At 72.1% G+C, this 55,487-nt stretch carries 52 protein-coding genes, 4 pseudogenes and 1 riboswitch; of the genes and pseudogenes, 33 read left to right on the forward strand and 23 right to left on the reverse strand.

The annotated features are described in order from the left end of the window. Positions 1-169 precede the first annotated feature (169 nt). Entirely contained in the window at positions 170-1,267 is a 1,098-nt protein-coding gene (locus tag ACFW9Z_RS17725; RefSeq protein ID WP_384641241.1) for an NAD(P)-binding domain-containing protein, read from the forward strand. Between the two features lie 32 nt (positions 1,268-1,299). Here the strand turns inward: ACFW9Z_RS17725 and mltG are convergent, their stop codons facing one another. Continuing rightward, a complete protein-coding gene (gene mltG / locus ACFW9Z_RS17730; protein ID WP_384641244.1) occupies positions 1,300-2,157 on the reverse strand; it encodes an endolytic transglycosylase MltG in 858 nt (285 codons plus the stop codon). A gap of 175 nt (positions 2,158-2,332) precedes the next feature. Here mltG and ACFW9Z_RS17735 point away from each other — a divergent pair, with 175 nt between their 5' ends. Then, complete coding sequence (locus tag ACFW9Z_RS17735; protein WP_384641247.1) at positions 2,333-2,470, forward strand: hypothetical protein; 138 nt, start codon at positions 2,333-2,335, stop codon at positions 2,468-2,470. Positions 2,471-2,579: 109 nt separating this feature from the next. Here ACFW9Z_RS17735 and ACFW9Z_RS17740 read toward each other — a convergent pair whose 3' ends face one another. Next, positions 2,580-4,400, reverse strand: coding sequence for an ABC transporter ATP-binding protein (locus tag ACFW9Z_RS17740; protein WP_384641250.1), 1,821 nt, complete (start codon positions 4,398-4,400; stop codon positions 2,580-2,582). A gap of 107 nt (positions 4,401-4,507) precedes the next feature. Here ACFW9Z_RS17740 and ACFW9Z_RS17745 point away from each other — a divergent pair, with 107 nt between their 5' ends. From ACFW9Z_RS17745 to ACFW9Z_RS17765, 5 genes are all read left to right on the forward strand, one after another. After that, positions 4,508-5,017 carry a MarR family winged helix-turn-helix transcriptional regulator gene (locus tag ACFW9Z_RS17745; protein ID WP_384641252.1) on the forward strand — a complete coding sequence of 170 codons (510 nt, stop codon included), beginning with the start codon at positions 4,508-4,510 and terminating at the stop codon, positions 5,015-5,017. 110 nt (positions 5,018-5,127) lie between these two features. Continuing rightward, positions 5,128-8,085 carry an FAD-binding and (Fe-S)-binding domain-containing protein gene (locus tag ACFW9Z_RS17750; RefSeq protein ID WP_384641641.1) on the forward strand — a complete coding sequence of 986 codons (2,958 nt, stop codon included), beginning with the start codon at positions 5,128-5,130 and terminating at the stop codon, positions 8,083-8,085. 283 nt (positions 8,086-8,368) lie between these two features. Continuing rightward, a complete protein-coding gene (locus ACFW9Z_RS17755; RefSeq protein WP_384641255.1) occupies positions 8,369-9,850 on the forward strand; it encodes a Gfo/Idh/MocA family protein in 1,482 nt (493 codons plus the stop codon). A 164-nt stretch (positions 9,851-10,014) separates the two neighbouring features. Further along, the gene (locus ACFW9Z_RS17760) at positions 10,015-11,922 is read left to right on the forward strand and encodes an ABC transporter transmembrane domain-containing protein (RefSeq protein WP_384641258.1); all 1,908 of its coding nucleotides are present in this window, start codon (positions 10,015-10,017) and stop codon (positions 11,920-11,922) included. Next, complete coding sequence (locus ACFW9Z_RS17765) at positions 11,919-13,700, forward strand: ABC transporter ATP-binding protein (RefSeq protein WP_384641261.1); 1,782 nt, start codon at positions 11,919-11,921, stop codon at positions 13,698-13,700. Before ACFW9Z_RS17760 ends, ACFW9Z_RS17765 begins: the two co-directional genes overlap by 4 nt. Before the next feature lie 19 nt (positions 13,701-13,719). Here the strand turns inward: ACFW9Z_RS17765 and ACFW9Z_RS17770 are convergent, their stop codons facing one another. After that, positions 13,720-15,276: a fused MFS/spermidine synthase gene (locus tag ACFW9Z_RS17770; RefSeq protein WP_384641264.1), complete on the reverse strand. Its 1,557-nt coding sequence runs from the start codon at positions 15,274-15,276 to the stop codon at positions 13,720-13,722. Between the two features lie 303 nt (positions 15,277-15,579). Between ACFW9Z_RS17770 and ACFW9Z_RS17775 the strand changes: the two genes are divergently transcribed. After that, a complete protein-coding gene (locus ACFW9Z_RS17775; RefSeq protein WP_384641267.1) occupies positions 15,580-16,689 on the forward strand; it encodes an NlpC/P60 family protein in 1,110 nt (369 codons plus the stop codon). A gap of 13 nt (positions 16,690-16,702) precedes the next feature. Here the strand turns inward: ACFW9Z_RS17775 and ACFW9Z_RS17780 are convergent, their stop codons facing one another. From ACFW9Z_RS17780 to ACFW9Z_RS17795, 4 genes are all read right to left on the reverse strand, one after another. Beyond that, complete coding sequence (locus tag ACFW9Z_RS17780) at positions 16,703-17,602, reverse strand: M56 family metallopeptidase (RefSeq protein ID WP_384641270.1); 900 nt, start codon at positions 17,600-17,602, stop codon at positions 16,703-16,705. After that, positions 17,599-17,967, reverse strand: coding sequence for a BlaI/MecI/CopY family transcriptional regulator (locus ACFW9Z_RS17785; RefSeq protein WP_384641273.1), 369 nt, complete (start codon positions 17,965-17,967; stop codon positions 17,599-17,601). The genes ACFW9Z_RS17780 and ACFW9Z_RS17785 overlap by 4 nt, the downstream gene beginning before the upstream one ends. 127 nt (positions 17,968-18,094) lie before the next feature. Then, positions 18,095-18,757, reverse strand: a complete 663-nt coding sequence (locus tag ACFW9Z_RS17790; protein ID WP_384641275.1) for a DsbA family protein — start codon at positions 18,755-18,757, stop codon at positions 18,095-18,097. Between the two features lie 84 nt (positions 18,758-18,841). Then, a complete protein-coding gene (locus ACFW9Z_RS17795) occupies positions 18,842-19,498 on the reverse strand; it encodes a hypothetical protein (protein ID WP_384641278.1) in 657 nt (218 codons plus the stop codon). Positions 19,499-19,718: 220 nt separating this feature from the next. Here ACFW9Z_RS17795 and ACFW9Z_RS17800 point away from each other — a divergent pair, with 220 nt between their 5' ends. Continuing rightward, positions 19,719-20,762, forward strand: coding sequence for a phosphotransferase (locus ACFW9Z_RS17800; protein WP_384641281.1), 1,044 nt, complete (start codon positions 19,719-19,721; stop codon positions 20,760-20,762). Between the two features lie 151 nt (positions 20,763-20,913). Continuing rightward, positions 20,914-22,275 (forward strand): NAD(P)/FAD-dependent oxidoreductase, encoded by a 1,362-nt coding sequence (locus ACFW9Z_RS17805; protein WP_384641283.1) that lies wholly within the window; start codon positions 20,914-20,916, stop codon positions 22,273-22,275. Positions 22,276-22,320: 45 nt separating this feature from the next. Here ACFW9Z_RS17805 and ACFW9Z_RS17810 read toward each other — a convergent pair whose 3' ends face one another. Further along, positions 22,321-23,856, reverse strand: coding sequence for an ATP-dependent DNA ligase (locus ACFW9Z_RS17810; protein WP_384641286.1), 1,536 nt, complete (start codon positions 23,854-23,856; stop codon positions 22,321-22,323). 102 nt (positions 23,857-23,958) lie between these two features. Continuing rightward, on the reverse strand, positions 23,959-24,750 hold the full coding sequence (locus tag ACFW9Z_RS17815; RefSeq protein WP_384641289.1) for a metal-dependent hydrolase: 792 nt from the start codon (positions 24,748-24,750) through the stop codon (positions 23,959-23,961). 138 nt (positions 24,751-24,888) lie between these two features. Here ACFW9Z_RS17815 and ACFW9Z_RS17820 point away from each other — a divergent pair, with 138 nt between their 5' ends. Together ACFW9Z_RS17820 and ACFW9Z_RS17825 are read left to right on the forward strand one after the other, a co-directional pair. Then, positions 24,889-27,402 (forward strand): DEAD/DEAH box helicase, encoded by a 2,514-nt coding sequence (locus ACFW9Z_RS17820; RefSeq protein ID WP_384641292.1) that lies wholly within the window; start codon positions 24,889-24,891, stop codon positions 27,400-27,402. A gap of 34 nt (positions 27,403-27,436) precedes the next feature. After that, positions 27,437-28,312: an acyl-CoA thioesterase gene (locus tag ACFW9Z_RS17825; RefSeq protein WP_384641295.1), complete on the forward strand. Its 876-nt coding sequence runs from the start codon at positions 27,437-27,439 to the stop codon at positions 28,310-28,312. A gap of 7 nt (positions 28,313-28,319) precedes the next feature. Here ACFW9Z_RS17825 and ACFW9Z_RS17830 read toward each other — a convergent pair whose 3' ends face one another. Then, positions 28,320-28,568, reverse strand: a complete 249-nt coding sequence (locus ACFW9Z_RS17830) for a DUF6011 domain-containing protein (RefSeq protein ID WP_384641298.1) — start codon at positions 28,566-28,568, stop codon at positions 28,320-28,322. 172 nt (positions 28,569-28,740) lie between these two features. Here ACFW9Z_RS17830 and ACFW9Z_RS17835 point away from each other — a divergent pair, with 172 nt between their 5' ends. The 3 genes from ACFW9Z_RS17835 to ACFW9Z_RS17845 all read left to right on the forward strand — a co-directional run bounded on the left by ACFW9Z_RS17835 (position 28,741) and on the right by ACFW9Z_RS17845 (position 30,910). After that, positions 28,741-29,706 (forward strand): DUF389 domain-containing protein, encoded by a 966-nt coding sequence (locus tag ACFW9Z_RS17835; protein WP_384641301.1) that lies wholly within the window; start codon positions 28,741-28,743, stop codon positions 29,704-29,706. Between the two features lie 136 nt (positions 29,707-29,842). Further along, the gene (locus ACFW9Z_RS17840) at positions 29,843-30,367 is read left to right on the forward strand and encodes a GNAT family N-acetyltransferase (protein ID WP_384641304.1); all 525 of its coding nucleotides are present in this window, start codon (positions 29,843-29,845) and stop codon (positions 30,365-30,367) included. Positions 30,368-30,421: 54 nt separating this feature from the next. After that, positions 30,422-30,910, forward strand: a complete 489-nt coding sequence (locus tag ACFW9Z_RS17845; RefSeq protein WP_384641307.1) for a glutathione peroxidase — start codon at positions 30,422-30,424, stop codon at positions 30,908-30,910. 59 nt (positions 30,911-30,969) lie between these two features. Here ACFW9Z_RS17845 and ACFW9Z_RS17850 read toward each other — a convergent pair whose 3' ends face one another. Beyond that, the gene (locus ACFW9Z_RS17850) at positions 30,970-32,196 is read right to left on the reverse strand and encodes an acyl-CoA dehydrogenase family protein (RefSeq protein WP_384641310.1); all 1,227 of its coding nucleotides are present in this window, start codon (positions 32,194-32,196) and stop codon (positions 30,970-30,972) included. Between the two features lie 185 nt (positions 32,197-32,381). Between ACFW9Z_RS17850 and ACFW9Z_RS17855 the strand changes: the two genes are divergently transcribed. Further along, positions 32,382-33,062 carry a TetR family transcriptional regulator gene (locus tag ACFW9Z_RS17855; protein ID WP_384641312.1) on the forward strand — a complete coding sequence of 227 codons (681 nt, stop codon included), beginning with the start codon at positions 32,382-32,384 and terminating at the stop codon, positions 33,060-33,062. 130 nt (positions 33,063-33,192) lie between these two features. Here the strand turns inward: ACFW9Z_RS17855 and def are convergent, their stop codons facing one another. Further along, the gene (gene def / locus ACFW9Z_RS17860; protein ID WP_384641315.1) at positions 33,193-33,738 is read right to left on the reverse strand and encodes a peptide deformylase; all 546 of its coding nucleotides are present in this window, start codon (positions 33,736-33,738) and stop codon (positions 33,193-33,195) included. Between the two features lie 114 nt (positions 33,739-33,852). On the opposite strand from def, the gene ACFW9Z_RS17865 reads away from it, so the two are divergent. From ACFW9Z_RS17865 to ACFW9Z_RS17905, 9 genes and pseudogenes are all read left to right on the forward strand, one after another. Next, positions 33,853-35,091 (forward strand): MurT ligase domain-containing protein, encoded by a 1,239-nt coding sequence (locus ACFW9Z_RS17865; protein WP_384641318.1) that lies wholly within the window; start codon positions 33,853-33,855, stop codon positions 35,089-35,091. 34 nt (positions 35,092-35,125) lie between these two features. Beyond that, entirely contained in the window at positions 35,126-35,854 is a 729-nt protein-coding gene (locus ACFW9Z_RS17870) for a type 1 glutamine amidotransferase (RefSeq protein ID WP_384641321.1), read from the forward strand. A 162-nt stretch (positions 35,855-36,016) separates the two neighbouring features. After that, positions 36,017-37,042 (forward strand): 6-phosphofructokinase, encoded by a 1,026-nt coding sequence (locus ACFW9Z_RS17875; protein ID WP_384641324.1) that lies wholly within the window; start codon positions 36,017-36,019, stop codon positions 37,040-37,042. Between the two features lie 114 nt (positions 37,043-37,156). After that, positions 37,157-38,104, forward strand: a complete 948-nt coding sequence (locus ACFW9Z_RS17880; protein WP_384641326.1) for a cytochrome c oxidase assembly protein — start codon at positions 37,157-37,159, stop codon at positions 38,102-38,104. A gap of 66 nt (positions 38,105-38,170) precedes the next feature. Next, positions 38,171-38,329 carry a hypothetical protein gene (locus ACFW9Z_RS17885; protein ID WP_015607149.1) on the forward strand — a complete coding sequence of 53 codons (159 nt, stop codon included), beginning with the start codon at positions 38,171-38,173 and terminating at the stop codon, positions 38,327-38,329. An 82-nt stretch (positions 38,330-38,411) separates the two neighbouring features. After that, a complete protein-coding gene (locus ACFW9Z_RS17890) occupies positions 38,412-39,128 on the forward strand; it encodes a lysophospholipid acyltransferase family protein (protein WP_384641329.1) in 717 nt (238 codons plus the stop codon). Between the two features lie 65 nt (positions 39,129-39,193). Continuing rightward, positions 39,194-40,088, forward strand: a pseudogene (locus ACFW9Z_RS17895) (NAD-dependent epimerase/dehydratase family protein). A gap of 110 nt (positions 40,089-40,198) precedes the next feature. After that, positions 40,199-40,510, forward strand: a complete 312-nt coding sequence (locus tag ACFW9Z_RS17900; RefSeq protein WP_384641332.1) for a hypothetical protein — start codon at positions 40,199-40,201, stop codon at positions 40,508-40,510. A 129-nt stretch (positions 40,511-40,639) separates the two neighbouring features. Further along, positions 40,640-41,404, forward strand: coding sequence for a class I SAM-dependent methyltransferase (locus tag ACFW9Z_RS17905; protein WP_384641335.1), 765 nt, complete (start codon positions 40,640-40,642; stop codon positions 41,402-41,404). Between the two features lie 75 nt (positions 41,405-41,479). Here the strand turns inward: ACFW9Z_RS17905 and ACFW9Z_RS17910 are convergent, their stop codons facing one another. The 7 genes from ACFW9Z_RS17910 to ACFW9Z_RS17940 form a co-directional block, all read right to left on the reverse strand. Continuing rightward, complete coding sequence (locus ACFW9Z_RS17910) at positions 41,480-42,265, reverse strand: urease accessory protein UreD (protein WP_384641338.1); 786 nt, start codon at positions 42,263-42,265, stop codon at positions 41,480-41,482. Next, positions 42,262-42,939, reverse strand: a complete 678-nt coding sequence (gene ureG, locus ACFW9Z_RS17915; RefSeq protein WP_384641341.1) for an urease accessory protein UreG — start codon at positions 42,937-42,939, stop codon at positions 42,262-42,264. Before ureG ends, ACFW9Z_RS17910 begins: the two co-directional genes overlap by 4 nt. A 24-nt stretch (positions 42,940-42,963) precedes the next feature. Further along, a complete protein-coding gene (locus ACFW9Z_RS17920; RefSeq protein ID WP_384641344.1) occupies positions 42,964-43,626 on the reverse strand; it encodes an urease accessory protein UreF in 663 nt (220 codons plus the stop codon). A gap of 17 nt (positions 43,627-43,643) precedes the next feature. Next, a complete protein-coding gene (locus ACFW9Z_RS17925) occupies positions 43,644-45,365 on the reverse strand; it encodes an urease subunit alpha (RefSeq protein WP_384641347.1) in 1,722 nt (573 codons plus the stop codon). Next, positions 45,358-45,711 carry an urease subunit beta gene (locus ACFW9Z_RS17930; RefSeq protein ID WP_384641350.1) on the reverse strand — a complete coding sequence of 118 codons (354 nt, stop codon included), beginning with the start codon at positions 45,709-45,711 and terminating at the stop codon, positions 45,358-45,360. Before ACFW9Z_RS17930 ends, ACFW9Z_RS17925 begins: the two co-directional genes overlap by 8 nt. A gap of 12 nt (positions 45,712-45,723) precedes the next feature. Continuing rightward, positions 45,724-46,026, reverse strand: coding sequence for an urease subunit gamma (locus ACFW9Z_RS17935; protein ID WP_384641353.1), 303 nt, complete (start codon positions 46,024-46,026; stop codon positions 45,724-45,726). A gap of 139 nt (positions 46,027-46,165) precedes the next feature. Further along, complete coding sequence (locus ACFW9Z_RS17940; RefSeq protein WP_384641355.1) at positions 46,166-46,786, reverse strand: TetR/AcrR family transcriptional regulator; 621 nt, start codon at positions 46,784-46,786, stop codon at positions 46,166-46,168. A gap of 116 nt (positions 46,787-46,902) precedes the next feature. On the opposite strand from ACFW9Z_RS17940, the gene ACFW9Z_RS17945 reads away from it, so the two are divergent. Beyond that, positions 46,903-47,925, forward strand: a complete 1,023-nt coding sequence (locus ACFW9Z_RS17945) for an ABC transporter permease (protein ID WP_384641358.1) — start codon at positions 46,903-46,905, stop codon at positions 47,923-47,925. Between the two features lie 84 nt (positions 47,926-48,009). On the opposite strand, the gene ACFW9Z_RS17950 is transcribed toward ACFW9Z_RS17945, so the two are convergent. Beyond that, entirely contained in the window at positions 48,010-48,294 is a 285-nt protein-coding gene (locus tag ACFW9Z_RS17950; RefSeq protein WP_384641361.1) for a type II toxin-antitoxin system Phd/YefM family antitoxin, read from the reverse strand. A gap of 143 nt (positions 48,295-48,437) precedes the next feature. Here ACFW9Z_RS17950 and ACFW9Z_RS17955 point away from each other — a divergent pair, with 143 nt between their 5' ends. From ACFW9Z_RS17955 to ACFW9Z_RS17965, 3 genes are all read left to right on the forward strand, one after another. Further along, positions 48,438-49,073 (forward strand): ATP-dependent Clp protease proteolytic subunit, encoded by a 636-nt coding sequence (locus ACFW9Z_RS17955; RefSeq protein WP_384641363.1) that lies wholly within the window; start codon positions 48,438-48,440, stop codon positions 49,071-49,073. Positions 49,074-49,080: 7 nt separating this feature from the next. Then, positions 49,081-49,386, forward strand: a complete 306-nt coding sequence (locus ACFW9Z_RS17960) for a hypothetical protein (RefSeq protein ID WP_366390262.1) — start codon at positions 49,081-49,083, stop codon at positions 49,384-49,386. Between the two features lie 356 nt (positions 49,387-49,742). After that, positions 49,743-49,927: riboswitch (cyclic di-AMP (ydaO/yuaA leader) on the forward strand. Between the two features lie 3 nt (positions 49,928-49,930). After that, positions 49,931-50,401 carry a C40 family peptidase gene (locus tag ACFW9Z_RS17965; protein ID WP_384641366.1) on the forward strand — a complete coding sequence of 157 codons (471 nt, stop codon included), beginning with the start codon at positions 49,931-49,933 and terminating at the stop codon, positions 50,399-50,401. A 211-nt stretch (positions 50,402-50,612) separates the two neighbouring features. Here ACFW9Z_RS17965 and ACFW9Z_RS17970 read toward each other — a convergent pair whose 3' ends face one another. After that, positions 50,613-51,269: a LysE family translocator gene (locus ACFW9Z_RS17970; protein ID WP_384641644.1), complete on the reverse strand. Its 657-nt coding sequence runs from the start codon at positions 51,267-51,269 to the stop codon at positions 50,613-50,615. Positions 51,270-51,353: 84 nt separating this feature from the next. On the opposite strand from ACFW9Z_RS17970, the gene ACFW9Z_RS17975 reads away from it, so the two are divergent. Beyond that, positions 51,354-52,172 (forward strand): LysR family transcriptional regulator, encoded by an 819-nt coding sequence (locus tag ACFW9Z_RS17975; protein ID WP_384641369.1) that lies wholly within the window; start codon positions 51,354-51,356, stop codon positions 52,170-52,172. 81 nt (positions 52,173-52,253) lie between these two features. Then, positions 52,254-52,445 (forward strand): annotated as a pseudogene (locus ACFW9Z_RS17980) (LysR family transcriptional regulator); the annotation flags it as partial. Positions 52,446-52,503: 58 nt separating this feature from the next. Here ACFW9Z_RS17980 and ACFW9Z_RS17985 read toward each other — a convergent pair. Next, positions 52,504-52,935, reverse strand: a complete 432-nt coding sequence (locus ACFW9Z_RS17985; RefSeq protein ID WP_384641372.1) for an ATP-binding protein — start codon at positions 52,933-52,935, stop codon at positions 52,504-52,506. 250 nt (positions 52,936-53,185) lie between these two features. On the opposite strand from ACFW9Z_RS17985, the pseudogene ACFW9Z_RS17990 reads away from it, so the two are divergent. Then, positions 53,186-54,043 (forward strand): annotated as a pseudogene (locus ACFW9Z_RS17990) (helix-turn-helix domain-containing protein); the annotation flags it as partial. A gap of 93 nt (positions 54,044-54,136) precedes the next feature. Further along, positions 54,137-54,328 (forward strand): annotated as a pseudogene (locus ACFW9Z_RS17995) (DUF397 domain-containing protein); the annotation flags it as partial. On the opposite strand, the gene ACFW9Z_RS18000 reads toward ACFW9Z_RS17995, so the two are convergent. Next, positions 54,321-55,481 carry an 8-amino-7-oxononanoate synthase gene (locus ACFW9Z_RS18000; RefSeq protein ID WP_384641374.1) on the reverse strand — a complete coding sequence of 387 codons (1,161 nt, stop codon included), beginning with the start codon at positions 55,479-55,481 and terminating at the stop codon, positions 54,321-54,323. The pseudogene ACFW9Z_RS17995 and the gene ACFW9Z_RS18000 sit on opposite strands and share 8 nt — an antisense overlap. Positions 55,482-55,487 lie beyond the last annotated feature (6 nt).

Below are 55,487 nucleotides of genomic sequence, written 5' to 3' on the forward strand. Positions count from 1 at the left end.
CGGTGGCTGGGGGCGCCGGGCGCTGTGACCCGGGCGGCTCCGGCCTCGGCTCGGGGTGGTGCGCGGTGGCTGGGCGGGGGGGGGCGCTGCGCCCTGCGGTGATAAGTGGGGGGCGCCCGGGAAGATCCCGGGCGCCCCGCTAGTTAGTAGAAACGTGAACATTACTGGGGTGCGCGAGCTGGATGTGGTCGTGATCGGCGCCGGGCAGGCGGGGCTCTCGGCCGCCCACCATCTGCGCCGCGTCGGTCTGGAGCCGGACCGCGATTTCGTGGTGCTGGACCATGCGCCCCGGCCGGGCGGGGCGTGGCAGTTCCGCTGGCCCTCACTGACGTACGGCAAGGTCCACGGGATGCACGCGCTGCCGGGCATGGAGCTGACCGGCGCGGACCCCGCCCGGCCCTCGTCCGAGGTGATCGGCGCGTACTTCACGGCGTACGAGGACCGCTTCGACCTGCGTGTGCACCGGCCCGTCGAGGTGAGCGCCGTACGCGAGGGGAGCGGCGGGCGGCTGCTGGTGGAGACGTCCGAGGGGTCGTACGCCCCGCGCGCGCTGATCAACGCGACCGGCACCTGGGACCGGCCGTTCTGGCCGCGCTACCCGGGGCAGGAGACGTTCCGGGGGCGGCAGCTGCACACGGCGAACTACCCGGGGCCGGAGGAGTTCGCGGGGCAGCGCGTCATCGTGGTCGGGGGCGGCGCCTCCGGTACACAGCATCTGATGGAGATCGCCGAGTACGCCGCCGGGACCTTCTGGGTGACCCGGCGGGAACCGGTCTTCCGCGACGAGCCGTTCACCGAGGAGTGGGGGCGGGCCGCCGTGGCGATGGTGGAGGAGCGGGTCCGCAACGGGCTCCCGCCGCAGAGCGTGGTCAGTGTGACCGGACTGCCGGTCACCGAGGCCGTGCGGCGCGCCCGTGAGCAGGGGGTGCTCGACCGGCTGCCGATGTTCGACCGGATCACGCCGACCGGGGTGGCCTGGGACGACGGCCGGAGCGTCGAGGCGGACGTGATCCTGTGGGCGACCGGCTTCCGGCCCGCGGTGGACCATCTGGCCCCGCTCAAGCTGCGCGAGCCGGGCGGCGGCATCCGGGCGGAGAACACCCGTGCCGTACGGGACGGACGCGTCCATCTCGTCGGGTACGGGCCGTCCGCCAGCACCATCGGCGCCAACCGGGCGGGGCGTGCCGCTGTGCGGTCGGTGATGCGGCTGCTGGAGGGGTCCGGTGGTCCGCGGAGGGTGGAGGAGAAGGCCGGGGCCGCTCTTTGACAATCGGTGACGCTCTCTGACGACCGGTGCCGTCAGCCCGTGGCGGCGCGGCGGTTGCGGTTGAACTCCTCGACGTTCTTCTGCTGTTCGTCGTAGCTGTCGGTGAACCGGGTGTCCCCGGGGGCGACCGTGACGAAGTAGAGCCAGGGGCCGGGCGTGGGGGTGATGGCGGCGCGCAGGGCCTCCTCCCCCGGGTTGCCGATGGGGGTCGGCGGCAGCCCCTTGCGTACGTAGCTGTTGTACGGGCTGTCCAGCCGGGTGTCGGCGGTGGTGGTGTCCAGCGTGGAGCGCTTGAGGGCGTAGTTGATGGTGGAGTCCATCTGCAACGGCATGTCCTGGAGCAGCCGGTTGTAGACGACCCGGGCGACCTTGCCCATGTCGGATGCGGTGTCGGCCTCGGCCTGGACGATGCTGGCGATGGTGGCCGTCTCGTAGACGGTGACGTTGTTGCGCTGCGCCCCGGCGGTAATGTGGTCCGCCCCGAAGCGCTTGTGCGCGGTGTCCGCCATGTAGCGCAGCAGGCTCGTGGGCGTGGTCGTGGAGTCGACCGGATACGTGGCCGGGAAGAGGTACCCCTCGGGGTTGCCCTCGGCCTGGTCGGGCAACTCCAGGTCCACCGTCGCCACGGTCTTCCGCGTGGTGCCGGGCTTCAGGTCGAGCGCCCGGTCGACGGCTTCGTACACCTGCGAGGCGCGCCAGCCCTCCGGGATCACCAGGGTGCTCTGCGGGCGCTCCTGCTTCTTCTTCTCCTCGTCCGAGCCGAGCAGGGCGAGCGGGATCAGCACGGCGGCCGACACGACGAGCAGCCCCGCGACGATCAGGACGATCTTTCCGCGGCGGGTCGGGCGGAGTCTGCGACGGGGACGGGCGTCCGGGGACTCGTTCACCATGCGGGCACGTTAACCCGGTCCACGGCCGCCGGCCGGTAGCCCGGCTGCGGCGTCGGCTCCGGCGACACGAACGCCGTACGGCTCGACCAGAACACACGAACAAGGGAGCGGATGTTCGCTGGAACGCGTGATCGTACGAGGATTCGTTGCTGATCTCCTCCGGTGGGCGTGATGATTGCAGAGCGCAGTCAACGGGCTGCAGACCGCTACCGCGCAGTCCCACACATGCACCACGCACAAGGAGAACCACCGGATGAACTTCCTGACCAACCTGCTGGCCGGCATCGTCCACTTCGTGGGTTGGCTCGTCTGACCATCGCTCCGCCCGGCGCCGTCGCTCCCCGTCCCACGGGAGCGGCGGCGCCGCTGCGTGGGGTGCGCGGGGTGCATGGGGTGCGCGGGGCGCGGGGAAAGGAGAGCGGTCAGGGGGCCGGGACCGGGGACTGGTGGGAGTCGCGGCGGATCAGGGCGGCATACCGGCCGTCCCGGTCGAGCAGCTCCTCGTGTGTGCCGCGCTCGGCTATGCGGCCGCCGTCCAGGACGACGATCTGGTCCGCGTCGCGGACGGTGGAGAGGCGGTGCGCGATGGTGAGGGTGGTGCGGCCCTCGGAGAGCGCGTCGATCGCCTCCTGCACGGCGTGTTCCGTACGGGTGTCGAGCGCACTGGTCGCCTCGTCGAGGATCAGTACCGGCGGGTCGCGGAGGATGGTGCGGGCGATGGCGAGGCGCTGCTTCTCGCCGCCCGAGAAGCGGTAGCCGCGCTCGCCGACGAGGGTGTCGTAGCCGTCGGGCAGGGAGGCGATGTGGTCGTGGATCTGCGCGGCCCGGGCCGCGGCCTCGATCTCCGCGTCCGTGGCCTCCGGCTTGGCGAAGCGGAGGTTGTCGGCGACGGAGGCGTGGAAGAGGTAGGTCTCCTGGGAGACCACACCGACCGCTCGGGCCAGTGTGTCGAAGTCCAGGTCGCGGACGTCGACCCCGTCGAGCGTGACCCGGCCGCCGGTGACGTCGTAGAGGCGGGGCACGAGATAGCTGAGCGTGGACTTGCCGGAGCCGGTCGGGCCGACCACCGCCAGGCTGTGGCCCGCGGGGACGGTCACGTCGATGGCGCTGAGCGTGGGGGCGCCCTTGCCGTCCCGGCCGTTGTAGCTGAAGTCGACGCTCTCGAAGGCGATCTCGCCGCGGATCCTCTCGAGCCGGACGGGCTTCTCCGGTTCGGTGATGTCCACCGTGAGGTCCAGGTACTCGAAGATCCGCTGGAAGAGGGCCAGGGAGGTCTGCATCTGGACACCGGTCGAGAGCAGGCTCACCGCCGGGCGGAACAGCCCCTGCTGGAGGGTGACGAAGGCGACCAGCGTGCCGATGGAGACGGCGGTGGAGCCCGGCTGGGCGGTGAGGCCCGCGAACCAGTAGATGACGGCGGGCATGGCGGCCATGACGATGCCGATGATGGACATCCGCCAGCGGCCCGCCATGCTGGAGCGCACTTCCAGGTCGACCAGGCGCTCGGACTCCTCGGCGAACCCCTTGGTGAGGGAGTCGGAGCGGCCCATCGTGCGGCCGAGGAGGATGCCGCTGACCGAGAGGGACTCGGTCACCGTGGCGGCCATGGCGGCCATCTGCTTCTGCCGCTGGGTGGTGATCCTCTTCCGCTCCCGGCCGACGCGGCGGCTGATCGCGACGAAGACCGGCAGCAGGAGCAGCGACACGACGGTGAGCCGCCAGTCGAGCGCGAGCATGGCGACGACGGTCGCGATGACGGCGGTGAGGTTGGAGACGAGCGAGGTCGCCGTGGAGGTGACCGTCGCCTGCATACCGCCGATGTCGTTGGCGATACGGGACTGCACCTCGCCCGTGCGGGTGCGGGTGAAGAAGGCGAGCGGCATCCGCTGGAGCTGGGTGTACACGGCGGTGCGCAGATCGTGCATGACGCGCTGGCCGACCGTCGTCGAGATCAGCGTCTGCAGGACGCCGAAGACGCTGTTCATCACGGCCGTGAGGATCATGCCGAGCGCGAGCAGCGTCAGCAGCCCCGTGCGGCCCTGAGGGATGGCGGTGTCCAGGATCTCGCGCAGCAGGAACGGGGAGGCGACCGACACCAGGGAGGAGGCGCCGACCAGCAGCCCGACCACGGCGAGCCGGCCACGGTAGGGACGGAAGAGGCGGAGGATCCGGCGCACCTCGCCGGACGGCCGGTCGGAGGCCGCGTCGGGCGGGGGCGTCCAGGTGACTTCGTCGGGTTTCATGGGCTCCTTCGTGGGGCGTGCGGAACAGTCGGACGGGTCCGACCATTCAGAGCCTAGCTCACTGTTACCTATACTCACAATGAACGGGGTCCTGATATTGTTCCCGCATGGACGCACCAGATTCCCCCGACGCCGATGCCGCGGATGCGGCGGACGCCGTCGGCCGGTCCCACGATCGTGACCGCGACCCCGACGGCATGCTCGCCGAGCAGTTGCTGCGGCTGACGCGCCGGCTGCACCGCATCCAGAGCCGCCAGCTGGAGCCGATCGGCATCACCCCGGCCCAGTTCCGGCTGCTGCGGACGGTCGCGAGTTACGACGCGGCCCCCCGGATGGCCGATCTCGCCCAGCGCCTGGATGTCGTCCCGCGCGCCGTGACGACACTGGTCGACGCCCTGGAGGCGAGCGGACGGGTCCGGCGCGCCCCGGACCCGGACAGCCGCCGGGTGGTGCGCATCGAGATCACCGACGAGGGACGCGCCACACTGCGCTCCCTGCGCAACGCGCGCCGGGCGGCCGCAGAGGAGATCCTGGCCCCACTGACCGCCGACCAGCGGGAGGTGCTCGGCGGGCTGCTCTCCGCCCTGGTCGACGGAATGCCGGAGCGCCGCTGCTGAGAGCGCCGCTGCTGAGACCGGCGCTGCTGAGACCGGCGCTGCCGAGACCGAGTGCGCACGGCCCCGGGCCGGGGGCCGTGCACCGTACGACCGCCGAAGGGGACGCCGACATGCCGCTGCTGGAGCCCGACCCGGAAGCCCTCCGCCCCCGTACGGCACGCGCACCCGCCATCGACCGGGTCACCGACCGGAGCGCGAGCGGCACCCCGGAGCCCCTGCGTTCCGAGCTGATCGCCCTGCTCGGCGCGGACAAGGTGCTCTGGAAGGTCTCCGACCTCGTGCGGTACGCCTCCGACGCCAGCCCCTACCGCTTCCTCCCCCGGGTCGTGCTGGTCCCCGAGGATCTCGACGACGTCTCCGCGATCCTGTCCTACGCCCACGGCAAGGGCCGCGAGGTGGTCTTCCGGGCCGCCGGCACCAGCCTGAACGGCCAGGCGCAGGGCGAGGACATCCTCGTCGACGTACGCCGTCACTGGACCGGTGTCGAGGTGCTGGACGACGGCGCGCGGGCCCGGATCCGGCCGGGGACCACCGTCATGCGGGCCAACGCGACCCTCGCCCGGTACGGCAGGCTGCTCGGCCCCGACCCGGCGAGCGCCATCGCCTGCACGGTCGGCGGGGTCGTCGCCAACAACGCCTCCGGCATGACGGCGGGCACCACCCGCAACTCCTACCGCACTCTCGCCTCCCTCACCTTCGTCCTCCCGAGCGGCACCGTCGTCGACACCGCCGACCCGGCCGCCGACGAGGAGCTGGCCCGCGCGGAGCCAAGGCTGTGCGCGGGGCTGCTCGCGCTCAAGGCGGAGATCGAGGCGGACGAGGAACTGACCGCCCGCATCCGTACCAAGTACGCCATCAAGAACACCAACGGCTACCGCCTGGACGCCTTCCTCGACGGGGCGACCCCGGTGCAGATCCTGCGCGGGCTCATGGTCGGCTCCGAGGGCACGTTCGGCTTCATCTCCGAGACCGTCTTCGACACCCTGCCGCTGGACCGGCGGGTCACCAGCGCCCTGCTCTTCTTCCCCTCCCTCACTGCCGCCGCTGCCGCCGTCCCCCGGTTCAACGAGGCGGGGGCCATCGCGGTGGAGGTGATGGACGGCAACACCCTCCGCGCCTCGGTCAGCGTGCGGGGCGTCCCGGCCGACTGGGCGGCGCTGCCCCGTGAAACGGCCGCGCTGCTCGTCGAGTTCCGCGCCCCGGACGAGGCGGGCCAGGAGGCGTACGAGGAGGCCGCCGCCGACGTGATGCGGGGGCTGGACCTGGTGGTTCCGGCCGCCTCCGTCACCAACGCCTTCACCCGGGACGCCGGGACGATCGCCGGGTACTGGAAGGCGCGCAAGGCGTTCGTCACGGCGGTCGGCGGCTCCCGCCCCTCGGGTACGACGCTGATCACCGAGGACTTCGCGGTCCCGCCGGACCGGCTGGCCGACGCCTGCGAGGCCCTGCTGGAGCTCCAGTCACGGCATGGCTTCGACGCCGCCGTCGCCGGGCACGCGGCCCACGGCAATCTGCACTTCCTGCTCGCCTTCGACGCGGCACGGCCGGACGACGTCGAGCGGTACGACGCGTTCATGCAGGAGTTCTGCGCGCTCGTCGTGGACCGGTTCGACGGGTCCCTCAAGGCGGAGCACGCCACCGGCCGCAATATCGCGCCCTTCCTGGAGCGCGAGTGGGGCGAGCGGGCGACGGAGCTGATGTGGCGGACCAAGCAGGTCATCGACCCCGAAGGGGTCCTCGCGCCGCGCATCGTCCTCGACCGTGATCCCCGCGCCCATCTGCGCGGTCTGAAGACCATTCCGAAGGTGGAGGCGGTCGCCGACCCGTGCATCGAGTGCGGTTTCTGCGAACCCACCTGCCCCAGCGAAGATCTGACGACCACTCCGCGCCAACGGATCGTGCTGCGCCGCGAGATGATGCGCCAGGCGGACGGCTCCCCGGTGGAGGCCGGGCTGCTCGACGCCTACGGGTACGACGCCGTGGACACCTGCGCCGGGGACTCCACCTGCAAGCTCGCCTGTCCGGTCGGCATCGACACCGGGGCGATGATGAAGGGCTTCCGCCACCGCAGGCACACCCCGCGCGAGGAGCGGATCGCCGCGCTCACGGCGAAGAACTTCCATGTGGTGGAGGCCTCGGCGCGGCTCGCCGTGGCGGCGGGGCACGCCATCGGAGAGCGGGGCGGCGAGCGGCTGCTGGAGTCGGTGACGCGGCTCGCCCGCAGGGCCGTACGCCCCGATCTCGTACCGGAGTGGCTGCCTCAGTTGCCTGGTTCCGCCGCCCGGGAGCTGCCCCGCACCGCACGGGTGGGGGCGAGCGCGGTCTACTACCCGGCCTGTGTGAACCGCATCTTCGCCGGACCCGGGACGGAAGCTGATGGCCGTTGTGCTCCCTCCCTCGCCGAGGCCGTGGTGGCCGTCTCCGCGCGGGCCGGAAAGCCGGTGTGGATCCCCGAGGACGTCACGGGGACGTGCTGCGCGACGATCTGGCACTCCAAGGGGTACGACACCGGCAACAGGGTCATGGCGAACCGCATCGTGGAAGCGGCCTGGGGCTGGACGGCGGGCGGGACCCTGCCGCTGGTCGTGGACGCCTCCTCCTGCACGCTCGGGATCGCCGAGGAGGTCGTCCCGTATCTCACCGAGGACAACCGGGCGCTGCACCGGGAGCTGACCGTCGTGGACTCGCTGATGTGGGCGGCCGGTGAACTGCTGCCGGAGCTGAGGGTGTTCGAGCGGACCGGATCGGCCGTCGTCCACCCGACCTGCTCAATGGAACACCTGGGTGATGTCGAGCAGTTGCGTGCTGTGGCCGAGGCCTGTGCCGAAGAGGTCACCGTCCCGGACGGGGCGGGGTGCTGCGCGTTCGCGGGCGACCGGGGCATGCTGCACAAGGAGTTGACCGATACGGCCACGGCGAAGGAGGCCGCCGAGGTCAACTCCCGTACGTATGAAGCCTATCTGTCGGCCAACCGGATGTGCGAGATCGGCATGGAGCGGGCCACCGGGCACCCCTACCGCTCCGCCCTGATCGAGCTGGAGCGCGCCACCCGGCCACCGGGCCGCTGAGCACCCGAAGGAACCGGATACCCCGGAGCACCCGAAGGCCCGGAGGACCCGGCCGAGCGCAGGTCAGAGGCCCCGACTGGTTGGACCAGTCGGGGCCTTCGCGCGCCCTGAAGAAAAGTCCATGGTTTGAGTACGAGAGTCCAATTGGCTCTCTTGCGCACCATCAGCCTCACCGTCCAGGGTCCTTACCGAGGACCGGTCCCCCGGCCCCGCTCACCCACCGGTACGGGACCGGACCCGCTCGCGCACCGTCCAGAACCCCCACACCCCACCTGGAGGCTCGATGAACGACGACGCCCGGCCCGGACAGACACCGCAGGACCTCCCCCCGCAGAACACCGGCGACAACGCCGACCGGCAGGACCCCAGCCGCCGTTCGGTGCTGTGGACCACGGCGGGCGTGGCCGGGGCCGGACTCGGCCTGAGCTCCCTGACGGGAGGCACCGCGTCGGCCGCCGGGAGCGCCGCCCCGGAAGCCGTGCGAGCCGTGGCGGCCGCAGCGGCAGCCCCCGCCCGTCAGGGCCGCACGATGACGGGCGTCCCCTTCGAGCGGCGCTCGACCGTACGGGTCGGGATCATAGGTCTCGGCAACCGGGGCGACAGCATGATCGACCTCTTCCTCGCGGTCCCCGGCGTCCGGGTCGTGGCGGTCTGCGACCCGGTCCGGGAGAAGACGGTGAAGGCCGCGGCCAAGGTGACGGCCGCCGGGCAGCCCGCCCCCGCCGTCTACGCCAAGGGCGAGGACGACTACGTCAACCTGTGCCGACGCGGCGACATCGACTTCGTCTATGTGGCCACCCTCTGGGAGACGCACTTCCCGATGGCGAAGGCCGCGATGCTGAACGGGAAGCACGTCGGCGTGGAGTGTCCGGTCGCGATGCGGCTGGAGGAGCTCTGGCAGCTCGTCGACCTCTCCGAGCGCACCCGGCGCCACTGCATGCAGCTGGAGAACTGTTGTTACGGCAAGAACGAGATGCGGGTGCTCCGGATGGCACACGCGGGCCTCTTCGGGGACCTGCTGCACGGCGCGGGGGCGTACAACCACGATCTGCGGCAGCTGATGTTCGACCCGGACTACTACGAGGGCCCGTGGCGGCGGCTCTGGCACACCCGGCTCCGCGGCGACCTCTACCCCAACCACGGGTTCGGCCCGGTCGCCAACTACATGGACGTCAACCGGGGCGACCGGGCCGTCTCCATCACCAGCGTCGGCACCCCCGCCCTCGGCCTCGCCGCCTACCGCGAGGAGCACATGCCACCCGGTGACCCGAGCTGGAAGGAGTCGTACATCGGCGCCGACCGGACGATCAGCCTCGTGCGGACCGCCAAGGGCCGGGTGATCCGGCTGGAGCACGATGTGTCCTCGCCGCACCCGTACTCCCGGATCAACAGCCTCGGCGGTACCCGGGGCGTGTTCGAGGACTATCCGGAGCGGATCTATCTGGAGCCCACGAACACGGACCACCGGTGGGACGACTTCAAGAAGTACGCCGAGTGGGACCACTGGCTGTGGAAGGAACACGCCAATCCGCCGGGCGGCCATGGCGGGATGGACTACATCATGGTGTTCCGGCTGATGCAGTGCATGCGGCTCGGGCTCGTCCCGGACTTCGATGTGTACGACGCGGCCGTCTGGACGGCTCCGGTGCCGCTGAGCCACCTCTCCATCAAGGCCAAGGGCGCCCCGCTGCCGATCCCGGACTTCACCCGGGGGGCGTGGAAGGAGGCCAGGTCCGGCATGGACTCGGAGAAGCCCGCCACCTGACACCATGGGGTCCCGGGCGGCTCGGCCCGGGACCCCGCGGGGCGGCGGGACGGCCGCGAAAACCGGTTGCCCGGGAGGGGGACGGGAAGCGAACCTTGCACGGTTTGGTCACCCGTGTCTCCGGGGTCCGTACGGACCCCGAGCACTTCTAGCCCTGGGACGTCATGCAGATTCGCGATCTTCCGTATACGGATCCCGGCGACCCCGATGTACGGTCGGGCCCACGCTTCCTGTACTGGCTGGGGCGCAATCAGCTCGGCGGGCAGCTCAAGGCCCTCGGCTGGGGACTGCTCCACCAGGTGAGCATCGCCGGGTTCCCCGTCACCGTCGGCATCGCCGTCCAGGCCGTCGTGGACCGCTCCGGCTCGCGCCTCGCGCTGGCCGGCGGCCTGGTCGCGCTCCTGGGCATCACGATCGCGGTGGGCGACACCATGCTCCACCGGACCGCCGTGACCAACTGGATCACCGCCGCCGCCCGGGTGCAGCAGTTGCTGGCGCGCAAGACCGCCGAGCTGGGCGCCGCCCTGACCCGGCGGGTCGCGGCCGGTGAGGTGGTCGCCGTCTCGACGGGGGACGTGGAGAAGATCGGCTGGTTCGTGGAGGCGCTCTCCCGCTTCGCGGCCGCCGCCACCGCCCTCGTACTGGTCTGCGTGGGGCTGGTCCTCTACCTCCCGGCCCTCGGCGTCCTGGTGGCCGTCGCCATGCCCGTCCTGGCCCTCGCGGTGCTGCCGCTGCTCCCGCGCGCCACCCGGCGCGCCGACGAGCAGCGAGAGAAGGCCGGAAAGGCCACCGAGCTGGCCTCGGACACCGTGGCCGGGCTGCGGGTGCTGCGCGGCATCGGCGGCGAGGAGCTGTTCCTCGGCCGCTACCGCCGGGCCTCCCAGGAGGTCCGCCGGGCGGCCGTCCGCTCGGCCCGGATGTGGGCGCTGATCTCGGCGGTCCAGGTGCTGCTGCCGGGCATCCTGCTGATCTCCCTGATCTGGTACGGAGCGACGCTCGTACGCGACGGCCGCATCGAGGTCGGCCAGTTGGTCACGGTCTACAGCGCGGCCACGCTGATGATCTTCCCTCTCCGTCACTTCGAGGAGATCGCCATGGCCTACTCCTTCTCCCGGCCGTCCGCACAGCGTGCCGTACGGGTGCTCTCGCTGCGCCGCAGCGACCGGACGGCCACCGAGGCGGGCGGCGGCGTCCCCTCGGGCGATCTCTACGACCCCGCCACCGGGCTGATGGCGCCTCAGGGGCAGTTCACCGCCGTCGTCTGCGGCGATCCGGACGAGGCGGGACGGCTGGCCGAACGGCTCGGCGGCCACGCCCAGACCGACTCGGAGACCGATGGTGTCGCCGCCTCTGAGGCCGACGACACCGAGGACACCGCCCGAACGGAGAAGCAGGCCCCCTCGGTCCTGCTCGGTGCCGTACCGCTCGACGAACTCCCCCTGGACACCGCGCGCACCGCCGTCCTCGTCCAGGACAAGGACCCGGTCCTGCTCTCCGGCACGCTCCAGGAGCTGCTGGACGTGCCGTCCTCCGGGCTCGTCACCGCCGAGGAGGCGCTGGAGGCCGCGCAGTGCGGCGATGTGCTCGCCGCGCTGGCCCAGGCGTCGCCCGACGAGAACCGGGACCCGATGCGGACCCGGATCACCGAGCGGGGCCGGTCCCTCTCCGGCGGTCAGCGGCAGCGCCTCGCGCTGGCCCGTTCGCTGATCACCGACCCGGAGGCGCTGGTGCTCGACGAGCCGACCTCGGCCGTCGACTCGCACACCGAGGCGCGCGTCGCCGCCGGGGTCGCGGAGCTGCGCCGGGGCCGTACGACGGTCGCGTTCGCCTCCTCGCCGCTGCTGCTGGACGTGGCCGACCGGGTCGTCCTCGTCCACGAGGGCAGCGTGGTCGCCGCGGGCACCCACCGCGAACTGCTGCGCACCGAACCGCGCTATCGGGCCGTCGTCACCCGCGAGACCGACGAAGAAGCCGCGGCGAACGCCCGTACGGGGATCGACGCGGTCCCCGCCATGAAGAGCGCCGTGAAGAGCGCCCGCACGAGCACCCAGGAAATCGAGGAGAGGGCATGATCGGCGTCGCACCCCCGGCGTACGACCCGGCCGCCCCGGAGTCGGCCACCACCCTGCCCGTGGGCACCCCCACGACCGTACGGAGTTATGTACGGGATCTGCTGCGGCGCCACCGCAAGGCCTTCGTCCTCCTGATCGGTGCCAACGCGGTGGCGGTCATCGCGTCGATCGCCGGGCCGTATCTGCTCGGCGGGCTGGTCGAGGACCTCTCCGACGGGGTCGCCGATCTGCATCTGGAGCGCACGGCGGCGATCTTCGCCCTCGCGCTGGTGATCCAGACGGTGTTCACCCGGTCCATGCGGCTGCGCGGGGCGATGCTGGGCGAGGAGATGCTCGCCGATCTGCGCGAGGACTTCCTCGTACGGTCGGTGGGGCTGCCGCCGGGGGTCCTGGAGCGGGCCGGGACGGGCGATCTGCTCTCCCGGATCACCACGGACATCGACCGGCTGGCCAACGCGATGCGGGAGGCCGTACCGCAACTGGCCATCGGCGTCGTGTGGGCCGGGCTGCTGGTCGGCGCGCTCACCGTGACCGCGCCCCCGCTGGCGCTGGCCGTGGTGGTGGCGCTGCCGGTGCTGATCGTGGGCTGCCGCTGGTACTTCCGGCGCGCGCCCTCCGCGTACCGCTCGGAGGCGGCGGGGTACGCGGCCGTCGCCGCCATGCTCGCCGAGACCGTGGACGCCGGGCGGACCGTGGAGGCGCACCGGCTCGGCGCCCGCCGGGTCGGGCTGTCGGACCGGCGGATCACGGAGTGGACGGCCTGGGAGCGGTACACGCTGTTCCTGCGTTCGGTGCTCTTCCCGGTCATCAACGCCACGTACGTGACCGTCCTCGGCGCGGTCCTGCTGCTCGGCGGCTGGTTCGTGATGGAGGGCTGGCTGACGGTCGGGCAGCTCACCACGGGCGCGCTGCTGGCCCAGATGCTGGTCGACCCGATCGGGATGATCCTGCGCTGGTACGACGAACTCCAGGTCGCCCAGGTGTCGTTGGCGCGGCTGGTCGGCGTACGGGAGATCGAGCCGGACGCCGGTGACACGGCGGTCGGGCCGGACGGCCGGGACGTACGGGCGGACGACGTGCGCTTCGGGTACCGGGAGGGCGTCGACGTCCTGCACCAGGTGTCGCTGGAGGTGGCTCCGGGCACCCGGCTCGCCCTGGTCGGTCCTTCGGGCGCGGGCAAGTCGACGCTGGGCCGGCTGCTGGCCGGTATCTACGCACCGCGCACCGGAGAGGTGACGCTCGGCGGGGCCGAGCTGTCGCGGATGACGGCGGAGCGGGTCCGTGAACATGTGGCCCTGGTCAACCAGGAGCACCATGTCTTCGTCGGTTCGCTGCGGGACAACCTGCTGCTGGCCCGGGACGGGGCCCAGGACGCCGAGCTGTGGGCCTCGCTGGCCGCGGTGGACGCGGACGGCTGGGCGAAGGGCCTGGAGAAGGGGCTGGACACGGAGGTCGGTTCGGGCGGGTTCGCGCTGACCCCGGCGCAGGCGCAGCAGATCGCCCTGGCCCGTCTCGTCCTGGCCGACCCGCACACGCTGGTGCTGGACGAGGCGACCTCGCTGCTCGACCCGCGGGCCGCCCGCCACCTGGAGCGTTCGCTGGCCCGGGTGCTGGAGGGCCGTACGGTGGTGGCGATCGCGCACCGGCTGCACACCGCGCACGACGCGGACGTCATCGCGGTGGTGGAGGACGGCCGGATCAGCGAGCTGGGCAGCCATGACGAACTGGTGGCGGCGGACGGCGCGTACGCGGCGCTGTGGCGCTCCTGGCACGGGTGAGGGGCTCCGGGCCCGGGGGTCACCGTACCGTTCGGGTGCGGTGGGGCTGGAGGAGCTGGTCGACGGGCGCGTAGTCGTCGGTGAGGACCGGGGCGTCGCCGGTCCAGGCGGTGACGGTGTCCCCGGTGGCGATCCTCCAGCCGGTCTCCCGGGCGTCCAGAGCCTTCTGGATCGCGCGCGTGTCGAACGGCCGGTCGGAGGCGACCACCAGCAGGTTGCCGCCCACCGGGGTGGCGGCGGGGTCGAGGCCGATGTCCACGGGGGCGCCGATGAGGGCGACATGCGTGAAGAGCTCGGTCAGGGTGGCGACTTCGGCGCGGGCGAAGGCCAGTTCGCCGTGGTCGATGAGGTTGGCGACGTACAGGCCGTCGTCCTTGAGCACCCGGCGTACGTCGGTCAGCGCCTCCGTGGTCGTGAGGTGCCAGGGCACGCTGACACCGCCGAAGGCGTCGCCGACGACCAGGTCCCGGCTGTCGGCGTCCAGCCGCTTCAGGCCCAGCCTGCCGTCCTCGACGCGGACGTCGATGCCGGTGGACTCGTCGAGGCCGAGCTGTTCGCGGTCGATGCGGACGACCCCGCCGTCGATCTCGGAGACGAGGCTGCGGGTGCCGGGGCGGGCGGTGGCGAGGTAGCGGGGGAAGGTGAGGCCGCCGCCCCCGATGTGGTGGGCGGCGATCGGCTGGTCCTCGGGGAACGCGGTGTCGGCCACCGCCGCGATGGCGCGCACGTAGGCGAACTGAAGATACGTCGGGTCGTCGACGTCTACATAGGAGTGGCGCAGCCCGTCCAGGACGAGGGTGCGGCCGGTGGCCCGGTCGGGGTCCTCGACGATCCGGGCGCAGTGGTACCGGGTCTCCGCGTCGCAGCCGCCGGGGGCGAACCCGGTGGCGAGGGAGCCCGCGACGACGGTGGCCAGCGCCACGGCCGATCCCCGGCGCCGGTTGCGCGCCCGCCACCGGACCAGCGCGGAGGCGATCACCAGCAGGCCGCCGAGGCCGGTCAGGATGAAGCTGACGGGCAGCCGCGAGACCAGGACGAAGCCGGTGAGGACCGTGCCGACGATGGCGCCGAAGGTGCCCACGCCGGAGAGCCGCCCCACCACCGTCCCGGTCTCGGCGAGGCTGGTGAGCCGCAGCTTGGTGACGATCGGGGTGATGGCCGAGAGCAGGGCGCCGGGCACCAGGAGGGTCCCCGCCGCGACCAGCAGGAGCAGCGGCGCCGCCCACTCCGCCGTGGTGCGGAGCAGCAGCGGGGTGAACGAGACGACCACGCCGGAGACCCCGAGCGCGGGGCCGATGAGCCGGTGCGGGTCGACCTGGTCGGCGGCGCGCCCGCCCAGCCAGGAGCCGAGCGCGATCGCGGTGAGGGCGATGCCGATCACCATGGTGCTGGTTTCGAGGGTGAGGCCGAGATACGGGGCCAGCAGCCGCAGGGCGACGATCTCGACCACCAGGACCGCGGCCGATGAGCCGAACACGAGGGCCGCTGCGGCACGATGGCCCAGCCCCCGGTCGCGGGGCGGGCCGTCGGCCACGGGTGAGTCGTCGGCCACGGGGGAGGAGGGCGGTGTGGTCACGGCAGCATCCTCCCATGCGGAGGCCGAACTCCCGCTGCCCGGACAGGTCGGCGCTCGGGCGGGCCAGGGGCGGGGCTCGGAGCTCGGAAGCGGAGCCACGGTCGGCGGCGCTCGGACGCAGGCGACCGTCGGCGCTTGGATGCAGGCCACTAAGATGATTAGTATGCGAGGCCCAGCCTCCGCACGGCCGGTCACCCGCCCCGGGGGCCGGTGGAGGCGTCGCTGAATCCGCAGCACCGCCGCGGGGCTTGACGGACGGCCCAGCCGTCCGCCGGCGGCCGAGGAAAGAAGGAGCCCGTCCCAGTGGCGTCCCATCGTCGTCCCAAGCAGCCCAGCCACGGTTACGTCTCCGTGATCACGGCGACCGCCGCGGTGAGCGTCGCGCTCTCCGCCCAGTCGGCGTCGGCCGATCCCCTGCCGGATCCGAACAAGAAGGGCGTGCAGGCCCAGATCGACCGCCTCTACGAGGACGCCACCCAGGCGACGGAGAAGTACAACGGGGCGAAGGAGAAGGCCGAGAAGCTCCAGAAGGAGGCCGACAACCTCCAGGCGGCCGTGGCCCGTAAGCAGGACGACCTCAACGAGCTGCGCCGCGGCCTCGGTTCCGCGGCCACCGCCCAGTACCGCAGCGGCGGCCTCGACCCCTCGGTCCAGCTGCTGCTCTCGTCCGACCCGGACGCCTTCCTCGACGAGGCGTCGGTGCTCGACCGGGTCGGCGCACGGCAGTCGGAGGCGCTCCAGCGGTTCCTCTCGGAACAGCGCGCCCTGCGGCAGCAGCGCACCCAGGCCGCCGAGAAGCTCGCCGGTCTGCAGGACACCCGCAAGGAACTGGGCAACCGGAAGAACGAGATCCAGGGCAAGCTGGCGGAGGCACAGCGCCTCCTCAACACGCTGACGGCCAAGGAGCGGGCCGAGATCGCCGCCAAGGAGGAGCGGGCCAACCGGGCGAGCGAGCGGGTCCAGCTCGCCAACCAGGCCGCCGCCGGGAACAAGACGGGCACCGGCAACCAGGCGAGCGCGGGCAACACGGCCGGTTCCGGGAACGAGGCCGGTTCTCCGGGACGTACCGGCTCGGCCTTCGAGGCGGCGAAGACCAGGGTCGGCATGCCGTACGTGTGGGGGGCCACCGGACCGGGGTCGTTCGACTGCTCCGGGCTGACCTCCTGGGCGTTCAAACAGGCCGGGGTGGACCTGCCCCGCACCTCCCAGGCCCAGGCCAACTTCGGGACCCGGATCAACTCCTTGAGCGACCTCAGGGTCGGCGACCTCGTCATCATGCGTACGGACCTGAGCCATGTCGGCTTCTACGCCGGGAACGGCCAGATCCTCCACTCCCCGAAGCCGGGGGCCCAGGTGCGCTACGAGTCGATGGCGCGCAGCGGGATGCCGTTCATGTGGGGCGTACGGATCTGAGCCTGTCGGCCGGTCACCCGAGTCCGGCGTGACAGGTCAGCAGGACGGGCAGCAGCGGGGCCAGGAGGGCGCCGGTGCCGACCGTGCAGCGGAGGGCGGGACGTACACCGCGCTGCGGCACCAGCACCCGCTTCAGGCGGATCACCACGCTCTCGCCCCCGACCGCGAGCGCCCCGCGCGGTGCCCGGCCCGCGGCGAGGGTGAACATCGCCGTGGCCAGCGCGTGGTGCGGGGAGCGGCGCAGGGCCCGGTCGTCGGCGGCCATCTCCAGCAACAGGGGGACCTGCTCCCGCAGATGCCGGGCCAGGGGCACCCCCGGGAGGACCCGGGCGAAGGCATGGGCCGCCGCGAGGACCAGGTGGTGGCGGCCGTCGATGTGGGCCCGCTCGTGTTCGACGACGGCGCCGAGCTCGTCACGGGTGAGGGCGTCGACGGCACCGCTGCTGACGACGATCCTCGCCCGGCGGCCCGGGAGGCAGTAGGCGGCGGGCTCCGCGTGCTCCACCACGGTGGCCCGCAGCCGCGCCGATGGGCGGCCCACCTTGTCCAGGACCTCGCGGTGCCGGGCCCGGGCCGTGTACGCCCGTACGGTGTGCAGGGCGAAGGCGGTCAGATGGGCGGCGGCCGGCACGACGAACGCCGCCGGCCCCAGGGCGGACAGCGCGCCCCCGGCGGACGGGCCGAGCCCCAGGGCCGCCCCGCAGGAGTAGAGGACTCCGTGCAGATGCGCCCCCGGGGTGGCGAGGTGCAGGGCGGCCAGGGAGAGGCAGAGCGAGAAGGACGCCGCGAGGGCGAACCAGACGGCGACCGCCAGCAGGGGTGCCCGCTGGGGCCAGGCGCTGCGGAGCAGCACGCGCGGGGCCACCACCGCGACGGCGGCCGCGTAGCCGAGGAAGGCGGGGGCCGCGTTCACAGCTCGCCGCCCCGGCCCGTCGCCCGCAGCGCCTCGCGCAGCGCGGCGACCTCCTCGTCGGTCATCCGTTCCACGAAGTGGACGAGGGCGGCCGAGCGGTCCCGGCTCGCCCCCAGGGCGTCCTCCATGAGGGCCGCCGAGTACGCCTCACGGCTGCGCACCGGGGTGTAGAGCCACGCCTGCCCCCGCTTCCGCCGGGTCAGCCAGCCCTTGTCGTAGAGGATCGTGGCCACGGTCATGACCGTCGTGTAGGCGGCCGGGCGGCGGAGGTTGATGTCGTCGACGACCTCGCGGACCGTCGCCGGTCTGTCCCATTTCCACAGACAGTCCATGATCTCGGCCTCAAGCTCTCCGAGCCGTCGCATTCCGCGTCCCTCTTCCAGCATCCCCGCGTCCCCGCATCCCGACGCCTTCGCGCGCCCGGCATCACATAGTAGGTTCGTGCCCCGCCGCCCGGTGCCTATACGGCCCGGGACCGTGCCCGGCTCCGTATCATCCGCGCGCCAGCCCCTCCTCGATGAGTCGGCGGAACTCCTCGTACGAGGCGGGGGTGGCGATCCTGAGCCCGTCGACGAAGAACGTCGGGGTGCCCTGGACACCGAGCCCGAGGCCGTCACGCTGGTCGGCCTCGACCCGCTCGGCGGTCTTCGGGTCGTTCAGCGCCTTGGTGAACGCGGCCATGTCGAGGCCCAGTTCCTCGGCGTACTCACGGAAGAGCGTCTCCTTGGACTCGGTGGCCTCGCCCCACTGCGCCTGGGTGTCGAAGAGCTTGCCGTACATCTCCTCGAACTTGCCCTGCCCGGCGGCGGCCTCCACCGTGCGGGCGGCGAGTTCGGCGTTGCGGTGACCCGGCATCGGGAAGTAGCGGACGACGAAGGTGACCCGGTCCCCGTACTCCTCGCGCAGCTTCTCCACCGCCGGGTAGACCGAACCGCACGCCTCGCATTCGAAGTCCAGGAACTCCACCACCGTCAGCTCGCTCCGCTCCGGCGTGGTCAGCCGGTGGCTGGACGCCCGTACGGGCTGGGCCTGGGCCGCCGGTTCGATGTCCGCCATTCCCCGGTCGCGGTCCTTCGGTGCCAGCAGCAGGAAGGAGCCGAGTCCGGCGGCCAGCGCGGCCAGGATCACTGCTGCGACGATCAGATGCTTCTTCATGGGTCGTTCGTCCTCACGGAACTGGCCGGGCACGGCGGTGGTCGTCGGGTGCCCGGCGGGGCAGGACGGGCCCCGCAGGGCCCGTCAGGGCAGGCAGAGGCCGCCGGCCGGGACGGTCCGGCTCAGCGGCGGCGCGAGGCCGCCGGGCGGAGGGGCCCGCCCCGACCGCAGCCGCGCGAGGACGGCCGACTTCGGGCGCCGGGTGCGCCCCCGGTGCCCGCCCTGCGGCCACGGGACGCGGAGGTCGTCCTGCGCCGGGGGCCGGACGAGGGCGAGGAGGCGGCCCACGGCCGCCAGCAGGGGCCTGCCCTGCCCGAGCAGCCGCTCGGTGAGGCCCAGCGCGCGGGCCGCGACGAGCAGGGCGACCAGCTGCCCGGAGAGCAGCACGCCCGAGGGGACATGGGTGTTCGCGCCGTGCCCGGTCCAGAGCGGCACCCCGCCCGTGCCCACCGCACGGCAGACCCCGGGCAGCGCGTACGCGAGCTGGTAGGCCAGCTGGGAGGCGGCGAGGACCCCCACGACCTGGGTGTCCGACAGCCGCCGCCGGGTCAGCACCACCGCCGCCGGGACGGCCACCCCGGCGACCGCCGCGAGGAGGACCCACACCGGGGCACGGCAGCGGGCGAGCAGATGGCCGACGAGCGGCAGCGACACGCACAGCGCCGCGAGCGCCCCGGCCCGCAGCCCGCGCACGACCCCGGCCGCCGGGGAGGCGGGACCGGGTGGGCGGAGCGGCGGCATACCGGTGGCTTTCGCAGGAGGTGGAGTTGGGTTGGCCCCGGGGGGGACGGCCTGCGCCGCGCGGCCGCGCACGCATCGGCAGCGTACTCGCCGCCCTCCCCCGCCCTTCGACGGGGATGCGCGGCGGGCCGGGCAAAGCCCCGTACAGGAGCGCGGGGCCACCCGGGCCGGGCTCCAAATAGGGATGCGGGGCCGGTCGGGCGGGTGGTCGAATGCTCCGATGCGCAGAGTTGCTGATATCGGCAGATGTGATGATGACGGCCGGGCCGAGACCGTGGACCGGGGGCGCTTCCCGGACGCGAAAACCCCCTGGGACGACGCGGACCGCCGGGCGGAGGCCCTGGAGTGGGTGACCGGGCATCTGGCGGCCCACGGGCTGCGCGAGTCCGGCCCCCGGGAGGTGCGGCTGCGGCCCTGGTCGGTGCTCGTACGGTTCTCCGTCGCCGGTGGCCCCGGTGACCGGCCGGTGTGGTTCAAGGCCGTGCCCCCGGCCGCCGCCTTCGAGGCGTCTCTCGCCGCCGCCCTGGCCGACTGGGTGCCGGACCATGTCCTGGTGCCGCTCGCCGTCGAGGCGGAGCGCGGCTGGTGCCTGATGCCGGACGGCGGGCCGCTGTTGTGGCAGGTGCTGGACGAGGGCGCGGGCACGCTCGCGGACTGGGAGGACGCCCTGCGGAGCTACGCGGTGATGCAGCGCGCACTCATCCCGTACGCGGAGAAGGTGGCGGGTCTCGGGGTGCCCAGCGCCCGCCCGGACGAACTGCCGGAGCTGTTCGACACGCTGGTGGCGGAGAACCAGGCGCTGACCCGGGAGGAGCGGGCGGCGCTGGAGGTCCTGCGGCCCCGGCTGGTGGAGTGGTGCGAGGAGCTGGCCGCGGTGGGGGTGGCCGCTTCGCTGGACCACGCCGATCTCCACGACGGCCAGCTCTTCCGGCCCGCCCCCGGCCGGTTCGCCTTCTTCGACTGGGGCGACGCCCTGGTGGGCCACCCGTTCTCCAGCCTGCTGGTCCCCGCCCGGTCGGCCGAAGACCGGTTCGGGCCCCAGGTGCTGCCCCGGCTGCGGGACGCCTATCTGGAGCCGTGGACGGGCGACGGGATGGCGTCGGGCGATCTGCGGCGGGCGGTGAGCCTGGCATGGCGGCTCGCGGCGCTGGGCCGGGCCGCCTCCTGGGGCCGGATGTTCCCCGCTCCCGGCGCTCCGGCCGCCCCCGGCGGCGCCGAGACGGCCCGCTGGCTGCGTGAGCTGCACACCGAGCCGCCGCTGTGATCCCGGGCCGCCGCGCGTCCACCGCGCGGCGGCCCGTTCACCCCCGCCGGGAGGCGGAGCGGGCCGCATCCGGTGAGGATGAGGAGTGCATCGGCCGGTATACGGGGCAGGCGAGCGCAGAACCACGCAAGCCCGAGAAGGGACGCAGACCGTGGCACCACCCAGGATTCTCGTCGTCGGCGCCGGCTTCGCAGGTGTCGAATGTGTACGACGGCTGGAGCGCAGGCTGGCTCCGGGCGAGGCCGAGATCGCGCTCGTCACGCCGTTCTCGTACCAGCTCTATCTGCCGCTGCTGCCCCAGGTGGCCTCCGGCGTGCTCACTCCGCAGTCGGTCGCGGTCTCCCTGCGCCGCAGCCGCCGCCACCGCACCCGGATCATCCCCGGCGGGGCGATCGGCGTGGACACGAAGGCCAAGGTCTGTGTCATCCGGAAGATCACGGACGAGATCGTCAACGAGCCGTACGACCACATCGTGCTGGCCGCGGGCAGTGTGACCCGGACGTTCGACATCCCCGGGCTGCTGGACCACGCGCGCGGGATGAAGACGCTGGCCGAGGCGGCGTACGTACGCGACCACGTCATCGCCCAGCTCGATCTGGCCGACGCCAGCCAGGACGAGGCCGAGCGGGCCTCCCGGCTCCAGTTCGTGGTGGTCGGCGGTGGTTACGCGGGCACGGAGACGGCCGCCTGCCTCCAGCGCCTCACCACCAACGCGATCCGGCACTACCCCCGGCTGGACCCGAAGCTGATCAAGTGGCATCTCATCGACATCGCGCCCAAGCTCATGCCGGAGCTGGGCGACAAGCTGGGCCGGGCCGCCCTGGAGATCCTGCGCAAGCGGAACATCGAGGTGTCGCTCGGCGTCTCGATCGCCAAGGCGGCCGCCGAGGAGGTCACCTTCACCGACGGCCGGGTGCTGCCCTGCCGGACGCTGATCTGGACGGCGGGGGTGGCGGCCAGTCCGCTGATCGCCACACTCGACGCGGAGACCGTACGGGGCCGGCTGGCCGTGACCCCGCAGCTGAGACTTCCGGGCGCGGACGGGGTGTTCTCGCTCGGCGACGCGGCGGCGGTGCCCGATCTGGCCAAGGGCGACGGGGCGGTCTGCCCGCCGACCGCCCAGCACGCGATGCGCCAGGGCAAGGTGGCGGCGGACAACCTGATCGCCTCGCTGCGCGACCAGCCGCTCAGGGACTACGTCCACAAGGATCTGGGGCTCGTCGTGGACCTCGGCGGCAAGGACGCGGTCTCCAAGCCGCTGGGCATCGAACTGCACGGGCTGCCCGCCCAGGCGGTGGCGCGCGGCTACCACTGGTCGGCGCTGCGGACGAACGTGGCCAAGACCCGGGTCATGACGAACTGGATGCTCAACGCGATCGCCGGTGACGACTTCGTACGGACCGGGTTCCAGTCCCGCAAACCGGCGACGCTGCGGGACTTCGAGTACACGGACGCCTATCTGACGCCGGAGCAGATCAAGGAGCACACGGAGTCGACGGTGATCAAGCACTGAGCACCGGCGTCCGAGCCGCGCCCCCACGCACAACGGGGGCGCGGCTCACCGCTGCCGGGACAGGACCGTCTCCACCGTGTCCGCCTCCCGCGCGGTCTTGTCCTCCCGGTAGCGCAGGACGCGGGCGAAGCGGAGGGTGACACCCGCCGGGTAGCGGGTGGAGCGCTGGAGTCCGTCGTAGGCGATCTCGACGACGAGTTCCGGGCGTACGGTCACGATGTGTCCGTCCTCGCCGGTCGCCAGCTCCCGCAGCTTCTCGGTCTGCCACTCCAGCAGGGCGTCGGTGAGCCCCTTGAAGGTCTTGCCGAGCATCGCGAACGTCCCGTCGGGGCGGCGCGCGCCCAGGTGGAGGTTGGAGAGCTTGCCGGTGCGGCGGCCGCTCCCCCACTCGGCGGCCAGCACCACCAGGTCCAGGGTGTGCACCGGCTTGACCTTCAGCCAGGACGCGCCCCGGCGCCCCGCGCTGTAGGCGGCGGCCAGGTCCTTGACCACCACTCCCTCGTGGCCGCGCTCCAGGGTCTCGGCGAGGAACGCCTCGGCGGCCCGGCGGGCGGCGTCGTCCCCCGGGTCGGGGACGAGGGTGCGCCGGACCCGCAGGGGCTCGGGCAGCAGCCGGGCCAGGGCGGCATGGCGCTCGGCGAAGGGGAGGTCGAGCAGGTCCTCGCCGTCGGCCGAGAGGGCGTCGAAGAAGACCGGCACGACCGGTACGCCGGCGGCAGCGGCGGCCACGTCACGCCGCGAGCCGACCCGGGAGGCGGTCTCCTGGAAGGGGCGCGGCCTGCCGTCCTCCCCCAGCGCGATCACCTCGCCGTCCAGGATGAAGCGCTGCACGTCCAGCGCGGCCACGGCGGTGACCAGTTCGGGCAGCCGGTCGGTGATGTCGTCGAGGGTCCGGGTGTAGGCGCGGACCCGGTCGCCGTCCCGGTGGACCTGGACCCGGATGCCGTCGAGCTTCTCCTCCACGGCGCAGGGCCCGAGCTTGTCGACGGCCTCGGTGACCGAGGCGGCGGTGTGGGCCAGCATCGGCTGGACGGGGCGGCCCACGGTGAGGCGGAAGGCGGCGAGCGTGCCGGGGCCGTCCGCGAGGAGGGTCCGGGCCACCTCCGGGAGCGATCCGGCGAGCATGACGGCCCGGCGGACGTCGGCGGGCGGGGCCTCGGCTGCCTTGGCCAGCGCGTCGGCGGCGACGGCGTCCAGGGCGCCCTGACGGAGCTCCCCGGTGAGCAGGGCCTTCAGGAAGTGCTGCTCGTCGGCGGTGGCGGCGGCGAACAGGGCGCGCAGCCGTTCCTTGCGCAGGGCCTGGGACCCGGCACCGGAGACGGCCGCGAGCGCGGTCAGTTCGGCGTCGACCCCGGTGACGGTGAGGGTGGGCGCGGCGGCGGGCTCGACGGGGTCGCCGAGGCTGCGCCAGCCGACGCCGATCCGGCCCTGGGGCAGCCGTCCGGCGAGGTACGGGATGACCACGGGGACGTCCTCGGGCCCGGCGTCCCGGAAGAGACCGGCGAGGAGCGCCACCTTTCGCGAGCGGGCGGAGGTGGCGGCGACCTCCAGGGAGACCTGGGCGAGCTCGGCGAGCAGCATGCGGCCATGGTGCTACGGGCGCGGACGGCGCGCCCGCTCAAGAGGCACCGGGCGCGCCGAAAAGAGGGCGTCGCCTCATATGCGGCAAAAGAAGGCGTCGCGTCATATGTAGTTGAGGGCGGCCGCCCCGCCCACTCCCCCGAGCACCATGAACGCGGGCATCAGCACCTTCATCTCCACCCAGCTGCCGGCCCGGAACCGCATGGCCTTCGGCGGTCCGATCGGGTACCAGCGCTTGCGGCCGATCGGGATGGGCCACAGGATCGGGCATCCCGAGACGGTCAGGGAGTCCCCGATGTCGTGGACCAGGGCGCCGAGCACGATGGGCAGGCCGAGCCACATGTACTCCTGGCCGGGGGCGTCGAAGAACCAGTCGGCGCCTTGGCCGGGCTGGTCCAGGACGCCCGCGAGGATCCAGGCGCTGGTGGCGCCGAGCAGCCAGACGAGGATGTCGCTGGAGACCCGGGCGGCCCGCCAGAGCAGGCCCTCGACCGCGAGCACCAGGTGGACGAAGAGGATGCCGAGGACGGCCCAGCGGCCGCCGAAGATCGCGGCGGCGGAGCAGCCTGCGCCGATGAGGACGGCCCAGAGCCAGGTGTGGGTCAGGGTGCGGTGGCCGCCGGTGCGGCGGGGGTCGCCGGCGCCTCTGGTGGCCTTGTAGACGCTGTAGGAGAGTTTGTCGACGATGCCGCAGAGCCCCTTGGATATGGGGCCGAAGGCGCGTGAGATGGTCGCGGACTTGTGGTCGAGGTCGGGGGCGAGGGCGGCGCCCGCGCAGATCAGCGCTCCGACGACGAGGACGGGCCAGGGCATCGTGTGGCCCGCGGCGGCGGCCGCCGCACCCACCCCCAGCCAGGCCGCTGCCCCTGACAGAGAGTGTGCCGGTCCCATCATGGTCTGTTCCGCCCCCAGTGCGTCCTTGGCCCATCACCGGTACGGCGCGGGCTGGTTGAGTGCGCAGCGTATCGCCCATGATCTTGGTGGTGCCCGCCGGTTCCCTCATCCGGGCGGAAGACAGGCAAGATGGGGGGTGTGACCCTCATCGACCAGCTGCCGCAGACCGCCGACCCGGACGCCCTCTTCGAGGCCTTCTCCTCGTGGACCGAGAGCCAGGGCATCACGCTTTATCCGGCTCAGGAGGAGGCGCTGATCGAGGTGGTCTCCGGGGCGAACGTGATCCTTTCGACCCCGACCGGCTCCGGGAAGAGCCTGGTGGCCGCCGCCGCGCACTTCACCGCGCTGGCCCAGGACAAGGTGACCTTTTACACCGCGCCGATCAAGGCGCTGGTCTCGGAGAAGTTCTTCGACCTGTGCAAGCTCTTCGGTACCGAGAACGTCGGCATGCTCACCGGTGACGCCTCGGTCAACGCGGACGCCCCGGTGATCTGCTGTACGGCCGAGGTGCTGGCCTCCATCGCGCTGCGCGACGGCAAGTACGCCGACATCGGCCAGGTCGTGATGGACGAGTTCCACTTCTACGCCGAGCCGGACCGGGGCTGGGCGTGGCAGATCCCGCTCCTGGAGCTGCCGCAGGCGCAGTTCGTGCTGATGTCGGCGACGCTCGGCGATGTCTCGATGTTCGAGAAGGACCTGACCCGGCGCACCGGCCGCCCCACCTCCGTGGTGCGCTCGGCGACCCGCCCGGTGCCGCTGAGCTACGAGTACCGCTTCACGCCGATCACCGAGACGCTGACCGAGCTGCTGGACACCCGGCAGTCGCCGGTCTACATCGTGCACTTCACGCAGGCTGCGGCCGTCGAGCGGGCGCAGTCGCTGATGAGCATCAACATGTGCACGAAGGAGGAGAAGGAGAGGATCGCCGATCTGATCGGCAGCTTCCGCTTCACCACCAAGTTCGGCCAGAACCTCTCCCGTTACGTGCGCCACGGCATCGGGGTGCACCACGCGGGGATGCTGCCCAAGTACCGGCGCCTGGTGGAGAAACTGGCCCAGGCAGGTCTGCTGAAGGTGATCTGCGGTACGGACACGCTCGGCGTCGGCGTCAACGTACCCATCCGTACGGTGCTGTTCACGGCGCTCACCAAGTACGACGGGACCCGGGTGCGCACGCTGCGGGCGCGGGAGTTCCACCAGATCGCCGGGCGGGCCGGGCGGGCCGGGTTCGACACGGCTGGGTTCGTCGTGGCGCAGGCCCCCGAGCACGTCATCGAGAACGAGAAGGCCGTCAAGAAGGCGGGCGACGACCCGAAGAAGAAACGCAAGGTGGTCCGTAAGAAGGCCCCCGAGGGGTTCGTCGCCTGGTCGGAGACGACGTTCGACAAGCTGATCCAGTCCGAGCCGGAGCCGCTGAGCTCCCGCTTCCGGGTCACGCACACGATGCTCCTCGCGGTGATCGCCCGGCCGGGCAACGCCTTCGAGGCGATGCGGCATCTGCTGGAGGACAACCACGAGCCGCGTCGGGCGCAATTGCGGCACATCCGGCGGGCCATCGCCATCTACCGCTCGCTGCTGGACGGTGGGGTGGTGGAGCAGTTGGAGACGCCGGACGCCGAGGGACGGATCGTGCGGCTGACGGTCGACCTCCAGCAGGACTTCGCGCTGAACCAGCCGCTCTCGACGTTCGCGCTGGCCGCGTTCGACCTGCTGGACGCCGAATCCCCTTCGTACGCGCTGGACATGGTCTCGGTCGTCGAGTCGACGCTGGACGATCCCCGGCAGATCCTGGCCGCCCAGCAGAACAAGGCGCGCGGCGAGGCCGTGGGGCAGATGAAGGCCGACGGGGTCGAGTACGAGGAGCGGATGGAGCGGCTCCAGGAGGTCACGTACCCCAAGCCGCTGAGCGAGCTGCTGTGGCACGCCTACGACGTGTACCGCACGAGCCACCCGTGGGTGAACGACCACCCGGTGTCGCCGAAGTCGGTGATCCGGGACATGTACGAGCGCGCCATGACGTTCACGGAGTTCACCTCGCACTACGAGCTGGCACGGACCGAGGGCATCGTGCTGCGGTATCTGGCGAGCGCGTACAAGGCGCTGGAGCACACGATCCCGGACGACGTGAAGTCGGAGGACCTCCAGGACCTGATCTCCTGGCTGGGCGAGATGGTGCGTCAGGTGGACTCCAGTCTGCTGGACGAGTGGGAGCAGCTGGCCAACCCGGAGGTGGAGACCGCCGAGCAGGCGCAGGAGAAGGCGGACGAGGTCAAGCCGGTCACGGCGAACCCCCGTGCCTTCCGGGTGCTGGTGCGCAACGCGATGTTCCGGCGGGTGGAGCTGGCCGCGCTGGACCGGGTGCGGGACCTGGGCGAGCTGGACGGCGACTCCGGCTGGGACGAGGACGCGTGGGGCGAGGCGCTGGACGCGTACTGGGACGCGCACGAGGAGATCGGCACCGGCCCGGACGCGCGCGGCCCGAAGCTGCTGAAGATCGAGGAGGACCCGGCGCACGGTCTGTGGCGGGTCTGGCAGGCGTTCGCCGACCCGGCGGACGACCACGACTGGGGCATCCGGGCCGAGGTGGACCTGGCCGCGTCCGACGAGGAGGGCCGGGCGGTCGTCCGGGTCACCGAGGTCGGCCAGCTGTGAGCGGATCCCTGAGACGGAAGTGGAGAGGTACGGCATGACGAACCCGGCCGAGCGTCTGGTCGACCTCCTCGACCTGGAGCGGATCGAGGTCAACATCTTCCGGGGCCGCAGCCCGGAGGAGTCCCTGCAACGGGTCTTCGGCGGTCAGGTCGCGGGCCAGGCACTGGTGGCGGCGGGCCGGACGACCGACGGGGAGCGGCCGGTGCACTCGCTGCACGCCTACTTCCTGCGGCCGGGCCGCCCCGGCGTGCCGATCGTCTACCAGGTGGAGCGGGTCCGCGACGGCCGGTCCTTCACCACCCGCCGGGTCACGGCCGTCCAGGAGGGCCGGACCATCTTCAACCTGACGGCCTCCTTCCACCGCCCCGAGGAGGCGGGCTTCGAGCACCAGTTGCCACCGGCCCGGATCGTCCCGGACCCGGAGGAGCTGCCGACGGTCGCCGACGAGGTGCGCGAGCACCTGGGCACGCTCCCGGAGGCGTTCGAGCGGATGGCCCGGCGCCAGCCCTTCGACATCCGCTACGCCGACCGGCTGCGCTGGACGCACGAGGAGATCAAGGACGCCGATCCGCGCAGCGCGGTGTGGATGCGCGCGGTGGGCCCGCTGGGCGACGACCCGCTGGTGCACACCTGCGCGCTGACGTACGCGAGCGACATGACGCTGCTGGACGCGGTGCGCATCCCGGTGGAGCCGCTGTGGGGCCCGCGCGGCTTCGACATGGCCTCCCTGGACCACGCCATGTGGTTCCACCGGCCGTTCCGGGCGGACGAGTGGTTCCTGTACGACCAGGAGTCGCCGATCGCGACGGGCGGGCGCGGTCTGGCACGCGGCCGGATCTACGACCGTTCGGGGCAGTTGCTGGTGTCGGTGGTGCAGGAGGGGCTGTTCCGGCGGCTGGAGGGCCGGTAGAGCCCCCTCACGTACCCGGCAGGGTGTCCTGCTCGACCTCGTGGCGGCGGGTGCGGATGTCCGGCGGCGCGGGGTGGAGTTTGGCGTCGCAGGAGGGGCCGAGGCCGGTGCGGCGGGAGTCGGCTCCGGTGAGGGGGCGGCCGCAGAGGCGGCAGCGGATCAGGCGGCGGGGCGGGGCGTCCTCGGCCGCCGGGTCCGGTGCGACGGTCCCGGCGGCGCCGGGCAGCGGTTCGGGGAGGGCCTCGGGAGTATCCACGCCCCGATCCTCCCAGTACGGCTCGGTGGCCGCGCGAGGGGCGGTGGCGGGTCCGGGGCCGGGCGCCCGGTTTGCCGAACGGGGCCGGGGCCGCGTTACTGGAGTCCAGTCCCCGTGCCGTCGGCCGGGCGGAGCTCCGTCCCTCGGAGCCGGGAGCCGCGGAGGTAGCGGTATGGACATGATCCACATCCGCGCGGTGAGCCCGCCCGACCTCACCGACGCGGTCGTCGGCCTGCTCGCGGACGATCCGTGCGTGCTCAACCTGATCGTGCGGCGGGACGCCGCACGCCATCCGGAGGGCGACTCCATCGCCTGCGACATCCTGACCGGGGCGGCCAACGAGATCCTGCGGCGGCTGCGGACCCTGCGGGTCGACCAGCGGGGCTCGCTGGTCATCGAGCCGGTGGACATGGCCTTCCCCAGCGCGGCCGTGGAAGAGGGCCAGCGGTCGCTCGGACCGCTGAGACGGGCCCCGGTCTGGGAGCAGGTGGAGGCGCGCATCCGGGCGGAGGGCCGCTATCAGCCGAGCTTCTACCTCTATCTCGTCATCGCGGGAATGATCGGTTCGGTCGGCATCGTCACCAACTCGCAGATCCTGATCGTGGCGGCCATGGTCGTCGGGCCCGAGTACGGGGCGATCGTCGCCGTGGCGCTCGGGATCGACCGGAGGCGCCCGAGCGTGGTGCGGCGCGGTCTGTTCGCGCTGGGGACGGGGTTCCTCCTCACGATCGCCGTCACCTTCCTCTTCAGTCTCCTCATCCGCGGCTTCGGTCTGCAGTCGGAGGCGTTCGACCGGGGGCTGCGCCCCGTCTCCAATCTGATCAACACACCGAACTTCTTCTCGATCGCCGTCGCCACCCTGGCCGGGATCGTCGGGATCCTGTCGCTGACCGAGGCCAGGACGAGCGCGCTGCTCGGTGTGTTCATCTCCGTCACGACGATCCCGGCCGCGGCGGACATCGCCGTCTCCACCGCGTTCACCAGCTGGCCCGACGCCTGGGGTTCGCTCGTCCAGCTCGTGGTGAACATCGTCGTGCTGATCGTGGTGGGCACGGCCGTGCTCAAGGCCCAGCGGGCGATCTGGCGGAGGGTGGCCCTGCGGCACGCCCACTGCACGGGTGCGGAGGAGAAGACCTGAGGCCGCGTGGGCGCCTCTCGCATATCGGGGACACCGGGCGGATAGGAGAGTTACGGCGGAGGAGTCGGATCACGTCGGCGTCCGGCCCCGGCCCCGCACCCCTCCCGACTGTTCCGCTGCGAAAGGACCCTTGCGCATGACCGAGATCGTCCACGTGTCCGGCCCCGAGCTGGTCACGTACGCCGATGAGATGGCCGAGCTGCTGGTGGAGACCGTCGAGGAGGGCTCCTCGGTGGGGTTCCTGGCTCCGCTGGGCCGCGAGGTGGCCGCCGTCTGGTGGCGGGAGCGCGCGGCGGCCGTGGAGTCCGGGGAGGTGTCCATCTGGATCGCCCGGGAGGGGTGCCGGGTCGCCGGTACGATCGCCCTGGTCCGGGCGCCGCTGCCGAACGCCCGCCACCGCGCGGAGGTCGCCAAGCTGATGGTCCGCCCCGCCGCGCGCGGCCAGGGCCTCGGGCGGGCGCTGCTGGCGGCCGTCGAGGCGTACGCGCGGGTCGAAGGCATCACGCTGCTGATCCTGGACACCGAGAGCGGCAGCCTGGCCGAGCAGGTCTACCGCAAGGCGGGGTGGACGGAAGTGGGCTCCGTGCCGGGATACGCGGCCGACCCGGCGGGCAGCCTCAAGCCGACCACCTTCTACTACAAGGAGCTCGCCGCCCGCTGAGCGGCGGCGGGCCCCACTATGAGCACCACGCACGCGATGATCAGGGAGAGTTTCATGACGCTGCACGACATTCCGCTGCACACCCTCACCGGTGAGCCGACCACCCTGGGCGCCTGGAGCGGCCGGACCGTCCTCCTGGTGAACGTGGCCTCCAAGTGCGGGCTCACCCCGCAGTACGAGGGCCTGGAGCGGCTGCAGCAGGCGTACGGGGACCGGGGCCTGACCGTGCTCGGTGTGCCGTGCAACCAGTTCGCCGGGCAGGAGCCGGGCAGCGCGGAGGAGATCCAGACCTTCTGCTCGACGACGTACGGTGTCACCTTCCCGCTCCTGGAGAAGACCGACGTCAACGGGGCGGACCGGCACCCGCTGTACGCGGAGCTGACGAAGCTGGCGGACGCGGACGGGGAGGCCGGGGACGTCCAGTGGAACTTCGAGAAGTTCGTGATCTCGCCGGCCGGTGAGCCGGTGGCCCGGATCCGGCCGCGCAGCGAGCCGGAGTCGACGGAGGTCGTGGCGGCGATCGAGGCGCAGCTGCCCGGCTGAGCAGTGATGGCGTAGGCGTAGAGAGGGGCCGTCCCGGGACGGCCCCTCTCGTACGTCCGCTAGCGGATCGGCATCCCCGACAGCGTACGGGCGATCACCAGGCGCTGGATCTCGCTGGTGCCCTCGAAGATGGTGTAGATCGCCGCGTCCCGGTGCATCCGCTCCACCGGGTACTCCCGGGTGAAGCCGTTGCCGCCCAGGATCTGGATGGCCTGGGCGGTGACGCTCTTGGCGGTCTCGCTGGCATAGAGCTTGGACATGGAGCCCTCGGCCGAGGTGAACGGCTTGCCGGTGGTCGCCATCCAGGAGGCGCGCCAGACCAGCAGCCGGGCCGCGTCGATGCGGGTGCGCATGTCGGCGAGCTGGAAGGCGATGCCCTGGTTGTCGATGATCGGGCGGCCGAACTGGCTGCGGGTCTTGGCGTAGTCGAGGGCCACCTCGTACGCCGCGCGGGCGGTGCCCACGGCCATGGCGCCGACGGCCGGGCGGGAGGCCTCGAAGGTGGCCATCGCCGCGTTCTTGACCCGCTCGCCGCCCGACTTGGCGCGCTCCCGGGCGCGGGCGAGGCGCTCGTCCAGCTTCTCCTTGCCGCCGAGCAGGCAGTGGCCGGGGACGCGGACGTCCTCCAGGACCACCTCGGCGGTGTGGGAGGCCCGGATGCCGTGCTTCTTGAACTTCTGGCCCTGGGAGAGGCCGGGGGTGGCGGGCGGCACGATGAAGGAGGCGTGTCCCTTGGAGCCGAGGTCGGCGTCGACGACGGCGACCACCACATGGACGTTGGCTATGCCGCCGTTGGTCGCCCAGGTCTTGGTCCCGTTGAGGACCCACTCGTCCTTGGCCGCGTCGTAGACCGCGCGCGTGCGCATGGAGGCGACGTCGGATCCGGCGTCGGGCTCGGAGGAGCAGAAGGCGGCGACCTTCACGTCGTTGGCGTCGCCGTACATCTGGGGGATCCAGGTGCCGATCTGCTCCTCGGTGCCGTTGGCGAGGACGCCGACGGCCGCCAGGCCCGTACCGACGATGGAGAGAGCGATGCCCGCGTCACCCCAGAAGAGCTCTTCCATGGCCATGGGGATGCCGAGCCCCGTAGGGTCGAAGAACTGCTGGGCGTAGAAATCGAGGGAGTAGATGCCGACCTTGGCCGCCTCCTGGATGACGGGCCAGGGCGTCTCCTCACGCTCGTCCCACTCCGAGGCCGCGGGGCGGATCACCTCCGCCGCGAAGCCGTGAAGCCAGTCACGGACCTGCTTCTGGTCGTCGTTGAGATCGAGCGTGAACTCGGCCATGTTCCCCTCCATGCACTGCCGTGAAAGCATGCGTTACTTGCGGTAACCGCAGTCTGTTACCGGACAGTAGCCGCTGTCAACCGCCCCGGAGCTGATCGACAAGGGCGCCGGGCGTGGTGTTACGTTGCGCAGGCGCGAAGAAGCAGACGTGAAGAAACTGCATGGCCAGGGGCGGGAGAGACGACATGGAGACCACACGCGGCGCCGAGCGGCAGCGGACGGCGGCCGAAACCCGCCGCCGCGAACTGCTCGAAGCAGCGGACCGGGTGGTGCTCAGGGACGGCCCGCAGGCGTCGATGAACGCGATCGCCGCCGAGGCCGGGATCACCAAGCCCATCCTCTACCGCCACTTCGGGGACAAGGGCGGCCTCTACCGCGCGCTGGCCAAACGCCACACCGACGCCCTCCTCAGCGCCCTGCGCGCGGCCCTGGACGCCCCCGCCGAGCGCCGCGCACGGGTCGAGGCCACGCTCGACACCTACCTGGCCGCGATCGAGGCCCGTCCCCAGGTCTACCGCTTCCTGATGCACCCCGCCGACGGAGCGGCCGACTCCGCCACCTCCGCGGAGGCCGCCTCCCCCGAGCAGGGTTTCGACGTCGGCCGCCACTCCGCCCCGCTGCTGCGCCGGCTCGGCGAGGAGCTGGGCCAGGTGATCGTCGAGCGGGTGGACCTGGGGCCGGACGGCGAGCAGATGGCGCGCATCTGGGGCCACGGCATCGTCGGCATGATGCACGCGGCGGGCGACTGGTGGCTCGCCGACCGGCCCTGCTCCCGCGAGCAGCTGGTGCGCAGCCTCGCCGACCTGCTGTGGGGGCGGCTGGCGGAGGCGGGCGACCGCGACGTCAAGGGCGGCCCGGGGTTCTGACCCGCCTGCGTCCTCGTACGGTGGCCCGCCCCGTCTCCCGTAAGGGGGCGGCCCGGGTCCCGTACGAGGGCGGCCCGGGGCCCGCAGGAGGGCGGCCGCCCGGGGGTTCCGACCCCGTACGCCTCAGGCTTTACGCTTTACGCGCCCACGGCGCCCGGCGCGCCGCCCGCAGCGCCCGGGACCTCCGCAGCCCGGTCAGCCGGTCGGTGTAGACCCTGCCGTCCAGGTGGTCGCACTCGTGCTGGAGGCACCGGGCGAACCATCCCGTCCCCGCGATCCGCACCGGCTCACCCGTCATCGTGAGGCCCTCGACCACCGCGTGGTCGAAGCGTTCCGTGCCCGCTTCCAGACCCGGAAGTGACAGACAGCCCTCCGGTCCGCGTACGGTGAGTCCGTCCGCCTCGACCAGTTCGGGGTTGACGACGTGTCCCAGATGACGGACGTCATCGTCGTCCGGGCAGTCGTAGACGAACACTTTGAGCGGGACGCCGATCTGGTTGGCGGCGAGCCCGACACCCTGCGCGGCGTACATCGTGGCGAACATGTCCTCGACCAGCTTCGCGAGCGACGGGCCGAACTCCGTGACGTCCTCACAGGCGCGGTGGAGCAACGGGTCGCCGAGCAGACTCATCTCACGGACGAGTCCGGAACTGCCGGGGATCGGGCGGTTTCGCATGGCGGTAAGCGTACGTTCCGCCGCTGCCCGGGAGTTCCCGTGGTGCCGCGGTGCGGCCGCCGTGCCGGACATCGATAGGCTGGGCGCGGACCGATGCAAGGAGGATCTAGGACGATGGCAGGCAACACGGAGCCGTTGTCGCCGCGGGCCAAGCTGGCCGTGACGGCGGGCAAGGCCGCGGCGGCGGTGTCACGCGCCGCGGGGCGGGGCAGCGGATCGGTGATCGGCGGCCGGGTGGCGCTCAAACTCGACCCCGACCTGCTGGGGCGGCTGGCGCAGCACCTGGACGTGATCCTCGTGTCGGCGACGAACGGCAAGACGACGACCACCCGGCTGATCGCCGAGGCGCTGCGGGCCGCCGGGCCCGTCGTGTCGAACGCGCTCGGCGCGAACATGCCCGCGGGCATCACCTCGGCGCTGGCCGGCGGCTCGGACGCGAAGTTCGGTGTGATCGAGGTCGACGAGAAGTATCTGGCGGGGGTCGCCCGCGACACCACCCCCAAGGCGATCGCGCTGCTCAACCTCTCCCGCGACCAGCTGGACCGCGCGGCCGAGACCCGGATGATGGCCGAGCACTGGCGCGAGGGCCTCTCCGGCTCCAAGGCCGTGATCATCGCCAACGCCGACGACCCGCTGGTCGTCTGGGCGGCCTCCTCCTCGCCCAACGTGGTGTGGGTGGCGGCCGGTCAGGCGTGGAAGGACGACGCCTGGTCCTGCCCGTCCTGCGGCGGTGTGATGCAGCGCCCCGGCGACGACTGGTTCTGCGGCCAGTGCGGCTTCCGCCGCCCCGCTCCGAGCTGGGCGCTCAACGGCGACTACGTCCTGGACCCGCACGGTTCGGCCTGGCCGATCCACCTCCAGCTGCCCGGCCGCGCGAACAAGGCGAACGCTGCCAGTTCGGCCGCCGTCGCCGCCGTCTTCGGCGTGCCGCCGCAGGTGGCGCTGGAGCGCATGTACCAGGTGCAGGCGGTCGCCGGACGGTACGACGTCGTCACCTTCCAGAACCGTGAGCTGCGCCTGCTGCTGGCGAAGAACCCGGCCGGCTGGCTGGAGACGTTCTCGCTGATCGACCCGCCGCCGACGCCGGTGATCCTCTCCGTCAACGCGCGCGGCGCGGACGGCACGGACACCTCCTGGCTCTGGGACGTGGACTACACCCAGCTGGCCGGTCACCCGATCTTCGTGCTCGGCGACCGCAAGCTGGACCTCGCGGTCCGCCTCGAAGTGGCCGGTCTCGACTTCCGGGTCTGCGAAACGCTCGACGAGGCCGTGCAGTACGCCCCGCCCGGCCGTATCGAGGTCATCGCCAACTACACCGCCTTCCAGGATCTGCGCCGTCGTGTCGGCAACTGACCCCGGCCCCGGCCACCTCCGGAGAGGACGAAGCATGAGCAACAACGGTCTGCGTCTGGTCTGGGTCTACCCCGACCTGCTCAGCACCTACGGCGACCAGGGCAACGCCCTGGTCGTGGAGCGGCGGGCCCGGCAGCGCGGTCTGGACGTGCAGCGCGTCGACGTGCGCAGCGACCAGCCGGTGCCGACGTCCGGCGACATCTATCTGATCGGCGGCGGTGAGGACCGGCCGCAGCGGCTCGCGGCGGAGCGGCTGCGCCGCGACGGCGGGCTGAGCCGGGCCGCCTCCAACGGCGCGATCATCTTCTCGGTCTGCGCGGGCTACCAGATCCTCGGCCACGAGTTCATCAACGATCTCGGTGAGCGCGAGCAGGGTCTCGGTCTGCTCGACGTGGTCTCGACCCGCGGCGAGGGTGCCCGGTGCGTCGGCGACGTACTGGCGGACATCGACCCGCAGCTCGGGCTGGAAGCGCTGACCGGGTTCGAGAACCACCAGGGCGTCACCCATCTCGGCCCGACGGCACGGCCGTTCGCCCGGGTGCGGCTCGGCCGGGGCAACGGCACCGGGGACGGCACGGAGGGCGCGTACAACGACACGGTCTTCGGGACGTACATGCACGGCCCCGTGCTGGCCCGCAACCCGCAGATCGCCGATCACCTGCTGAAACTGGCCCTGGACGTGAACGCGCTGCCGCCCACGGACGACCGCTGGTACGAGGCGCTGCGCGCCGAGCGGATCGCCTCCGCGACGCAGCCCGCCTAGGGGTCTCGGCCCGGCCCGCCTGAGGCGATTTCCGCTCGGTTGAGCGGAGTCCAGCAAGCGGACGGCCGGTTCGTTCCCGCCACCCTGCGCCGGTAGGGTGGCGGGGATCCAACCGGACGACGTGGTCCGGTCGTCGACCCACGTTGCAAAGGTTTTCGGGCCATGCGCATTGGCGTACTCACCTCCGGCGGCGACTGCCCCGGCCTCAACGCCGTCATCCGTTCCATCGTGCACCGCGCGGTGGTGGACCACGGCGACGAGGTCATCGGCTTCCACGACGGGTGGAAGGGCCTGCTGGAGGCCGACTACCGCAAGCTCGACCTCGACGCGGTGGGCGGCATCCTGGCACTCGGCGGCACGATCCTCGGCTCCTCCCGGGTCCAGCCCGCGCATCTGCGCGACGGTGTGGAGCGGGCCCGCGGCCATGTCGCCGACCTCGGCCTGGACGCCATCATCCCGATCGGCGGCGAGGGCACACTGAAGGCGGCCAACCTCCTCTCCGAGGCCGGACTGCCCATCGTCGGCGTCCCCAAGACCATCGACAACGACATCGCCTCCACCGACGTCACCTTCGGCTTCGACACCGCCGTCGGTGTCGCCACCGAGGCGCTGGACCGGCTGAAGACCACCGCCGAATCCCACCAGCGGGTGCTGATCGTCGAGGTCATGGGCCGTCACACCGGCTGGATCGCCCTGCACTCCGGAATGGCCGCCGGTGCCCACGCCATCGTGGTGCCCGAGCGCCCCTTCGACATCGACGAGCTGACCGAGCTGGTCGGCAAGCGCTTCTCGGCGGGCAAGAAGTTCGCCATCGTGGTGGTCGCCGAGGGCGCCAAGCCCCGCGCGGGCTCCATGCAGTTCGAGCAGGGCGCCAAGGACATCTACGGCCACGAGCGGTTCGCCGGGGTGGCCACGCAGCTCTCCGGGGAGCTGGAGAAGCGGCTCGGCAAGGAGGCCCGCCCGGTCATCCTCGGCCACGTCCAGCGCGGCGGCACCCCGACCGCGTACGACCGGGTCCTGGCGACCCGGTTCGGCTGGCACGCGGTGGAGGCGGCGCACCGGGGCGAGTTCGGGATGCTGACCGCGCTGCGCGGCACCGACATCACGATGGTCCCGCTGGCGGAGGCGGTCGAGACGCTGAAGACGGTCCCGGCCGAGCGGTACGCCGAGGCGGAGTGCGTGCTCTAGCCGAACCGGCCCCTTGAGAACTGCCCCCGCCCGCAGCCGCGGTCGGGGGCAGTTCTACGCTGTACCGGACAACCGGCACGAAACGGGGACGTGTTCCCCATCGGGAGTGGGCAGATGGATCACAGCGGGCACGGCATGAACATGGATCTGCCGCCGTTCACGCTGGGACGGGGGCTGGAGCTCTCCGTGGAGCCGTTCTTCCTGACCGGCAGCCTCCTGGCGCTCGCCCTGTACGGGTACGGCGTGGTGCGGCTGCGCAGGCGCGGGGACGGCTGGCCGGTCAGCCGGGTGATCTCCTTCACCGTGGGGGTGCTGAGCATCCTCCTGGTGATGTGCACCAAGCTCAACGACTACGGCATGGTCATGTTCAGCGTGCACATGGTGCAGCACATGGTGATCAGCATGCTGTCGCCGATCCTGCTGCTCCTGGGCGCCCCGGTGACGCTGGCACTGCGTGCGCTGCCGCCGGCCGGGCGGGGGCGGACGGGGCCGCGCGAGCTGCTGCTGAAGCTGCTGCACAGCCGCTACATCAAGATCATCACGCATCCGGCGTTCACGATCCCGATCTTCATCGCGAGCCTGTACGCGCTGTACTTCACGCCGCTCTTCGACTTCCTGATGGGCTCCAAGGCCGGTCACATCGGGATGATGGTGCACTTCCTCGCCGTCGGCCTGGTCTTCTTCTGGCCGATCATGGGTGTCGATCCCGGCCCGCACCGGCCCGGCTATGTGATGCGGATGCTGGAGCTGTTCGCCGGGATGCCGTTCCACGCATTCTTCGGGATCGCGCTGATGATGGCGACCACGCCGATGGTGGGCACGTACAGTGACCCCCCGGCCTCGCTCGGCATCGACGCGCTCAGCGACCAGAACTGGGCGGGCGGTATCGCCTGGGCCTTCAGCGAGATCCCCTCCGTGCTGGTGCTGATCGCGCTGGTCTACCAGTGGTACCACTCCGAGCAGCGGGCCGCCCGGCGCTCGGACCGGGCCGCCGACCGGGACGGCGACAAGGAGCTGGAGGCGTACAACGCCTATCTCGCGTCATTGCAGGCGCGACAGTAGCGCGGGGGGCGCCCGCGGGGTGACCATGGGGACAACGGCCGCGCGGCCGACGAGGAGCGTGCGCGCATGTCCGGATCGACGAAGACCATGGGATATCTGACCGTCGGGGCGCTGGTCACGGTGACCGCGTACACCGTGGCCCTGGGAAGCAGCGGGTGGCTCTGGTTCGGCTGGGTGGTGCTGGGACTGTGCACCCTCGGCATGCTGGCCACCCAGGACACCTGACCGCGCGCTGTGGGCGGGCGCCGGGGCCTGTACCGTACGCAGCCCCGACCGTCGGCCCGGCAGAGCGAGGTGCACCCGCAAGGTGTTTTATTACGTCCTGAAGTATGTCGTGCTGGGCCCCCTGCTGCGGGTGCTGTTCCGCCCTCGTATCGAAGGGCTGGAGAACATCCCGGAGGACGGTGCGGCGATCGTCGCAGGGAACCACCTCTCCTTCTCCGACCACTTCCTCATGCCCGCCATCATCAAGCGGCGCATCACCTTCCTGGCGAAGGCCGAGTACTTCACCGGCCCGGGGATCAAGGGCAAGCTCACCGCCGCGTTCTTCCGCAGCGCGGGCCAGATCCCGGTGGACCGGTCCGGCAAGGACGCGGGGCAGGCGGCGATCCGCGAAGGGCTGGGGGTGCTGAGCAAGGGCGAGCTGCTGGGGATCTACCCGGAGGGCACCCGCTCGCACGACGGCCGGCTCTACAAGGGCAAGGTCGGGGTGGCGGTCATGGCGATCACCGCGCAGGTGCCGGTGATCCCGTGCGCCATGCTCGGTACGTTCGAGATCCAGCCGCCCGGCCAGGTTCTGCCCAGGATCAAGCGGGTCGCGATCCGGTTCGGTGAGCCGCTGGACTTCTCGCGCTACGCGGGCATGGAGAACCAGAAGGCCGCGATCCGGGCGGTGACGGACGAGATCATGTACGCGATCCTGGAGCTGTCCGGCCAGGAGTACGTGGACGAGTACGCGGCGAAGGTGAAGGCGGCCGAGCAGGAGGCGGCCCCGCCGAGGAAGTTCCCCAAGCTGCGACGCTGACGGCGGATTCGCCGACGGCAGAGCGGGCTGGTCCGGCGCGGCCCGATCCCCCTAGCGTCGAGCCCATGAGCCAGGGACAGGCGTGGGTGCTGGGAGCGACAGGCCAGATCGGGCGGGCGGCGGTGAGCGCGCTCGCCCGGGACGGCTGGGAGGTGACGGCCGTATCGCGCGGCGGCGGCCGGGACGGGCGATGGGGCGACGGGGTCCGCGCCCTGGCGCTCGACCGGGACGAGGAGGGCGCCCTGGAGAAGGCGCTCGGCGACGGCTGTGACGTCCTGGTCGACATGGTGGCCTTCGGCGGGGCACACGCCCGGCAGCTGACCGCGCTCACCGGCCGGATCGGCTCGGCGGTCGTGATCTCCAGCGGTGCGGTGTACGAGGACGAGCGCGGCCGCAGCTTCGACACCCAGTCCGAACCGGACGGCTTCCCCCGCTACCCGGTCCCTCTCCCGGAGACCCACCCCACGGTGGCCCCGGGGGACACCACGTACGGGACCCGGAAGGTGGCGCTGGAGCACGAGCTGCTGGCGGCGGGCGACGCACTGCCGGTGACCCTGCTGCGGGCGGGCGCGGTCCACGGCCCGTACTGCCGCACCCCGCGCGAGCTGTACTTCGTGAAGCGCCTGCTGGACGGGCGGAGGCAGCGGCTCCTGGCGTACGGCGGAGACGATCCTGCTGGACGGCCCGAGCCCCGGCGGAGGCGTGGGCGACACCCCGTGGAGCGGGGCCCACCCGGTGGTGTACGACATGGGCGCGGCGGAACGGGAACTCGGCTACCGGCCGGTGACGGGGTACGCGGAATCGCTCCCGGAGACGGTGGAGTGGCTGGCCGGGGAGCTGACGGGGCGGGACTGGCGGGAGGCGTTCCCGAAGATGGCGCGGAACTACGGGGAGGCGCTGTTCGACTATGCGGCGGAGGACGCGTGGCTGGAGGGGGGCGGGCGGGGGCGCCGCGCGTGAGGTGAGCGGCGGGGGCCACGGACGTGAGGGACAGGGCGGCCGAGCCCGGCTGGGCTGGTGTGGGCGGGTACTGTGGTGGCTCATTTGAATGTCGGTCTGGGGGGGGACGAATGGGACGCAGCAGGCTGCCTGTGGAGAACGCAGGCGACAGCGATCTCTGTCTCTTCATCGAGCCGTACGGTGAGGACTTCTACCTGCGCCCCGGGGAGGTCTTCACGGTCGCGCCTGAAGCCGATGGGATCGATGTCTGGTTCTCCACCGTCGTCTGGGAGGGAGGCATCACCGTATGGCCTTATGAGGACGGCGACCCGACCAAGATCGTCCTGGAGTACACCGTGACCGACGCCAACGGAGCACGACTGGAATGCGGTCACCAGAAGCCCCCGAAGCCCGTCGGCTCCGACGTTCCCGACCTGGGTTGACCCTCTCCTGGCCACGGGGTCAGGGCAAGGTCCTGCAGCGGATAATGGTGAACCGCCCGCGCTGCCTGCGCGTTGCGGTCGAAGTGGGTCCCGGCTCCTGCGCGGCTCGTGTGAGGGAGGATGGCCGGCATGTCTGCTCGTGCACTGAGCTTCGGCGCGACCGCTGAAGCCTACGAAAGGTTCCGGCCGGGGTATCCCGAAGAGCTCTTCGACTTGGTGATGACGTACGCGGGCCGCCCGGTCCGGACGGCCCTGGAGATCGGTGCGGGGACCGGCAAGGCAACCCGCCTGTTCGCCGCCCATGGGGTCACGGTCACGGCGACGGACCCCGACGCTGCCATGCTCGCCGAGCTGAACAAGACCGTGCCCCCGAACGTGACGACCGTGCGGGCCGCGTTCGAGGGCCTGCGGCCAGGTGAGACCTATGGATTGGTCTATGCGGCGGCGGCCCTGCACTGGACACGCCCGGAGGGTCGGTGGTCAAGAGCGGCCGCGCTACTCGAACCGGAGGGCGTGTTCGCCTCGTTCGGCGGCCAGGTTCAGCCTGCTGACCCAGCTGTCGCGGAATCTGTGCGTATGGCGCGGGCGCCGTTCCTGGAAAGCGACGAGGTTCCGTCTCCCGACGGGACTGCTCCCGATGAGGAAATGCAGTGGCCAGGCACAGAGCTGCGGCAGTCTCCGTTGTTCCTCGACATTCAGCAGGCCCTCGTCAAGCGGCACTTGACGATGAGCGCTCCTGACTACATCGGCTACCTGTCGACTGTCTCGGCATATCTCCAACTGCCGCGATCGAGGCGACAGCAGGCGTACGACGCGATCACGCGGGTCCTTCCCGAGACGGTCGAGATCGCCGCCGACATCATCGTCCATCTGGCACGTCGACGATCCGAGTAGGGGCGACACTCCTCTCCGGGGACCACGGCGAGCCTCACGCGACGATCTACGTCGAGACACCCCCCACCACCGTGGTCACCCGATCTTGTTCCGCTTCAGGCCGTCCAGCAGCTCGTGCATCGCCCCGTCCAGGGTCGCGCGCAGCAGGCGGGCATCCTCCGCCACCGCTGTGACCAGGACGGCGGGGCCCGCGAGCGGGGTGAGGGCTGCGGTGGGGGTGAGGAGGCGGGCGGGGAGTGGGGTGGCCTCGAAGGACGGGTCGGCCAGGAGGAGTTGGCCGGTCGCGCGGTGGCCGCCGAGGACTGCGGGGCCGTTCCAGCCGTCGGGGGCGTCGGGGCCGTAGGCCAGTTGCTGGTCCAGGAGGGGGCGGCCCGCGCGGTGGACCGTGAGGCGGGTGGTGAGGGCTCCGGTGGGTTCGCCGTGGCGGCCGAGGATCTGTTCCTCGCGCAGCAAGAGCCTTGCGGTGGGCGCTAGTTGGACTCGGGTGGTCTGGTGCAGGTTGCTGCCGTGGGCGGAGACGAGCTGTTCGGGGAGCCAGTGCAGGGTGGCCCACTCCCCCACCCGTAGATCCACGGTGTACGTGGACGGGGCGGCGTCCGGCCGCGCGCCCGGCAGCGCGATGGTGGCCGCCGCCGCGTCCACGGTGAGGCGGGCGGCGTCCGCCACCTCGGCCTCGATCGCCAGCCGGTCGCCGTTGAGCGGGGCACTCATGGCGCCGACGACGGTGACCCGGGCGTGGGTGGGGAGCGGTGAGCGGGTGCGGCGGAGCGCGAGGGGGCCGGCGCTCTCCAGGACGGGCAGCGCGGTCCCGCCCCGGCCGTCGGGCTCGGCGCGGAGGCGGGCGGTGGCGCGGACGCTCATGCGGTCCAGGCGGCGAGCCGCGCCCGTACCCAGTCGGCGACCGGTCCGACACCCTCGGCAGAGGTCAACGAGGTGAAGGCGACGGGGAGTTCGCCTCGCTGTTTCTTGGCGTCCAGGGCCATCCGCTCCAGGTCGGAGCCGACATAGGGGGCGAGGTCGGTCTTGTTGATGACGAGCAGGTCGGCGGTGGTGACGCCGGGGCCGCCCTTGCGCGGGATGTCGTCGCCGCCCGCCACGTCGATGACGAAGACCTGGGCGTCGACGAGCCCCTTGGAGAAGGTGGCGGTGAGGTTGTCGCCGCCGGACTCGACGAGGATCAGGTCGAGCGGGCCGACCGCGTCCTCCAAGTCCTCGACGGCTTCGAGGTTGGCGGAGATGTCGTCGCGGATGGCGGTGTGCGGGCAGGCGCCCGTCTCGACGGCCTGGATGCGCTCGGGCGGCAGAACGGCGTTGCGGAGGAGGAAGGCCGCGTCCTCCTGGGTGTAGATGTCGTTGGTGACGACGGCGATGGAGAGCCGGTCGCGCAGCTCGCGGCAGAGGGCGGCGACGGTGGCCGTCTTGCCGGAGCCGACCGGGCCGCCGAGCCCGATGCGCAGGGCGCGCCGGGTGCCGTCGGGGCGGGTGGCGTCGGCACTGACGGCGGCGGGGGCGTCGTGGGTGTGGCCGAGGTGCATGAAGGGCTCCTATGCGCTTGAGGGTCAGGAGGCGAAGAGGCGGACCGGCCAGGCGGCGTGTGCCTCGGCCGTGATGTCGAGGAGCGGGGCGGAGGCGGCGGGCAGGGCGTCGATGCCCTGCCGGGCGGCCTCGGCGGCCTGGGCGGCCACCTCGTCCAGCTCGGGGGCGAGCCGGGCCAGTACGGCGGTGGCCTGGAACGGGTCGAGGGAGAGCAGCCGGACCACGGCGGTGGCCGGACCGCTGACCGTCTCGTACGCCACACAGTGCGCGGCGTCCTCGGGCCCCAGTCCCGCCGCCCGGGCGGTGAGGCCGAGGACGACGGGCTGGTGGGCGCCGCGCGGCCGGGCCAGGGCGAGCGCGTCGAGCTCCGGGCCCGGCCAGGTGGCGCGGGCGGCCCGCAGCATCTGCCGGCCCAGCTTGCGGGCGGTGGCGCGCAGGGCGGGCGAGGGCGTACGGGCGTCGGCGGCCTCGTCGAGCGCGAGCGGGTCGAGCCCGTGGGCGGCCGCCGCCGCGAGGGCGGCGGAGGTGAGCCCGGTGGTGTGCAGGCGGCCCCGGCAGAAGGCGGCGAGGTCGTCGGCGTCGCGGATGCGCCCCTGGGTGACGGCCGGTTCGGCGCCGCCGGAGTGGGCGTGGCCTCCGGCGGGGAACCGGCCGTCGGCGAGGACGAGCAGGGCTGCGCGTGACATGGATCGGACCCGTCGGCTCAGAAGAGGAAGTAGCGCTGGGCCATGGGGAGTTCCGCTGCCGGTGCGGGCTCGACCGGTTCGCCGTCGATGGTGACGGCGAAGCTGTCGGGGTCGACATGGACGTGCGGCATCGCGTCGTTCTCCCTCATGTCGGCCTTGGTGACCCCGCGCGTGCTGGTGATCGGCGTGAACTCCTTTTCCAGGCCGAGCCGTTCGGGCAGCCCGTCCTCGATCGCCGTCCCGGTGACGAAGTTGTACGAGCCGCGCGCCGCCGCCCGGCCCAGGGCGCCGAACATCGGCCGGGGCAGGACCGGTTGGGGCGTCGGGATGGAGGCGTTGGCGTCGCCCATCTGCGCGTACGCGATCTGGCCGCCCTTGATGACGGTCTGCGGCTTCACCCCGAAGAACGCCGGGTCCCAGAGCACGAGGTCCGCGAGCTTTCCGCTTTCCACGGAGCCGATCTCCCGGCCCAGGCCCTGGGCGACCGCCGGGTTGATGGTGTATTTGGCGATATAGCGACGGACCCGGTGGTTGTCGGCCCGCCCGTCCCCGGGCAGGGCACCGCGCCGCTTCTTCATGACGTGGGCGGTCTGCCAGGTCCGCAGGATCACCTCCCCGATGCGCCCCATCGCCTGCGAGTCCGAGGAGATGATCGAGATGGCGCCGAGGTCGTGGAGGATGTCCTCGGCCGCGATCGTGGAGGGCCGGATACGGGACTCCGCGAAGGCCAGGTCCTCGGGGACGGCCGGGTTGAGGTGATGGCAGACCATCAGCATGTCGAGGTGTTCCTCGATGGTGTTGACGGTGTGCGGCCGGGTCGGGTTGGTCGAGCTGGGCAGGACGTACGGCTCCGCGACCACGGTGATGATGTCGGGCGCGTGCCCGCCGCCCGCACCCTCGGTGTGGTACGCGTGGATCGAGCGCCCGGCGATGGCGGCGAGGGTGTCGGCGACGAACCCGGCCTCGTTCAGCGTGTCGGTGTGGATGGCGAGCTGGGCACCGGTCTCCTCGCAGACGGTGAGGCAGGCGTCGATGGCGGCCGGGGTGGCACCCCAGTCCTCGTGGATCTTGAATCCCAGCGCACCGCCGCGCAGTTGGGAGTACATCGCGTCGTGGGAGGTGGTGTTGCCCTTGCCGAGCAGCCCGATGTTGACGGGAAAAGTCTCCAAGGCCTCGAACATCCGGGCCAGGTGCCAGGGACCGGGGGTGATGGTGGTGGCCTTGGTGCCTTCGGCGGGTCCGGTGCCGCCGCCGACGAGAGTGGTGATGCCGCTGGAGAGCGCCTGGTCGACGAGGGTGGGCGAGATGAAGTGGACGTGCGCGTCGACCGCTCCGGCCGTCAGGAACTTGCCGTTGCCCGCGATGATCTCGGTCTCCGGGCCGATCACCAGATCGGGGTGGACCCCGTCCATGGTGTCCGGGTTCCCGGCCTTGCCGATACCGGTGATGCGGCCGTCGCGGATGCCGATGTCGGCCTTGACGATGCCCCAGTGGTCGATCACGACCACGCCGGTGATGACGGTGTCGGGTGCGCCCTCGGCCCGGGTGGTGCGGGCCTGGCCCATGGACTCGCGGATCACCTTGCCGCCGCCGAAGACCGCCTCGTCGCCCGCGTGGCCTGGGCCGCCCGCACGGTCCTCCTCGATCTCGACGAAGAGGTCGGTGTCGGCGAGGCGGATGCGGTCGCCGGTGGTGGGGCCGAAGAGGTCGGCGTACACGGCCCTGCTGAGGTCAGGCATGGAGGGCACCCCCGGCTCCATCGAGAGCGCCTCCGGTCTCATCCAGAGCACCGCCGGTTTCGCCGCGCAGGCCGGGGACGATGCGGCGCCCGGCGAGCGGGACGAGTTCGACGTCGACGGGGATGCCGGGTTCGAAGCGGACCGCCGTACCGGCCGCGATGTGCAGCCGCAGCCCGTGGGCGGCCGCCCGGTCGAAGCTCAGCCCGGGGTTGGCCTCGGCGAAGTGGTAGTGGGAGCCGACCTGGACGGGCCGGTCGGCGGCGTTGAGGACGGTGAGGCGGGTGACGGGGCGCCCCTCGTTGAGGGCGATGCCCCCGTCCCCGTACAGGATCTCTCCGGGAATCACGGCGCGGCCCCGTCAGACGATCGGGTCGTGGACGGTGACGAGCTTGGTGCCGTCCGGGAAGGTGGCCTCCACCTGGACGTCGTGGAGCATCTCGGGGATGCCGTCCATGACCTCGTCCCGGGTGAGCAGCTTGCGGCCGGACGCCATGAGTTCGGCGACCGTACGGCCGTCGCGGGCGCCCTCCAGCAGGTGGGCGGTGATCAGCGCGACGGCCTCGGGGTGATTGAGCCTCAGCCCGCGTGCCCGGCGCTTGTCGGCCACGTCGGCGGCCACATGGATGAGCAGGCGTTCCTGCTCGTGCGGGGTCAGTTGCACGCTTCCACCTCATCGTCTTCCGCCCGGCACCGGCCTCCGGGCGCAGCGGGACCCTATCTCCGTTCAACAGTTCGTTGAACGGAGAACCCGGCTCTCGCGACCAGGTATTGCACGTTAGGGCGGAAGTTTTTCCGTTGCGTTAACTGGCCTTTTGCGGCTCCATGGACATCAGCCCGCGCAAGCCGTTCTCCGGCACCTCGCGCCGTACGTCCCCGAAGAGCGCCTCCTGCACGATGAAGCCGTGCGCCGTGGCGATCATCGTGCGGGCCACATGCTCGTCCGGCACGCCCTCCGGAAGGATTCCGGCCGCCCGGTACGCCTCGACGAGCTCGCCCCAGACGGTGCGCATGGCCGCGTACCCCTCCTCCAGCAGGGTTGCGAGCCGCTCGTCCCGGAGGGTCTCGGACCATACCTGCACGATGAGCGAGGCGACCGTACGCCGCTCCAGACCGTGCACCGCTCCCTCGAACAGCCCCCCGAGCACCCGGCTCAGCAGCACGTCCGGGGTGGGCGGCGGGGTGGTGCGCGTGGCCTCCTCGAAGGTGGTGCGGATGCTGGCGAAGGCCTCCCCGGTGATGGCCGCGATGATGTCCTCCTTGCCGGAGAAGTAGCGGTACACCGCACCGGTCGAGAGGCCCACCTCCTTCAGGACGTCCTGCATGGACGTGCCGTGGAATCCGCTGCGCGCGAAGCAGCGCGCGGCGCCTTCGAGGATCTGGCGGCGCCGGGCGTCGAGGTGTTCCTGGGATACACGAGCCATGGGCTCAATCTAAAACGAACGTTCCTTCTTGACAAGCGGGCGAGCCGTCCGGACAGTGGGAGCCGTTCGTAAAACGAACGATCCTTCTCTTTGATCGCCACCCGAATCGAGGCCCCATGTCCACTCCCCCGAACCGCCGCGCGGTGGCGGTCGTCCTGCTGATCCCCCTGGTGGTGACGCTCGCCCTGTGGGCCTTCGCCTGGCCCGCCGCCCGGATCGCACCCCGCGACCTCCCGGTGGGGGTGGCCGGTGCGGCACCGGCGGCCGATCAGCTGCGGAGCGGGTTCGAACAGCGCGCGGGCGCCTTCGAGGTGCACCGCTTCGACGACGAGGCGGCGGCACGGGAGGCGATCGAGGACCGGGTCGTATACGGAGCCGTCGTCGCCGGACCGGAGGGCCCGCACGTGCTCACCGCCTCGGCCGCGAGCCCCGTGGTGGCCCAGCTGCTGCGCGAGGCGGTGACGGCTGCGGTGCCGGAGGGCACGGAGGTGCGGGTCACCGATGTGGTGGCCGCGCCTTCCGGGGACCCGCGCGGCGGCGCGCTCGGGGCGAGCATCCTGCCGCTGGCCCTGGCCGGGATGGGGGCCGGGGCGGCCGTGACCCTGCTGGGGCTGCGCGGGAGGCGGGCCGCCCTGACGCTGGTCGCGGCGGCGGGGCTGGTGGGCCTCGCCGCCACGGCCGTGGCGCACAGCTGGCTCGGCGTGATCACGGGTGACTGGTGGACGGAGGCGGGCGCGTTCGCCCTGACCGTCCTGGCCATCGGCTCGGCGGTGGCGGGGCTCGCCGCCCTGCTCGGGCCGCGCGGCATCGGCCTCGGCGCGTTGCTGATGGTGCTGCTGGGCAACTCCTTCTCCGGAGTCACCAGCGCGCCGGAGCTGCTCCCCGAACCGGTCGGCGCGATCGGCCAGTGGCTCCCGCCGGGCGCGGGCGGCTCGCTGCTGCGCTCGGTCGCCTTCTTCGAGGGCGGCGGGGCAGGTGGTGCGGTGCTGACGCTCGCGCTCTGGTCGGTGCTCGGCCTGGCGGCGGTGCTTCTCGCTCGCGGCAAGGCCGCTCCCGAGGCCGAGGCTGCCAAGCCCGGCGAGGCCGCCCCGGAGGCCCAGGGAGCCGAGCCCGCCCGGGAGCCGGCCCCGACCGGCTGAGCGCCGGACCCACCACGAGCCGAGCCGGGTGCCCCCTCCTCAAGGGGGCACCCGGCTTTCTGCTGTCGCGGGCGGACGGCGGTGTCAGGTGTCCCGGTCGCCGTGGGGGCGGTGCTCGGCGGCGATGCCGAACCTGCGCCGTTCGCCCCGGGCCGAGGGCGCGGAGCCGACGGAGGAGACCGAGCTGATCACCTGCTCCTCGGCAGCGGCCTCCTCCGCCTCAAGTCGTTGCAGGTCAGCGGCGGACACCAGAGCGATGAGGGGCTTGCCGTGCCGCGTCACGACGACGCGTTCACCGCCGTACACAACGCGGTTGATCAGTTCGGCGAGCTCCGCCCGCGCTTGCGTCACCGGAATCTCGTAGGCCATAGTCCCCATCATAACCTTCTGTACGTCCTGTACATTTTTTACGGACGGGTGGCCCTGGGGCCGGTTCGGCCCTGCGCCCCGCGCATCCCGTCGCGCACCAACCCCCGCGTTCCGTCCCGTAACAAGAGGAGAGAGGCACCGCCATGATCCGCCCTGCCGCCCGTTACGTACTGCCCGAGTTCCACGAGCGCACCGCCACCGGGACCCGGACCATGGACCCGTACTCCAAGCTGCTGTCCGAGCGGATCGTCTTCCTCGGGAGCCCGATCGACGACACCGCGGCGGGCGACCTGATCGCCCAGTTCATGTATCTGGAGCACGCCGATCCGGACCGGCCGCTCTCCCTCTACATCAACTCCCCCGGCGGCTCGTTCCAGGCCATGGCGGCGGTCTACGACACGATGCGGTTCCTCGCCTGCGAAGTGGAGACCTTCTGTCTGGGACAGGCCGGCCCCTACCCCGCGGCCCTGCTGGCGGCCGGGGCTCCGGGCCGCCGACATGCCCTGCCCGGCGCGCGGGTAGTCATTCAGCAGCCCGCACTGGAGGAGCCGATGCGGGGCCAGCCGTCCGATCTGGAGATCCACGCGCGCGAACTGGTGCGCACGCGCGAGATGTTCGCGGCCATGCTGGTCCGGCACACGGGCCGGACCGCCGAGCAGATCACCGCCGACATCGAGCGCGACACCATCCTCGACGCCGGGGCCGCCCGCGCCTACGGACTGATCGACCACGTCGTGGAGAACCGTTCCCTCCCCCAGCCGCCGCACAACGCGAGGTGAACCGCCCATGGAGCCGACGGAGTTCCCGCCCCTGCCCGCACTGACCCGCGCCGAGGGCGAGTTCATCGACTGCTATCTGGCGGTCCTCGACCAGGTGGGCCGGATCAACCCGGCGCGCGGCAGCGACACCTACAGCGCGCTGCGGGCCGCGCAGGCCCTGGCCTCCCGGGCGGCGGCCCTGCGCGACGCCCTGGCCCTGATGCACGAGCGCGGCGAGCGGCAGATCCACGCGGCGACGCTGGCCCGGGCGCTGCGGGTGCTGGACGGCGAGCGGCGGGCGGGGCGGGTCGCGATGCCTCCGACCCCGAACTGAGCCGCTCCGCGCGCCGGGAGCGCATGACGGGAGCGGGCCGGTCGCGGCGCTGTGCGACACGCCCGGTCCCGTGACCGGATTTCCTCGCTCGTTCGGCGTAGGCGATCACCCGCACGAGCGACGGCCCAACTTGCGCTCAACGCCTGGAACCTGCTCGGAATCTGACCTTTTGTCGCTGGTACGAGGCGGGGTGACCGGCCCGTCGGCGGGCCCGAATTCGCCCTGTCCACCTGAATGGATCAGTGGTGAGGAGACTCACAAATCACTGTTTCGGCTCGGAAATCCGGCACTTGGTGAGTCAAGATCCCTGGGACGACAAGCCCCCGCCGCCGCGGCGGGGCGGTCCGGGTGGACGCCGAGTCCTGCCGCCACCCCGGATGACTGGTCGACAGGAGTGGATCGGCAGGAGTGGAGGACCCGAGCACAACGGGCCGACCGGGAGACCGGGAAGCCCTCGGGGTGAAGCCGCATCGCGCGGCCGGGCAACTTCGCCAGCCCGAACCCGACAGGTCATCCTTCACAGGCGGCTGACGAAGGGTTGCGCATGTCTGCGCAGGTTCATGTCCCGTCTCTGTTCACCCGGGTCGGTACGGCCTCGGTGCTCACCTTTGCCGTGACGTCCGCGATGCTGGCACCAGGCCTGGTCAACGATGCCGAGGCCGCCACCCATTCGACGAAGGCGCTCAAGATCGCCGCGTCGAAGAAGGGGGCTCCCTACAAGTACGGCGCCGCCGGCCCCAACCGCTTCGACTGCTCGGGGCTGACGGTCTACTCGTTCAAGAAGGCCGGGAAGAAACTTCCCCGCACGGCACAGCAGCAGTACAACAAGACCCGCACTATCCCGAAGTCGCAGCGCAAGAAGGGTGACCTGGTCTTCTTCCATTCCGGGCGCAGCGTCTACCACGTGGGCATCTACGCCGGGGACGGGAAGATCTGGCACTCCCCCAAATCGGGAGATGTGGTGCGGAAGGCCAAAATCTGGTCCAAGAGCGTCTGGTACGGACGGGTCCGCTGACCCACTGACCGGACGCTCTTCCCTTGCGGGCGGTACGGACCCCTTGCGGTACGGGGCCTTGCAGTACGGGTCCCTTGCGGTACGGGGCCTTGCAGTACGGGTCCCTTGCGGTACGGACCCCTTGCGGGCGGTACGGGCGCGCTGCTCGGCACCGCCCGCAAGGCCCCGGCGCTCTTGCCGCAATTGCCGCCCCTGCCGCCATTTGTCGCTCTCAGCGCAGGAGTGGACCGGTCACCAGCGCCAGCCCCAGTCCGGTGAGCGCCACACCGCTGCCGCCCTCGATGGCGCGGGCGGTACGCGGCCGGCGCAGCCACCGGCCCAGCCGGTCCACGAGCAGGGCGACCAGCGGGAACCAGACGAGGGCCAGCGCCACCACGAGGGCGGCGAGCAGCAACGTCCTGGGCAGCGGTGGCTGTCCGGCCGGGACGAACTGCGGCAGCAGGCTGAGGAAGAGGACCGGGGCCTTCGGGTTGAGCGCGTTGGTCAGGAACCCCTGACGCAGCGCACGCCCGAACGCGTGGGACGTCTCGGGGCGTCCCTCCGGCCCCGTCGCGTGGTCCGGTGTACGGCTCTCCTCCGAGAGCCGGCGCCGGAGCGCGTACAGCCCACTGATCCCGAGGTACAGCACGTACGCACCGCCGAGCAGCTGGACGGTGCGGAAGAGCACGGGCAGCGTCACCAGCACGGCGGCGAGCCCCGCCACGGCGAGCGCGGTGTGCACGAGCAGCCCCCCGGCGACCCCGAGCGCGCCGGCCAGACCGGCGGTGCGCGAGGCCAGGGCGTTGCGTACGACGACGGTGAAGTCGGCGCCGGGCAGCGCGACCATACCGGCGGCGACCCCGGTGAAGGCGATCAGTTGTGCGTCCAGTTGTCCGTCCATGGGTACAGCCTGGACCTGCGGAGCCTTTAGCGTGTACTTGCAATCTTCTGGGTCTGCCTAAAGGAACGCTTAATGTACGACCCGACGCGGCTCGCCGCCCTCGTGGCGGTCGCCGAGACCGGATCGATCACGCGGGCCGCCGCCCACCTGGGCTACACCGCGCCCGCGCTCTCCCAGCAACTGGCCAAACTGGAGCGCGAGGCCGGGGCGGCGCTGCTGGTGCGCCACCATCGCGGGGCGCGGCTGACGGCCGCCGGTGAGCTGCTGGCGGGCCGGGCCCGGCGGGTCCTGGACGAGCTCGACCAGGCGCGGCACGAGCTGGCGCAACTGGCCGGGCTCTCCGGCGGCAGGCTGCGGGTGGGGACGTTCACGACGGCCGGGGTCCATCTGCTGCCGCCGGTCCTGAGCGCGTTCCGGCGGGCCCATCCGGACGTCGAACTGACGGTCACCGAGTACGAGCCGCCGGGCGGGGTCGCCGCGGTCATCGCGGGCCAGGTAGACCTGGCGCTGACCCACACGTACGAACCGGCCGTGGCGGACCCGCCGCCCTCGGGCGTCACCCTCGAACCCCTGCTGGTCGAGGAGCTGGTGCTGGCCACCGCCGTCGGCCACCGGCTCTCCGAGGGCACCGGGCGGCTGCCGGTCGCGGAGCTGGCGGGGCGGCCGCTGATCAGCAGCGCTCCGGCGCATCCGCCCCGGCGCGGGGTGGAGGGCGCGCTCGCGGAGGCGGGCGCGACTCCGGCGGTGGTGTGCGAGTCGCCCGGCTATGCGCTGGTGTGCGCGCTGGTCAGTGCGGGGCTAGGGCCTGTCGTCAAACTGCCGTCGTCGCCCGAAGGGCGGCCGCGCGGCGCATGGTGCGTGCGATCGCAAGGCGCCGGAATGGTCTCGTAGCGGAGCTACTTGGCCATTTCGGCAACGCTGCGAGCGTGCGTGCCAGGCGTCGCGCGGCAGGCGGCAGTTTGACGACAGGACCTAGGCGTGGCGGTGGTGCCGGAGATGGTCGCGTCGCTGTCGTCCACACCGCTGGCCGTCCGGCGGCTGGAGCCCGCGGCCTTCCGCCGGACGATCTCCGTCGCACACCGGGGCGACCGGGCGACCGCGGCGGCGGCGACCCTGCTCGTACTGCTACGAAGCGGCTTCGGCCGGGCGGCGACAGCCCGCTGATCCCGGGCCGAAACCTCCGGATGTCTCCCGTGGACCAGACCCCTGCGTCAGCCCTGCGTCACCCCTGGATCGGCACCGCCCAGGGCAGGGCGATCCAGACCGTCTTGCCGCCCTCTGCCGTCGGGACGACCGTCAGCCGTCCGCCGTACTCCTTGGCCAGCGCCCGGATGATCACCATGCCCCGCCCGTTGTCCTGCCGTACGGCGGCGGGCAGCCGCTGGGGCCACCGGGGGTGACTGTCCGTCACCCCCAGGCGCAGTTCCTCGTCCCGTTCGAGGCGCAGATCGACGGTGAAGGTGGGTGACTGGCCGAAGGTGTGCTGGACCGCGTTGGTGGCGAGCTCGGAGATGATCAGCCGGATGGTGTCGGCGAGCTCGGTGTCCTCGGAGAGGCCCCATTCGGCCAAGGTCCTGGCCACATATCTGCGGGCCGATGAGACCGAGAGCGCATCGCTCGGCAGAGTGACGGTTGCTTCCTGATGGTCTGCCATGGCGACGCCGTCCCTTTCGCGCCCCGGCCGACCGGCAGTCGGCCAGGATTGTGCTTCGCGCCAGACTGCCACTGTTGGAGCTCGCTGTAACGACGTTCGACCAAGATATGCATATATCTGTCGCTCGAAGCGGTGAATTCGGGCCCCGTACGGCGTCGACGAAGGGCACACTGACCCCTCTGCGGGCCCGAACCTTGCGGTGCGTACCGGACCCGCCCCGTTCCGTTCCGCACAGTGCGAGGAGACCCGGATGCTGCACGGCCCCGTCGTCCGACGGAGGAAGCTCGGCGAGGAGTTACGGAGTCTGCGGCACGCCTCCGGACTGACCAGCCGGGACGCGGCGCGCCTGCTCGGCTGGCACCAGTCGAAGGTGAGCCGCATCGAGACCGGGGCGAGCGGGGTGAGCCCCGGCGACGTGACGCGGCTGCTCGACGTCTACGCGGTGCGCGACACCCAACTGCGCGCCCTGCTCGAAGTGCTCGCCGGGTCGGCGGGCGGCGGGGGCGCGGGGTGGTGGCACGCCTACCGGGGGCTGATCCCGCCCCAGTACCGCGACTTCATCAGCCTGGAGTCCCAGGCCAGTACGGTGCGGACCCTGGAGACCTCGGTGGTGCCGGGGCTGCTCCAGACGGCCGGATATGCGCGGGCGGTGACCCGCGCCTCCCTCGACGGCCTGTCGGCGGACCGGCTCGACTCCCTGGTCGAGGTGCGGCTGACCCGTCAGAGGGTGCTGCGCGCGGACCCGCCGCTCCGGTTCACCGCCGTACTGGACGAGGCGGTGCTGCACCGGGAGGTGGGCGGGCCCGAGGTGATGAGGGATCAGCTGCACCATCTGATCCAGGCGGCCCAACTACCGCATGTGGAACTCCAGTTACTGCCGTTCTCCATCGGCGGGTATGCCGGACTCACCTGCCCTTTCGTCATCTTCTCCTTTCCGAACATTTCTGATCTGGATGTGGTCGTTCTCGACCACTTGACGAGTAGCCTCTATCTGGAGCGGAGAGAAGACCTTGAGGCGTACAGCTCGGCCTTCCGCACCATGCAGGCGCTCGCGCTGACGCCGGACCGATCGCTGGAGCACATCGCGGCGATCCGCCGCGGCATTCGTCAGGACGTCCGACTGCCCGAGGGGGGCATCATGTCCGACCGTCTCGCACCGCGTACGTCACCGGCCGCCGGGGAGCCACTGGTGTGGCGCCGCAGCAGCCGTTCCACCGGAATGAACAACTGCGTGGAGACCGCACGGCTTTACGGCGCCGGGCCCGGCCCCGGGTCCGGCGGCGCGCTCCTCGCCGTACGGGACTCCAAGGACGTGGACCGGCCGCCGCTCCGCTTCTCCGCGACGGCCTGGACCACGTTCGTCGCCGGGCTGGACCGGCAGCACATCAGCTGAGCGGAGCCAGGGCCTCCCGGGGAGCGGTCGCGACGATCGTGGCCACCGCGCCGGTGATCTGCTCCTCGGTGAGGTCGGCCCGGGCGGTCAGCCGCAGCCGGGAGATGCCGTCCGGCACCGACGGCGGCCGGAAGCAGCCCACCACCACCCCGGCCGCACGGCAGTCGGCCGCCCAGCGCACCGCCGCGTCCGCCGAGGGTGCCCGGACGGAGACCACGGCCGCGTCGGGCCGGGCGGAGGTCAGTCCGGCGGCGGTGAGCCGCCCGTACAGGGTGGTGGCGACCTCCCGGGCCCTGGCCGCCCGTTCCGGTTCCCGGCGCAGCAGTTGGAGCGCGCCCAGCGCCCCGCCCGCCGCCGCCGGGGCGAGTCCGGTGTCGAAGATGAACGTACGGGCCGTGTTGACCAGGTGGTCGATGACCCGGGCCGGTCCGAGGACCGCGCCGCCCTGGCTGCCCAGAGACTTGGAGAGGGTCAGCGTGGCGACCGTCCCCGCACCGCCCGCCAGTCCGGCGGCGGCGAGGGCGCCGCGGCCGCCCTCGCCGAGGACGCCGAGGCCGTGCGCGTCGTCCACGACGAGGGCCGCGTCCGCGGCGCGGCAGACCTCGGCCAGCGCGGCGAGCGGTGCCGCGTCCCCGTCGACGGAGAAGACCGAGTCGGTGACGGCGAGCGCCCGCCCGTCGTGGGCGTGCAGCGCCTTGGCGACCGCGTCCGGATCGGCGTGCGGGACGACGGCGGTCTCCGCGCGGGAGAGGCGGCAGCCGTCCACGATGGACGCGTGGTTACCGGCGTCGGAGACGATCAGCGAACCGCGCCCGGTCAGGGCCGTCAGGGCCGCGAGGTTGGCCGCGTAGCCGGAGGAGAGGACGAGGGCCGCCTCGAAGCCGCAGAAATCGGCGAGCTCGCGTTCGAGTTCGGCGTGGAGCTCGGTGGTGCCGGTGACCAGCCGCGATCCCGTCGCGCCCGCACCCCAGCGGTGGGCGGCACCGGCCGCCGCCTCGACCACCTCCGGGTGCCGGGTGAGGCCCAGGTAGTCGTTGCTCGCGAGGTCCAGGAGTTCGGCTTCCGCACCCCTCGGGCGCAGGGCCCGGACAAGTCCGGCCGCGGCCCGGCGGCGGGCCTCGTCGTCGATCCAGTCGAACGGGGCGAAGGACATAGGACG

Origin of the sequence: Streptomyces sp. NPDC059452 (genome assembly GCF_042750035.1) — a bacterium.
In the GTDB taxonomy this organism is placed as follows: Bacteria; Actinomycetota; Actinomycetes; order Streptomycetales; family Streptomycetaceae; genus Streptomyces.

Bases quoted from the DNA above. Each gene is read 5' to 3' on its own strand.
- mltG (WP_384641244.1), bottom strand. From the start codon at position 2,157: ATGGTGAACGAGTCCCCGGACGCCCGTCCCCGTCGCAGACTCCGCCCG.
- ACFW9Z_RS17740 (WP_384641250.1), bottom strand. From the start codon at position 4,400: ATGAAACCCGACGAAGTCACCTGGACGCCCCCGCCCGACGCGGCCTCC.
- ACFW9Z_RS17745 (WP_384641252.1), top strand. From the start codon at position 4,508: ATGGACGCACCAGATTCCCCCGACGCCGATGCCGCGGATGCGGCGGAC.
- ACFW9Z_RS17750 (WP_384641641.1), top strand. From the start codon at position 5,128: ATGCCGCTGCTGGAGCCCGACCCGGAAGCCCTCCGCCCCCGTACGGCA.
- ACFW9Z_RS17755 (WP_384641255.1), top strand. From the start codon at position 8,369: ATGAACGACGACGCCCGGCCCGGACAGACACCGCAGGACCTCCCCCCG.
- ACFW9Z_RS17760 (WP_384641258.1), top strand. From the start codon at position 10,015: ATGCAGATTCGCGATCTTCCGTATACGGATCCCGGCGACCCCGATGTA.
- ACFW9Z_RS17765 (WP_384641261.1), top strand. From the start codon at position 11,919: ATGATCGGCGTCGCACCCCCGGCGTACGACCCGGCCGCCCCGGAGTCG.
- ACFW9Z_RS17785 (WP_384641273.1), bottom strand. From the start codon at position 17,967: ATGCGACGGCTCGGAGAGCTTGAGGCCGAGATCATGGACTGTCTGTGG.
- ACFW9Z_RS17790 (WP_384641275.1), bottom strand. From the start codon at position 18,757: ATGAAGAAGCATCTGATCGTCGCAGCAGTGATCCTGGCCGCGCTGGCC.
- ACFW9Z_RS17795 (WP_384641278.1), bottom strand. From the start codon at position 19,498: ATGCCGCCGCTCCGCCCACCCGGTCCCGCCTCCCCGGCGGCCGGGGTC.
- ACFW9Z_RS17800 (WP_384641281.1), top strand. From the start codon at position 19,719: ATGCGCAGAGTTGCTGATATCGGCAGATGTGATGATGACGGCCGGGCC.
- ACFW9Z_RS17810 (WP_384641286.1), bottom strand. From the start codon at position 23,856: ATGCTGCTCGCCGAGCTCGCCCAGGTCTCCCTGGAGGTCGCCGCCACC.
- ACFW9Z_RS17815 (WP_384641289.1), bottom strand. From the start codon at position 24,750: ATGATGGGACCGGCACACTCTCTGTCAGGGGCAGCGGCCTGGCTGGGG.
- ACFW9Z_RS17825 (WP_384641295.1), top strand. From the start codon at position 27,437: ATGACGAACCCGGCCGAGCGTCTGGTCGACCTCCTCGACCTGGAGCGG.
- ACFW9Z_RS17835 (WP_384641301.1), top strand. From the start codon at position 28,741: ATGGACATGATCCACATCCGCGCGGTGAGCCCGCCCGACCTCACCGAC.
- ACFW9Z_RS17840 (WP_384641304.1), top strand. From the start codon at position 29,843: ATGACCGAGATCGTCCACGTGTCCGGCCCCGAGCTGGTCACGTACGCC.
- ACFW9Z_RS17845 (WP_384641307.1), top strand. From the start codon at position 30,422: ATGACGCTGCACGACATTCCGCTGCACACCCTCACCGGTGAGCCGACC.
- ACFW9Z_RS17850 (WP_384641310.1), bottom strand. From the start codon at position 32,196: ATGGCCGAGTTCACGCTCGATCTCAACGACGACCAGAAGCAGGTCCGT.
- ACFW9Z_RS17855 (WP_384641312.1), top strand. From the start codon at position 32,382: ATGGAGACCACACGCGGCGCCGAGCGGCAGCGGACGGCGGCCGAAACC.
- def (WP_384641315.1), bottom strand. From the start codon at position 33,738: ATGCGAAACCGCCCGATCCCCGGCAGTTCCGGACTCGTCCGTGAGATG.
- ACFW9Z_RS17865 (WP_384641318.1), top strand. From the start codon at position 33,853: ATGGCAGGCAACACGGAGCCGTTGTCGCCGCGGGCCAAGCTGGCCGTG.
- ACFW9Z_RS17870 (WP_384641321.1), top strand. From the start codon at position 35,126: ATGAGCAACAACGGTCTGCGTCTGGTCTGGGTCTACCCCGACCTGCTC.
- ACFW9Z_RS17875 (WP_384641324.1), top strand. From the start codon at position 36,017: ATGCGCATTGGCGTACTCACCTCCGGCGGCGACTGCCCCGGCCTCAAC.
- ACFW9Z_RS17880 (WP_384641326.1), top strand. From the start codon at position 37,157: ATGGATCACAGCGGGCACGGCATGAACATGGATCTGCCGCCGTTCACG.
- ACFW9Z_RS17885 (WP_015607149.1), top strand. From the start codon at position 38,171: ATGTCCGGATCGACGAAGACCATGGGATATCTGACCGTCGGGGCGCTG.
- ACFW9Z_RS17900 (WP_384641332.1), top strand. From the start codon at position 40,199: ATGGGACGCAGCAGGCTGCCTGTGGAGAACGCAGGCGACAGCGATCTC.
- ACFW9Z_RS17905 (WP_384641335.1), top strand. From the start codon at position 40,640: ATGTCTGCTCGTGCACTGAGCTTCGGCGCGACCGCTGAAGCCTACGAA.
- ACFW9Z_RS17910 (WP_384641338.1), bottom strand. From the start codon at position 42,265: ATGAGCGTCCGCGCCACCGCCCGCCTCCGCGCCGAGCCCGACGGCCGG.
- ureG (WP_384641341.1), bottom strand. From the start codon at position 42,939: ATGCACCTCGGCCACACCCACGACGCCCCCGCCGCCGTCAGTGCCGAC.
- ACFW9Z_RS17920 (WP_384641344.1), bottom strand. From the start codon at position 43,626: ATGTCACGCGCAGCCCTGCTCGTCCTCGCCGACGGCCGGTTCCCCGCC.
- ACFW9Z_RS17925 (WP_384641347.1), bottom strand. From the start codon at position 45,365: ATGCCTGACCTCAGCAGGGCCGTGTACGCCGACCTCTTCGGCCCCACC.
- ACFW9Z_RS17940 (WP_384641355.1), bottom strand. From the start codon at position 46,786: ATGGCTCGTGTATCCCAGGAACACCTCGACGCCCGGCGCCGCCAGATC.
- ACFW9Z_RS17945 (WP_384641358.1), top strand. From the start codon at position 46,903: ATGTCCACTCCCCCGAACCGCCGCGCGGTGGCGGTCGTCCTGCTGATC.
- ACFW9Z_RS17950 (WP_384641361.1), bottom strand. From the start codon at position 48,294: ATGGCCTACGAGATTCCGGTGACGCAAGCGCGGGCGGAGCTCGCCGAA.
- ACFW9Z_RS17955 (WP_384641363.1), top strand. From the start codon at position 48,438: ATGATCCGCCCTGCCGCCCGTTACGTACTGCCCGAGTTCCACGAGCGC.
- ACFW9Z_RS17960 (WP_366390262.1), top strand. From the start codon at position 49,081: ATGGAGCCGACGGAGTTCCCGCCCCTGCCCGCACTGACCCGCGCCGAG.
- ACFW9Z_RS17965 (WP_384641366.1), top strand. From the start codon at position 49,931: ATGTCTGCGCAGGTTCATGTCCCGTCTCTGTTCACCCGGGTCGGTACG.
- ACFW9Z_RS17975 (WP_384641369.1), top strand. From the start codon at position 51,354: ATGTACGACCCGACGCGGCTCGCCGCCCTCGTGGCGGTCGCCGAGACC.
- ACFW9Z_RS17985 (WP_384641372.1), bottom strand. From the start codon at position 52,935: ATGGCAGACCATCAGGAAGCAACCGTCACTCTGCCGAGCGATGCGCTC.
- ACFW9Z_RS18000 (WP_384641374.1), bottom strand. From the start codon at position 55,481: ATGTCCTTCGCCCCGTTCGACTGGATCGACGACGAGGCCCGCCGCCGG.